We start from the raw sequence: 57,671 nt of genomic DNA, 5'->3' as shown, positions 1-57,671 counted from the left end.
GTCGAAATAAAAAAGGGAACATACATTGTATGTTCCCTTTATATTCAGACTTTTATTCAAGCCCTTTTGTTAACAGGCTTACTTTTCAAATCGAATATTATCTAGTTTAAAACTCATTTCTCCTTGAGGCTCAAACACTAAAAGGTTAGTGATCATTGTTGGATCAGCTTGATTCCCACCAGCAAAACGGTTGTCTCTCTTTAAAATGTCAGCGATTGGAATACGTACCGTCTTCCATTCATTCATTGCTGATAGCGGCACGGTATAGTCACTTGTTTTCGGCCAGCCACTGTCCATCTTAACCAATAGTTCAACCCCGTCGGCCATACTCTCAACTTTCAAATCAAAGACCAGTTCACCCGTTTCTTGCCAATGTGTCACATCTGTTACAGGAGAACGAAAATAGATATTTCCTGAACCTTCTTTCTTATTCACTTGTAGCACTGTTCCACGATCTGGTTCGGTCACCTCTAGATAGTCAACAATATCCAATGGGTCATAACTTGCATAAGCCAAGCTTGCGTTAAGAGTTTCGGTAAAAATCTCCAACGTTGGTCCATCAGCATAACTATCATCGGTTGCTAAGATCTCTGGAGCTTCGTGCCCTATCACTTGTATTGCATGTTCAGAGCGACTTGCACACCCTTTTCCTTTCCAACGATCAACCTTACAACGGTATACCTTTACTGAATCAACTAGCATTGTTTTCGGAAACAAACCTTCGTCGATGCCTTTATCATTTGCGTTCGCTGACCACGCCCCACCGACAGCCAAGTTCAATAACAAATGAAACTTTTCATCAAACGGAGCTGCTCCACTCGCATTAATGAGTTTCCCTTCTTCCGCTTCATATTGGCTGTACCAGCCCTCTTGAGTTTGAGTCGCGTAATGAATATTGTCTACATACCAACGAATTTCACCTTCTTCCCACTCAATCGCGTATGTATGGAATCCATCAGTAGGGTTCACACCATTTGGCAATATCGCGGCCTGCCCTTTATAAACATTGTCTGGCCAATTTCGTCCGTAATGTAACGTCCCATAGACTCGGCTCTCTAGATCATCATTTTTCGCTCCCGCCGCATCTGAAAGTGTGTTTAGGTTAACCGCTTCCATAATATCGATTTCGCCAGAAGCTGCCCATGTGCCGTATTTATTGTCGGTTGGCAGCATCCAAATTGCGGGCCATGAACCTTGTCCACCAGGTAACTTTGCTCTGATTTCATAACGGCCATATTTGGTGTCACGCTTGTCTTTTGTGCTCAACCTCGCAGAAGTATAAGGGAGTGTTTTAGTTGCTCCGCCAATCGTACCTTCGGCATTGTCAGGCCCAGTATGACTTTGCTTCAGCGCGACAATGTGTAAAAAGCCATCTTTAACAAATGCGTTATTAGAATCATCCGTGTAGCACTGTTGTTCATTGTTCCCTCCTCCCCAACAGTTCACTTCTAATGACCAATTACGTTTATTTAATTGCTCGCCTTCAAACTGGTCTTCCCACACCAATTGCCAGTCTGGACTTAAAGTAACTGGAGCATGGGATAGCACGATCGGTTTTTCAGTTTGAGCTAAGTCAGCACTTTCGGATACCGGCAGCTCTATCACCGTGCAGCCAGACATCAAAGCGGCAGAAATAAAAGACGTTAATATCTTTACCTGATTGGTTAGATCTTGCATTACAACTCCTTGTATCACGACTTTCTAAGCAGGCGACACGTAATATCGGAGCCCATAACAGAAAGTCGATAAATGAATAACTCCGCGATCATGGACCCAATATGCCATGCACGACTGTTTCAAAATGAGTATATAAAAGTGCATAGTTCAAAAAAGAGACAACGCTCACCTTAAGAAAGCGCTTTCTTGTTGAGTTTCACATTTTGCTAAAATTCATTGTGGTTTGTGTAGATTCTCAAGAATTTTTGTAACTTGATTATCTGCATAACACCTTAGAATCCCTTTATTCTCAGGCTTCTATTTTTTCTAGCTTACAACGAAGCTCAGAAAAACAGATTCACTTTTATTACAACATAAAGAAAGCGCTTGCTTGATATTAAAACGAGTATATGGAAATATTCGTGACCTTACTTTGTATGCTTAACCTTCAAATTTAGCGTTAAGCAGTTCAGAGTTTTTAAATATTAATCATTGGATTACTAGGCTCTTATTGATCACGAAGGTAATATAGCTTAGTTCACTCCTTGTAGAGATAAGGCCACTACCATTGATCACCATTAAAGAAGTATCTGAACTTGCTCAAGTTTCTCAATCAACCGTCTCACGAGCATTAAATGGTCACCCTACGGTAAAGGAAGCCAATCGCGAAAAAGTATTCAAAGCTATTGAGCAACTGGGCTACAAGCCTAATGCGTTTGCACAAGCTCTAGCCTCCAGTCGTTCAAATAGCATTGGCATGCTAGTTGGTTCGCTTGATGGGCCTTTCTATGGACCATTAATGCATACAGCTGAAGATACCGTTCGCCAAAATAATATTCACTTAATCGTTACAAGTGGCCAGGAATCACGAACTAAAGAGCTCGATTCTATCCAGTTTTTGCAATCTAAACTTGTGGATGGCCTCATTGTTCACTCAGACAAGCTCAGTGATGACGAACTGATCAAAATAGCGAAAGACAGTGAAACAATGATTGTTCTCAACCGTTTTATTCCTGAGATTTCTGATCGCTGTATTTACATTGATAATGAGCTTGGTGGCTACCTTGCAACGAAGCACTTACTTGAGAACGGCCATAAAAAAGTCGCTTGTATCACAGGCCAGTTGAGTAAAGTTGATAGTAGAGATCGCTTTCAAGGGTATCGAAATGCCTTGTTAGAGTTCGGTATCGAATACGACGCAGGGCTGTTTGTAGAGGGGCGCTTTGATCATCAAGGTAACCATGAAGCTGCGCGACGCTTGTTAGACCGAGACCCTGAGATCACCGCGATTTTCTGTCAAAATGACAACATAGCGCTTGCTGTATATGACGTAGCAGCAGAGAGAAACCTCATTATTGGGCGAGACCTTTCGGTCGTAGGCTTCGATAACGATACTCACAGCCAGCATATTCGTCCTCGCTTATCGACGGTCGATTTTCCTGTCCATGAAATGGGAGAAGAAGCTGCAAAAGGTGTTTTATCGTTAATTAATAAACGCGACTACCCATTGAAACACAAACTAACACCGACATTGATTGTGAGAGAGTCCGTGGCTAAGCTTTGATTTTTGTATATCAAACACCCTATTTTTTACACTTAAAAGAAAGGCTCTAAGTATTCACTTAGAGCCTTTTTATTTCACTTCAAATTAGAATTAGAGTAACTGGTGCTTTGAGAACACGACAACGACTTTCTCAATGAGACCACTACGAGAAAAGAGCTGTGAAGCCATTTCATGATTTAGCGTTAACGATGCAAATGCCTCACTTGTTCCGTCTTTAAACTGAACTTCAATACCCTGTGTTGGCTCATCATTGAGTTGGTAAATAAATGGTACCTGACAGTAAGTAAAAGCCAGTTGCCCAGCCTGAACAATAAAGCTCTGCATTTGTCCTTCAATATTTTGGCAGTCAAAAGTCGCCGCTTTTTGTAAGAACTCTTTAGGACTAAGAAGTGAAGGGTTAATTACAATTGTTCCATCAACGACCTCTAGACCTAGCTCGCCAAAACGGGTAATCACTTCTTCCTTAACTTGCCCTGTCATCCCTGGCTGCTGTGCTCCAGAGTGCTTTGGCGTATGAGAATACGGATCCGTCGGAAACGCACCGTAGTTTTCCGGCGTTTTGTTGAAACCAATACCAGCTCTCACTTTGTAATAGTAATCCGCTAATTTAAGAGTTTCCTGGCTATTAGAATCCATACTCCAAGCATGCTGATAGTTTTCTTGCACAGCTAGCAGCAACTTAGAAACCATATGCCAATAGATACAACCTAAACCTTCATAACCAAACATGGTTCCCGAACGTCCAGTAAAGGCTTTATGGTTGAATACACGCTCATACAAACTAGATACATGACAAAATTCATCATCACTAATTGACGGGTAATCGGCTTTAATTTCATCAATCGCAGCCTGAAGGAAACCTTTGTTTTCAAAACTTGAATTGAAGTGGTAAGAACCTTTGCTGTCTTGGTTTACTAATCGGTTATCTTTGGCAACAACCATCATGCTTAACAATTTGCTCTGATCAATGTCTTTAGCGTCTAAACAGTTTTTATCCATAAAAGAAGCCAGCTCACGGTCAGGGTAAAGCATGAAGCTGTTTTGATCAGCACGATACATGTCACTAGCAAACAATTTATCCAACAACTCAACCGCTTGTTTAGGTGATAATAGACCCGAACTTAATACTGCAACTTGCCCTTCTAGCATCGGGTAAAGCTCTTCAACCATTAAGCTCTCACCAGAACAACTCAAGATGTTATACGCATTGTACAAACCATCTTCACGCAAGTTGTTTGTAATCGTAGAATCTAGGACTTTTAAGCTCGCGCCCATCAATTGAACAATCGCTTCTTTCTCAACTTTCGTTTTCCCTGAGAATCCATTTACTCGGTACACGCGCTCACGATAATTAGCAGCGGATTTAGCCAGCTTAGTCAGCATTGCTTTACGAGTTTGACGAGTTACCGTATCTTGACGAATCTCTGTATTTGCCTCTGAAACGATCTGTGTAACAGAAGACATCCACTCAAACACTTCTTTGGAAATACTGTATGAAGATGGTGACTTCTCTAACAAACGCAGCATAAAGGCAACATAGCGACGCATGTAGTACAAGGTTACCATTGAGAGGCCGTTGCCAACGATAGCGTTGTTTGCATCATTCCATTCTGGACGTTGTGTATTGAGCCAAATACCACCATCAAGCACTAAGTTACTCAATTTCGCCAACAAAGGGACGAGTATCTTCTCCATTAAGTTGACCATATAAACTTCTTGGTCACCCGTCATCAACAAGCGACCGTCACTGCCTAAGCTCTTGACACGTTGCTCTGTCAATTCCTGCAGAACTTGGTTGAACTCTACGGTATCTTTAGGGTTGTCAAAGAGACCTTGAACTCCACAAAGCTCGTAAGGCACATTGGCATAACTAAAAATGTCACTTTCTAGTAATTCGATAAGGTCGCCTTGCTCAAATTTGTCTGCCAACTCAAGGAATTTTAATAGATAGATGATTTGATGATCGCCCCAGTAACCAATATTACTCCAAGGATCATCCGCCTCTAACAGTTCCCAATCTACACCATCTTTAGTAATTCGATACGGATTGTAGCCATCTACCGTTGAAGCATTAACAAACTTAGAGATGAATGATTTGATGAACCCTGGATAACTAAGAGCCATCGCTTCCCAGTTTTGGAAAATATCACGCCAGTTGCCTTGATAAGAAAGTAAGCGTTCGCCATTTTCATCTTTGAGCTTAATCTCATAGTGGTTCCAAGGGCGACTAGGGTCACCATGACGACGTCCAAAAGTAAGCGGTAGATACTCGTAGCTCAATCGAACTAATTGAGAATCTCCTGTCGCTTTAGCGCGCGAAACTAATTCGGAATGGCTGAAAACATCCCCTAACTGATCAAAAAAGTCTTGATGGCGGCCTGCTACCTGAGAGTTGGCCTTTTCCATAGTTTTAACTACGTCAGCCTTTTCTAACATATAGCCGTTTTCAAACACGCCACCACGCATGTTATTGAACAACACATTGGCATAATGGTGAACGCTGGTATTTTCTTCGGCTGTTATTTGCCACGCATCCGCACCAGACATTAATGTGATTAATTCATTTTGATTATCTGCAATGCTCTTTTCTAAAGCTAGTGCTAGGTTAGCAGGAACAGAGAGCTCAGATTGAAGCTGACAGATATCGGAATGAGTCTTGTCTATATCAGCGACAATCGACCAAACTTTGGTTTGATGTGCTCGCAGCGTCAGAGACTTATGAACTAAATAACTTCCTCTAATCCCTTTCGTTAAAGGTTCACTTTTAACCGCTCGACCTTTTCTGAACGCATTAACTTGAGCACTCGTCAATAAAATTTGGCTGCTTTCCGTTTCTAAGCTGAAGACTGTCGTCGCTAGCAAAGATTCAGCAGGGTCGGCTCTATCACTCAATTTCGCATACATGCTGAACAGAGCCAATGAACTACCATCAACTTGTTCATTCCACTTGTACGCATCAACTAATGCACTTCTTGTTTGAAGAGCTGATAACGGAGCACCTGAAGGAAGTATATTTTGTAAGCCATCTAGTGCTTCGACTTTACGCTCGAAGCTCGCTAGATTGGTCAGTTTTGAACGACGAATAAATCCGTATTTTTCACTCGTATTCCAGCTGTATTGGAACTGTAGTTGCAAAGTATGGTTTATCTCTTCAAATACGATTTTGTCTCCAATCGTATTTTTATAAAGATTGCGTTCAACATCAAAAATACCATCATGGAATGTATTAAACGGTTCCCAAAGTACAACCTTGTCGCCATGTTCAATACGGAAGATGGATTTTGAGCCGGTGTTTTCCGCATTTTCATGAATATGGTCAACAGACTTGTAAGGAAAAAGCGCATTTTCCGGACGAATGCGTCCAGCTGAAAGGCTGCCTGTTGATGAAATAAATAACCAGTGATCGCTCGACGATACAACGCTAATAAAGAATGGCGTCATTTGGTCAACATTAGAGATTTGGTAGTAACGCTCACCATCTAAATCAACGAACTTGCCATCGACCTCTGGTGTTAAGTTGTAGTCTTGTTTCATATCAAAATTCCAAAAATTCTTACACTTAAGTTTTGAAAGCGCTTTCTTTTGCATTTCAAAAAAGGATTTAAAGTTTACAAATGATGACAACGAGCAAAATGCTCTTCTGCAATTTGAGTCGGTTCTGGTATTGATTGCGTGCAAAGTTTGTCAGCTTTCATACAACGGCTTGCGAACGGGCAACCTACGCTAATTGGCTTCCAAGAAGGGATATCGCCTTTTTTCACGTTCATGTCACGCTTGCCCGATTTACCGACTTCTGGCACAGCTGACAACAACAACTGAGAATACGGATGTTGCGGGTTCTGAGTGACGTTGTCGCTATTGCCCCATTCGACCATATGTCCTACATACATCACCGCCGTTTTCTCAGCAAAATAACGCGCCGTCGCAATGTCATGAGTGATGTACATGAACGAAATACCATGCTTATCTTTCAAGTCAGCCATTAGGTTTAGGATTCCTAATCGCACAGACACATCAAGCATAGAGATAGGTTCATCAGCTAGGATAACTTCCGGGCTAACAGCAATTGCACGTGCAATTGCGACACGCTGTCGTTGTCCACCACTTAGTTCATGCGGGTACTTCTCTGCGGTCTCTTTAACTGGTGTTAGCCCAACCATTTCAAGCAATTCATAAACAAGGTTCGGAATCGCTTCTTTTTCTGCTCGTTTATGGATAAGTAAAGGTCGCGCAATATGGTGGTAAATCGTGTGTACAGGATTCAGCGAGCCAAACGGGTCTTGAAAAATCATTTGCACTTGGCGTGCATATTCAAGCTCACCATATTTTTCAATATAGTCAGACAGAGGCTCACCTTTGAATTCGATATCTCCAGCCGTCTTATCGTAAATTCGGGTAAGAATTCGAGCTCCTGTGCTTTTCCCTGAGCCAGATTCACCAACAATCGCTAATGCTTCTCCTTTACGTAGATCAAATGAAACATCATTTACGGCTCGCATCATATTGCTTTTGACTGACTGGCCAAGTGGGAAATCTTTTACCAAATTCTTAACTGATAAGATAACTTCGCTTTTATCAACGTTCTTTAAAGTATTCATAATCTTTCGCTCAAACTAGGTGACAAGATACGTGATGCCCGGTCGCAATAGCGCCCAAACGAGGCTCACTTTTAATGCACATTGAAATGCATTCGCCACATCGCTCTTGGAAGTTACATCCTTGAGGTGTATCCAAAAGGTTGACAGGATTCCCAGGGATCCCGTAGAGACGTTCTTTTGGCCCATGAATAGTCGGAAATGAAGAGATAAGCCCTTTTGTATAAGGATGCTTAGGTTCACTAAATACCGTTTTCGCATCACCTAATTCGATAAGGTTACCCGCATACATCACGCCAATTCGATCAGCAATTTCGCCCATTAGGCTTAAGTCGTGACTAATAAACAGAATAGAGAATCCAAACTTACTCTTCAGCTCATACAGTTCATTCAAGATTTCACGTTCGACCACCACATCAAGTGCCGTTGTTGGCTCATCCATGATGATCAATTTAGGTTCCAGCGCCAAAGCAATCGCAATAACAACTCGCTGACGCATCCCTCCACTCAGTTGATGGGGAAAGCTCGACATTCTATCGCCATGAATTCCAACCGTTCCTAACAGCTCGACCGCACGATCGTGAGCCTGTTTATAAGGTATTTTTTTGTGCGCTAGAATAACGTCCGTTAGCTGCTCACCGATGGTAATAACGGGATTAAGTGAATTCATTGCGCTTTGAAAAACAATAGAAACGTCATTCCAACGGAAGTCACGTAACTGCTTGTTATTCATCTTTAAAACATCCTGCCCTTTGTAGAGTATTTCACCCTCAGAGATAAGCGCTGGTGCTTTATGTAAGCGTGATATAGCAAAAGCCAATGTACTTTTACCGCAACCAGATTCACCGGCAATACCGAGCGTTTCACCGGGCGCAATGGAAATACTAACGTCATTAACGGCTCTTGCTACGCCATTAGGAGAAACGTAATCAACACACAGGTTATTAATTTCTAATAGATTGCTCATTATAGGCCTCGGCGTTTATCTGCTTCTTTTTTAAGTTTGTGCCACAGTTTGATGTGTGGGCCCGTACGTAATTTAGGGTTGCTCACTTGGTCAATAGACATGTTAATCAATGCGAGTCCACCACCAGTAATCGCTAACGCTAGTGCAGGCACCAGCATTTCCCACCATGCACCGGTATATAACGATGAAGAGGTCTGTGCCCAATACAACATAGAGCCCCAACTCACCTCTGTTGCATCACCTAAACCTAAAATACCTAGGCCAGCTTCGGAGCCCATTGCGTAGATAACCGTGCCTAGGAAGCCACCAAAAACAATCGAAACTAAGTTTGGTAAGATCTCGACTAAAATAATGCGGATTTTTGATTCCCCCATCACCTCTGCAGAAATGATGAACTCTTTGCTTCTAATTGCCATGGTCTGTGCACGAATCACCCTAGCCCCCCAAGGCCAGGAGGTTATCCCTAACAACACGGTAATAACCAGCGAACCGACCTGCCCTAAGAATGCGGCGAGAACAATCAGCAAGGGTAATTGTGGAAACACAAGAAATACGTTAGTAATGAAGTTCAAGCGTTCATCGACTTTTCCACCAAAGTAACCAGATGAAACCCCAACTAGCACTGCTATTGTCATGGCTATTACGCCCGCAGAGATCGCAACAGTAAGCGACTTTCTTGCTCCAAATAGAACCTGGCTATATACATCACGTCCGCTACGAGTCGTGCCCATAATATGCTCAGAGCTTGGTGCAACATGTGGACGTGCTACGCGCTTTTCTGGGTTATGAGTCGATAATACAGGTGCAAATAACGCCCCGGCTAAGACAATCGTAAGTAAAAAAGTACCTATAATGGCCGGGGGGTTACCGTAGAAAAATGCGTAAGCTTTACCGAGAGTTTTCTTTACGTTTTTCCACGACCATTTTGGCTCACGTACTGGCATATTCGGCTGGTTAGCGGTTTTTTGAGTGTCCATTAAATTATCCATCATGCGCCTCAATTCGAGATTCTAGGGTCAAGCCAGACATATAGGAGGTCGGCAATAAAGTTAGCGGTTAGTACCGCTGTCACCAAGATAAGAAGAATGGCTTGGATAAGTGGGTAATCACGAGCAACGATGCCTTTAAGAAGGATGTTCCCCAAGCCTTGGTAGTTAAAAACCACTTCGGTCATGATTGAACCTGCGAATGAGAATCCGATTGCCATTGCAATAGCGGTCGCAACAGGAAGGATGGCATTTCGACCAGCATAGCGAGACATAACACGATAACTGCTCAAGCCTTTGGCCTCTGCCATCGTTACGTAATCCTCACCCAACACGTTGATCATCGCATTACGCATATTGAAGACCCATGTTGCGATACCAACCAAGACCATTGAGCCCATAGGCAACACAGCGTGTTTGGCCACACTGGAAATAAACTCCCATGTAAAACCTGGCTCTAACGATGGGTCATAGGTGTATGCCAAAGGCAATAGTTCAAGTTTTAAACCGAAGAAATAGAACAACAGTAACGCGGTCACGATGTACGGGAAATTACTAATAAATGCCAAAACTGGCGGAACAATTTGTCCAAATAGCCCTTCACGTCGATACGATGCATACGTACCAATACTGACACCAATGATGAGAGCGACAATCAACGAACCAAGCGCGAGAAACATAGTCCACGGCAGTGCCATAGCAAGGACATCTGAGACACTTACAGGAAACATAAGTACTGATGGCCCCAAATCCAGAGTAAATACGCTTTTCATATAAGCGAAGTACTGTTCGAAAACATTGCCATCAACAAAACCGTACATTTCTCGAACAGCATCCATTTGAGCAGGATCCATTCGACCTTGAGCTGCAGCGAAAAGAGCATCAACAGGATCACCTGGCATTAGGCGAGGCAACATGAAATTAAACGAGATAGCGATTAAGAAAGCGGTAAAATAGAAGCCAAATCGGCGAATTAAAAACGACATAAAAATCTTTTAACCTAGGGGCTACAACCTAAGCTGTAGCCCTCTCAAAAATAACTTACTTAAGGTGTAGATTGTTGAGAATAATTACTCTCTTACCACCGTCGTACCATACTGGCTGAACGTATGGGTCTTTTTCACTTGGCCAACCAACAATATGTTTAGTGCTGTATTGGAACCAAGTTGGGTTAGAAAATAGAGGGATAAAGGGAAGGTTTTCAGCGGTAAACTCCTGAAGTTCACTCAACACTTTCTCTTGCTGCTCTGCATCACCAATTTTGCCGAAGCTGTCGATTAATGCGTCGATTTCTGGTGAATTAACACCGTGGCCAGCATGCCAAGTTTTTCCGATTCGAGACGTTGAGAAGTACTCTTGGTACGCCAAGATTGGATTTGTCGCTACCATTGACCAGTTAATTGACATGGTATATTTGCTTTCTTTCAAATTGCTGTCATATACCGCCCAATCCACGGTCTTAACGTTTGCTTTCACACCCACTTCTTCAAAGTATTCAGATACCATCTGAACCACTTGGATCCAGTCGGTCCAACCGTTGACAACCTCAATATCAAACTCAACCGTTTCCCCGTTTGCTTTGTCGCGGAATCCATCACCGTTTTTGTCAACTAAGCCCGCTTCATCAAGTAAAGCGTTTGCTCTTTCAACATCGTACTTAGTTAGATAGCCATATTTCTTAGATACATTTTTATCAATGTGCGTTTCGTATAGCTCACCGATGCCACCAGCATTGAAGTTTGCAGTCGGATAACCGTAGGCAGCAATATCCACGATGGTTTCACGATCAAGTGCCATAGAAAGTGCTTGTCGTACTCTTAGGTCATCAAATGGCGCTTCTTTGGTATTTACGTAAAGGTGGATCGCATCATTCGCTGGATACCAAAAATGGTTATTTTCTTTATCCATATCGACAAATGTTGACTCAACGTCAGCAATAAAATTTGAACCCCAATCAATCTCACCTTTGATTAAGGCAGGTTGGATCTGAGAGTTGTCATTGTAAGAACGGAAGTTGATGCAATCTAAATAAGGTCTATTTTCTAAATAGTAATTTGGGTTTCGGCACAGCTCCATCTGTTGCGGTTTAATGTATTTAACCGTCGTCATTGGGCCACTACCTACCGGGTTAAGGTTGGTAAACGTTGTCAGCTCTTCAACTTTCGACCAAATATGCTTTGGTACAATATGGTAGCGCTCTAAGTTCCAAGCAAATGTAGAATCCGCTTCCGTCAGCTCAAACACGACAGTTCGCGCGTCAATAGATTTGATTTCTTTTAAGTTACCTGAAGACCAAATACCTTTCTGGTCAAAAGCTGGTGCCTCTTTAGTCAACATAAAGCTAAAAACAACGTCGTCTGCAGTTAACTTTGAACCATCAGACCACTTCAAATTCTCTCGTAACTTAAGCGTCAATGTTTTCAGGTCAGTTGAATACTCAACCGACTCAGCCAGGCGATAATCAACATCACCTGTCATGTTGTTGAATACGACCAATGGCTCAAACATTACCCCATGCAGTAAGTCTTTAGTTGTATAAGGGTTAAAGTTTTCAACAAAGCCAGTATTGATAATTGGCACCGTTAGTGTACCACCCTGCTTAACTTCATCTGCTTGTACAGAGGCTCCGAATAAAGCTCCAATGGCGAGCGAAGCAATCAATGTCTTTTTGTGCATCACGTTGTCCTTTTAATGATAATAACCAGAAAGAAAGCGCTTTCTTTTAACTTTAAAAAAGGGGGTGTTTTCGTATTCACTATCGGCTACTTGCATCAAGAAACCGCTTTCTTTAGGTGGATAATAAGCCGATAGAATGATTCTTCAACTTACATTTCGGTGAAACGAACCATAGATCACAAATTTAGAATAGATTGAGAATAGAAATACACAACAGTGCCATTCGTCACATTAATTGTTTACTAACACGAAAAATAAATTAAAAACAATAAGTTAAAATCTACCAATGGTACTCCATCGTCTTCCCTAATCATCGAACCTCTCACCCATCAATAAACTTATGTGCTTTCTTTAAAATAGCCTTTCCATCACGATTCTCAACATTCATAAACTGTATCTATATATGGTTCTCTCAAAAACAAAAGAAAGCGCTTTCTTGAGTACCAAACCTATGTCAGCATACCAGTCATGAAATGTAAGTTACCCCTTAGGACAACTATGTTTAACTTTTGGAATGGCAATAAATCAGGTAAAAGACAGCACTATGAGTTGGAGCTAATTCATAGCTTGTTGAATTGGGATCCGAACGAACCTATTGTCGTTCACAGCGATAATACTGACTTTCCAAGGGCTGAGGATGAAGGAAATATATTCCGCAAGAATTATGATGTACTCGTCACGGTGGCGGGAAACCGTAAATTTGTGGATAAGCCTACAATCAAACTCAACTCTCCAATTTGTAAAGGCTTACTAGGGCACCGTATCCTAATAATTAGGGAACAAGATCAACCCACATTCCATAATATCAACAGCAATAAACTGAAATCACTTATCGCTGGAATTCCTGCCACATGGGCTGATGCTGAGCTGTTTAGAGCAAATGGATATCGAGTACTAGAGCAAGGAACGTTACCAGAGACCCTTAAACTTCTCTCAGATAAAAAATGTGATTATGTGTCACTCGGTGCCAATGAAGTAGAAAGCATATACCAAGAACACACCAATTCTCTGAATGGGTTAGTCATAGAAAAAAGTATTGTGCTTTATTACCCTCTTCCACTGGTCTTCTATGTCCACCCAGACAAAGCACAACTAGCTCAATTACTGGATGACAAACTGCAAGAACACATGCTCAGCGGTAAGTTTGATTCACTATTTAACCAACATTTTGGGGACGTAGTGAGATCCATTGGATTAGAACATCGTAGAGCTATTCACCTCGTAAATAAGGAGCTACCGCCAGAGCTAAGGTCATTTAAGTCTCAATTCATCTCGTGATTATAAATAGAAGAAACTTAAAACCATGCACCTAGATTTACAACATTAGGAGCATCCTATTTATGCTCCTAATGTCGCTATCATCAAGCCATAGGCAAGATAGCTAACGGCTTGCTTTTACATATAGCGATAGATACTTAAGTCATCAGTTTTAATATCACTGGCAGAGCCACTGACCACGCTTGCCAAGATCTTTCCTGAGCCACATGCCATTGTCCAACCTAATGTTCCATGGCCTGTATTGGTAAATAGATTCTTGATAGGCGTTTCGCCGATTATAGGCGTACCATCTGGTGTCATTGGCCTTAACCCTGTCCAGTATTCTGCCTTAGAGAAATCCCCCGCCTGTGGGAAAAGATCTTTTATCACCATATCAATCGTGGCTTTGCGTTTTTCTGGAATCAGGTAATTGAAACCTGCAAGTTCTGCCGTCCCTGCAATGCGAATACGATCATCAAATCGCGTCATCGCTACCTTGTAGGTTTCATCCATAACAGTCGAGGTTGGTGACTTATCTGCATTCACGATCGGTAGTGTTAGTGAATAACCTTTAACTGGATAAACCGGGATCGACAAGTCGACTTGTCTCAACAGACCTCGAGAATAACTGCCTGATGCAACTACGTAAGCGTCCGCTTTGAATACACCTTGAGTCGTTGTAATACTCTCGATGTTTTGATTCTGATGATTCAAACTTACCACTTCAGTATCAAACACGAACCTAACACCAAGTTGCTTGGCCTTCTCAGTCAGCGCTAAACAGAACTGATGACAATCACCGGTTTCATCATGAGGTAAATATAAGCCGCCCACCAGTTTGTCTTTAACGTCCGCTAAACCCGACTCCACTGATAGACACTGTTCAACATCAAACAGCGAGTGTTTGATTCCACTCTCTGTTAATAGCTTCATATCCTGCTGAATCGCATCGAGTTGCTTCTCGCTTCGGAATACTTGCAAGGTGCCTTTCTGCCTGCCCTCATAAGCCAAATCTTCACTGGTTCTTAGATGAGTGAGACACTCTCGACTGAAGTTTGCCACTCTTAACATGCGTGACTTATTCACGGCGTACTTGGCTTCATTACAGTTGGCCAGCATCTTACTCGCCCAAGTAACTAATTCCGGAGAAAGTGACGGTTTCACTTTTAAAGGAGCGTGCTCTTGGGTAAGCCATTTCATTGCTTTCAACGGAATCCCAGGCGCCGCCCATGGTGAAGAATAGCCGTAAGAAATCTGCCCTGCATTCGCAAAGCTGGTTTCCTTGCCACTACTATCTTGACGATCAATAACCGTCACCGAGTGGCCCTCTTTCGCCAGATACCAAGCACTGGTCAAGCCAATAACACCGCTGCCAATCACAATTACTTCCATTCTCTTCCCCTAATGTCCGACAAGGCCAAAATCTGCCGAACACAGCTGTCAGTCTAAAACTCGTTTCGTTAATGATTTGTAACTTATTCCGCACGTGTTGACTTAACAATAGAGATGGTGTTGATAAAATGTCAATTCTACTTAAAAACTAATTCGGCAGTTTGAAACTGTGATATTGGCGGTATTTGGGAGCTTAGGAGGCGTCGCTAAATAAATCGATTAAGCCTAGATATTGTAAGCGTCATGACTCAAGAAAGTAGCATTTTCAAGTAAGAAATCTAACAAGGTTTCGGCCTGTAGCGTGAGAGCGCGACCTTTCAAAGATTGAACTTTCACCGTCGCCTTCGATAGCATCTCCAACTCGGTCGCAACCACTTCAATCTGTCCTGACTTGATCTCATCGATCACAGTGAGCTTAGGCATAAAAGTTACGCCTAATCCAGCTGAAACAAAGTTAGTCAGTGCGGTCACCGAATTGGTTTGAAGCTTTGGCTGCAAGGTAAGGTGGGAGATTTGTTCGGCCTGCTTTACGAGCCTCCCCATACCGGTCGAGTTATCGATCAAGGCGAGAGAAGCGTCTTGAATATCTTGCATGACCACAGGCGCTTCTTTCATCGTAAGAAAGTGCCCCTTCGGAGCAATCAATTCGAGCGGATGACTGCGTTCAACGTGGGAGTGTAGTTTAGGGTGAGGTGCAGACGCATAGGTGATCGCGAAATCGATTTGTTGATCTTCCAACATCTTGACTGCATCCAATGCACCAGCAATCTCAATAGAAAGGTTGATATCAGGGTATCGAGCCATGAAGGTTTCCATAGGCTTTGACACCAAGTTGGTAATAAATCCTTCACCGATGGCAATACTGACATTGCCGCCCTTGAGGTTTTTCAACTTAGTTAGACGAGCCAGTACCGCCGTTTCACTACGAACAATAGAACGGTAGTAATTCAACAGTTCGTTGCCCGCCTCAGTCAGCAGTGATTGACGATTGTTGCGTTCCCATACTTTGATTTCCGCTTGCGCTTCAAGCTGTGTCAACATTCTACTCATTGCCGCGGGGTCAACATTCATCATCTTAGATGCCTTACGTAACGACCCATATTTCGATAAAGCATTAAGGTATTCCAGCGCGCGGATATTAAAGTGGTGCATTCAACTTCCTTGTGATTTAACTAACACTTAATCAAGCGTCTCACAAATTGAGCAGCAACATGTATTCCAATTTATCAAGTTCGTAACTGAGCTTACTAACTTGTGCACCGAGTCACTACATCAAAGGCTGATATAGGTGTTTTTTAGCTTGCTGTAGATAAAACAAAGGCGACGACTTTCGTCATCGCCTTTATGGTCATGAATCAGGTGCTAGTCTCAAGCAGTTAACAACCCGTCACTTCACTTACAGACCAACAAAGAAACTAATCACTAGCGCGTTGATCAGATCGACAAAGAAACCACACACTAATGGCACCACAATAAATGCTTGTGGGCTTGCGCCATAGCGGTGAGTTACGGCTGTCATGTTAACAATTGCTGTCGCAGTCGAGCCTAAAGTGATACCACCGAAGCCTGAGCATATCACCACAGAGTCGTAGTTTCGTCCCATCAAGTAATAAACGACGAATATCGTAAACAGAAGTGAAAGCAAGATCTGGATACTCATGACCACAGAGATATAGCCAAACAACCCATCAAGGTCCCAGATACGCAGCCCCATCAAGGCCATGGTCAAGAACATACCCAAACAGATGTCAGAGATCATCGCTAAGCCTTTGCGGCCTTGAGCGATTTTCTCTTGTGTACGACGCTTCTTAAACAGTGCGCGACCGACGTTTCCGATTAAGATACCTGCGATCAAACAGCTAACGAATAACGGCAGTTTCAACCCCATTGAGTCAATAACTTCACTTAAGCTATAACCCAGCATAAGTGTCAGGTTTAGAATCAACCATGCCCACAGAACGCCATAGTGGCTTAGCTCTGTTTTTGTCTCACTCTCTTGGTATGCACCAACCGTCACCTCTTCTTCATTAGAAGGGCTCACTTTGTGTTTATTGAGTAGGTAGTTGGCAATCGGACCACCAATCACACACGCTGCAATCAAACCAACCGTGTTGGAAGCCACACCGAGCTCTAGCGCGTTAGCAATACCAAACTCTTCCACAAACATTGGCGCCCACGCTAGTGTCGTACCAACACCGCCAATTAGACTGATAGATCCTGACAACAAACCCGCTTTCGCGTCCATACCAAAACCCGACGCGACAGCCATGCCAACAACGTTTTGAAGGACAATAAAAGTCGAAGCGAGACAAAGCAGGATAAACAACGGCCGCCCGCCCTTAACTAAAGTCTTAATATCCGCTTGAAGTCCAATACCAGCAAAAAAGTAAAGCAGCAAAAAGTCTCTGACATCTAGACTAAAGGTGATTTGGATTTCAAAAATATAGTAAAGCGCTGCTACGGTCGCTGCGCAGACAAAGCCACCAATCACAGGCTCTGGCAGTGAATACTTTCTTAATACTTCAGATCGCTCAATCAAACCTTTACCGATAAACAGTAACGAAATCGCGATCGTAAAAGAGAGCATTGGAGAAACTAGGGTTTCTGTCATGGGACTATGGATTCCTAATAGTTAGATTATTCATAATATTGCGTACTATTAATAATCTAGATTCATGCCAAAAAATCAAGCGATTATCGATGATAAAAACACCTAATATGGTTGATTCTGCGACGGTATTAATAGAGGTAATAACTATAAAGAAATGATTAAAGGAACGGATACTAGGGAGATATACAGGTAAGGTGGAATATAGGGGCTCTAAAACGAGAAAACCCCAGCATTTCTGCTAGGGTTTTGAATAGTGGTGGAAGGATGGGGATTTGAACCCCAGATACGCTATAAACGTATACTCGCTTTCCAGGCGAGCGCCTTAAGCCACTCAGCCATCCTTCCACAAATTGTGTGTTGAGCATGTCACTCAACGAGGCGCTACTTTATTGATTCTGCTTGCTTTGGTCAAGGGGCATTCTCAAAAAAAGTGCCTTTTTCGGTTTGTTCGATTACAAATTAACTCATTAGATCAAAAACAAACCAAATTTCATTCTTTCACTACACTTACGCTTGTTGCTTTTCTTAAGCTTGTTGATAGTAGCCTGGAACTCGAAACCATTTACGACACATATCTAGGAAGTAGCCGTAAAGTACGCCCATACCGCACGAGATAACTGCATTACTGGTTACAGCCGTCACGATCTGGTCGCCTGAAGCACCTACTGCCAACAAAATACCTGTATACACAGGAGACTGGAATAACACGTATGCCATCAAATCAGACAAATTTTTCATCAATGAGCTTTGTGAAAGTTTAGCACCATTGCGCAAGAACCAATCACGAAAAACGCCATAAGGCCAAGCGATAGCAATGTTTACCGGAATAGATAACGTTCGAGAAGCAAGAGATTGCTCAAACGTCATACCAGAAATAAACACTTCTACGATCATGCCTGAAATAAAACAGAAAACGACCATAGCAAATGTATCCGCAGCTGCGTTTCGAATACAAAATGGACCACGAGACTTCATTGACGCCAAACCTAAAATATATCACTGCCTATTGAGTGAATTAGCAACATATAAACAGGGTGCATTTACACCCTACCAGATAATGTCGCTATTAAATCATAAGATTAGCAGTCATACATTCCAAATTAAAAATCAAGTTGTAAATTAACAACCAAAAACCTCTTCAAAAGCAGTAGCTTCCACCAAAAAATCAAACCAAGGTCAAATATTGGACGATTCGTCATTTACTTACCGTAATTAAACAACATTTAAGCCATCGGTAGATTTACAGTAATGATATTAATGACATCTTGTGTAGGTGGTGATCCTAAAGAAACCTGCTCTAACGCTTTATCGACTTGATAAGTAAGTTCAGCGTTGTTCATAGGTTCAACGTGGACACGTAGACTCTCTAGTGCAAATTGAATCAGTTCTAGGTTGTTGTCTTCTAGCGCCACATACAGCGTCACTAATAGCTCTTCAGTGTTATCTTTGTTGCGAAGATCAGGTTTAGGCAATGACTCGCTTGTACTTTTTGAATCGTGTTGTTTTACGTCTTGGCTTTCGAGCTCATCCGCTTTTACGTCATGGTATTGGTAAAGCTTATTTGAATAGCGGAACAAGGCATCATCCAGTTCACGCTCATCAATCGGCTTAGCGATAATATAATCCACACCCGCCCCCAGCATACGCTCGCGAGTCTCTTTAAAGACATCAGCCGTACAACCAAACACCAATACCGATGACACATCACCTATCAAAGCACGAATAGCAGTGGTTGATTCAACACCATCCATCACTGGCATATGGTTATCCATGAGTATCAAATCAAAGCGCTCAGCAACCGCGGCTTGTATCGCTAACTCACCATTCTCGACGCTCTTACAAATGAATCCTTTACTGCTCATGAAAGTTTCAATGATCACCGTGTTAGTTCGGTTGTCCTCGACAATCAATACTTTTAAGCCGGAGTAGTCCAGTTTCTTGTGTGGCAAGCTCTCTATTTCACCAGGCTGACATGGCTGAATCTTCAAGCGAACATCAAAGCTAGTGCCTATCCCCTCTTCACTGGTAACGGTGATACTGCCATCCATCAGTTGGGCAATTTTCTTCACAATCGCTAAGCCAAGACCAGTACCGCCAAAACGCCTTGTAGTGGAAGACTCCGCTTGCTCAAACGGTTTAAAAATACGCTTTTGAGCTTCTTTAGAGATACCAATTCCTGTATCACGAACTCGAATACTAAGATAGGTGTCACTCCCGTCTACGACTTCTTTAAGGTACACCTCAACAAAGCCTCTGGAGGTAAACTTCACTGCGTTGTTCAATAAATTAAACAAAATTTGGCGAAGGCGGGCTTTATCTGAGAAGTACCAACGACCAGAAGGCACCTCGGAGTACACTTTGAATTGAAGCCCTTTCTCGGAAGACAATGTGTAGTAAACACTGTTAATACTGCCGATGATCGAATCAAGCGGGAAACGTGTTTCATCAAGATCCAATCTACCCTGCTCGATCTTCGAGAAGTCTAATATCTCGTTGAGAAGAGTCATCATATGATCGCCGGACTCATACAAACTCTTGAGATGCTTCTCTTGTTCAGAATTTAGAGGTGTTTTTAATAAGATCTGAGCAGTACCCAACACCCCATTCATAGGGGTACGAATTTCATGTGACAGTGTCGCAAGGAAAGCGGTTTTAGCATTGGTAGATGCTTGTGCTTTCACTTTTTCAGCTTCGAGATACACCGTCTTCTCATTGAAGGTTTTAATCAGGTGGCCGATCTCATCGTGGCTTGAATAATCAACGTCAATCACTTCACCGGCCTTCGAACTGTTTACTTGAGTGGCAATGTTGGTGATTGGACTGATTAAGTAACGGTTAAGTAAGTAATAACCCGCCATCACACAGAGTAGTAACAAGGGTACAATACCGCCCTCAATACTCATTACCTGACGAAACACCTCGTCCGCTACCCGTGACTTGGAGTTCACCACATCCACTTGCCAACCGAAGTCACCAAATTGATTGCTACTGATGTAGATCCCTTCAACGAGATTGAAGTTATGGGACACCAACACTTGATTGAGTTTATCTCTGAGCATAATACCAAGATTGTACTCTTCGGCGTGGTTCTTGATGAAGCCAAGCAGCTCTTCAAGCGAGAGATCCACCGTCGCAACGCCGGAAAAAACGCCTGCATAGTAGTAAGGGGATGAAGCAGTGATCATCCGTACGTGCGTGTAGGGATCAATATACACGTCGCTCCAAGAGATCGTTCCTTGTTTTTTATTGGCTACAGAGGTGTACCAATACTCTTCTTGATACGGGGTGTTTTTAGGATTGTTGTAAGAAAACAACTGGTCAATCTTACCATCGTCTGCTTTATTGAAAAAATGACTATTAAGGAGCTTTTTAGAATCAAGCGCATAAGGCTCTGGCCAAATACCTGCGCTAACGATCGTATCATCGCTCGCTGCCAGCATTGACTTCAGTAGCAGAGTGACGTCATCACCGTTACGATGCGCTTGTGCAAATCCCACTAAACTATCAACAAAGCCTTGAGAGCTGCTGAGTGGCTCTGTAATCAATGCGGATAATAGTTGCGTACGTAAGTCGAGGTTTTGTTGTAATTTGGCGCGCACAGGGGATTCTACGACGTAATACGTCACACTACCGACAATGGCAATAAACATCGCAAGGTATAATCCAAGCGCTACCATGCTTTTTTTCTTTAAAGACGACCGTATCTGCATAATTCTTTTATTGTTTTCTTTTCTGTTAAACCTAGTGTTTATCATCCATGACATCAAGCCTTTTTAGATTGAAGCTTGATTGGCACAAGTTCATTGGTACTATAAGCGCAAATATGTTCCCTTTTACGGTACCTCACTTTGACTTTACAAGATATTCTTGCGCTTCCAGAGTTGGAAGGAAAGCTAATCACAGAACACAAAACAATGGGGTTTGTCACTGCAATGGCAGCGGCACCGAATGTGTTAACCCCGCATGAGTGGCTACCGTTCTTATGGGGTGGCGAAGAAGTCGCGCCTTTTACGGATGGTGAACAGCTAGAAAGCTACATTGAAGTTATCATCGAGCTTTGGAATAAAACTCGCCCAGAACTGATTGAAGGTACTTGGGTTTGGCCTGAAGCTTGTCAATTAGACGACGAAGAAGTGGTTAACACTGCCGCTCGTGATTTTTGTGAAGGCTTGCTTCAAGGCTGGCAGATTGCTCGTGATGATTGGGAAACGCTAATGCCTGAAGAGAGCGAAGACAACGCGCTTGTTGGTGGCGTATTACTTTCACTGAGTATGCTTTACGATCCAGAAACTTCAATTGCTACGCTTGCAGAGCAAGGCATCGAAGGCCTAGAGCAGTTCGAAGAGATCTTTAACGCTGTTCCTGTCATGCTTTGCGGTCTCACTCAACGTGGTATTGCACTGGCTGAAGCTCAATAACAGTGAGTTTTATACTGCCAAAAAGGCCTCATTATGAGGCCTTTTTTAGTTTTCAGACGAAGTAAAAATAGTGGCTTTAGAAGCCTTTCCAATCGAAGTCATCAATGCGCTCATCAGCAATATAAAACAGCTTAGTGCCACTACTTACCACTTGGTCTAATTCTGGGTTGAGTTCAATACCACTCCCCGTATCAATCGCGATCAGCGTTGCTTGATACTTCTCTTTAAACACAGAGAAAATAGGCGCAACGGTGACAGGCTCGGCGTCTTCAGGGAAATACGTTGAATACTGCGTCATGCCTCTTGTTGAGCTCAATAACTCTTGATGAAGCGCACTTGATCCTGGGTCTACCGCAGCCTTTGCTAACATCTCAGCACCCACCGCTGGAATACATTCTGAGTTAGGGCAATGCTTGTGCAATAAATCGCTCAGCGCTTCGTCTTTAAAGTAAACAAGAAGGTGTGCCTTAGGGTTTCGGTTGGCACAGTAAAGCGCCGCAGATAACGTAATGTCGTCTTCTGGGTTATCAATCAAGATGCAACTTGCAGACTCAATGCCCGTTTTCTCCATCTCTTTGCCATCGGTGTAGCTGTTTACTTTAACGAAATTGATTTCACCGGGTAACGGGTTCTCGATATCTGAACGGGTACATAATACGATTGGTCGCTTACCTGTTTCTTCGTGTTGTAGCATGCGGATGAGATGAATGGTTCTTTGCTCATTCCACCCCAACATCAAAATGTGGTTGTCCACTCTAACTCTCCTTTTTCCTAGCAAGCCCGCTCGCCAATATTCAACACCTTCTGTCGCCACTTTACCCAGTAATGCGGCGAAAAGGCTCAACCCACCGGGAATCACAAATAGAATAACAATCCACTGCCCCGCTACCGTGGTCGGTGATAAATCACCATAACCAACTGTAGAAGCCGTTACCACCAAGTAGTAAGCGAATACGGTGACCGAACTGGTTAAATCTGTTTCACCCGCCAAATACAGCATCAGCCACGATAGAGCGATGTAGCCAAGAAAAGTGAACAGTAAGTTTTTGCCATTCAAAACAAAGATGTTTGCTTTGATCCAGCGTTTGAGTTGTAACCAGATTATCATTCGAGCCTCTAATCCATTTCTCTTAGTTACATGCTAGAAAAAATACGCGATATCAACAAGATGTATCATAAGAAAAAGATACATGACCACAAAATTGATATTAGCGGCCTATACTCAGGCACAAAAAAACCAGCACTATTGGCTGGTTTTTTTGTTGATTAGATAAAAGAACGACTTACGCGTTACCTTTTACCTGCACATTTAACTGCTCTGCGAAATCTAGCATGCGGTTCAAAGGGATAAGAGACTTTACACGTAGCTCGTCAGAAACGAAGATTTCGTGTTGCTCACCACCATTCTCAAGTGCGTTTTCAATCGCTTCAAGGCCGTTCATTGCCATCCAAGGACAGTGTGCACAGCTACGACACGTTGCACCAGCACCCGCTGTCGGCGCTTCAATCAGCTCTTTTTCAGGAACCAATTGCTGCATCTTGAAGAAGATACCTTTGTCTGTCGCCACAATCATCTGTGGATGAGGCAGCTCTTTTGCTTTCTTGATCAGCTGGCTTGTTGAGCCTACAGCATCAGCCAGTTCAACCACGCTTGCTGGTGATTCTGGGTGTACCAAAATAGCCGCTTCTGGGTATACCGATTTCATTTTTTTCAAAGCATCAGCTGAGAACTCATCATGAACGATACACTCACCTTGCCAAAGCAACATGTCAGCGCCGGTTTGATTTGCGATGTAAGAACCTAGGTGACGGTCTGGGCCCCAAATAATAGGTTTGCCTTCAGCGTCTAGGCTTTCAACGATTTCTAAAGCGATGCTCGACGTAACCACCCAGTCTGCACGAGCTTTGACAGCCGCTGAAGTGTTCGCGTATACAACCACGGTGTGGTCAGGGTGAGCATCACAAAATTCTGTAAATTTGTCAGCCGGACAACCAAGATCAAGCGAACATTCAGCTTCGAGTGTTGGCATTAGAATGCGTTTTTCAGGAGTAAGAATCTTTGCAGACTCACCCATGAAACGAACACCAGCGATGATCAAAGTGCTTGCTGAATGACGGTTACCGAATTTAGCCATTTCTAATGAATCGCCAACGAAACCGCCAGTTTCTTCTGCCAGAGCCTGAATTTCAGGATCGGTGTAGTAGTGTGCAATTAGAACTGCATCTTTTTCTTGAAGTAGTTTTTTGATGTTTGCGATGTGGGCCTGTTTCTGAGCATCGCTCAATGGAACTGGCTTAGGCGGAAACGGGTAAACTGTATCGATTTTATCTAGTATATGACTCATTGCTCTTGCTCTACGCAACTTCTTCCGAGAATTAGAGTATTCTACACAGGACAGCGATTGGGATCAAAAAGGATTGGTTGCAAGCGGTGGCTAGCTAATGCTTAAAACGCATAAACAAGGCGACGTGTTGGCACCACAAAGAAGATAAGTAAACATCAAACGGAAGTAATCAGGTATAAAAAAGAGGCGCCTAAGCACCCCTATTTTGTTTTACAAGTGGGTTTTGGCCACTTTAGCCGAAGCACTGTTTGGGTACTCGGTTACGACTTGTTGGTAATATTTCTTAGCTTGCGTCGCGTTGTTGTTGCGCGCAGCTATGTCACCAAGCTTAACCAGTGCATCTGCTCGCTTGTTTGAGTCTTTGTAAGACACAACAGCAGCGAAGCTCTTCACAGCTTCTTTATCTTGCTTCTTAGCGAAATAAAGCTGGCCTAACCAGTAATGTGAGTTAGGTGTGAAGGTTGAATCTGGGAAGTCTTTTTGAAACTTTTGGAATGCTGCGATAGCACCCGTGTAATCTCGTTGCTTTAGAATCATATCTACAGCATTTTGATAAGCGGTTTGCTCATCCACATCAGTACTAAACGTACCAGAAGCGTCTTTAGAGCCTTCGCCCACCGCCACTGCTACCGTTGCTGTTCCTGCTGCTTTCACCTCGCCTCTCACGCGATCCAGTTCAATGAACAATTCACGCTGACGCTCTAGCATTTGCTTCATATCGTAACTATTTCGTTCCAGCTCACCGCGAAGTTCACTGATCTCCAGTGCCATATCGTCGATTTGCTGTTGCATTTGAAGTTGGACGAGGTTGCGATTTTGAAGCAGACGCTCTAAACGCTCAATATCTGATTCGTTAGATGCTGATCGAGAGGAAGATGATGAATTGGTTGCGGTGCTATTGAGATCGGATACTGGAGCTGGTGCAGCGAACGTGGTGTTCGCTGCACTTGCCAGTAACGAAAGCAAAATGACTCGCTTTGTGTTACTGAACATGAGGCAATTCCTCAATTATATAGTCTACTAAAATTAGTAAACTAGTACTGCGCGACGGTTTTTAGCGTACACATCTTCAGATTGACCTAGAAGAAGTGGCTTCTCTTCACCGTAGCTTACGATAGAGATTTGGTCAGCTTGAACACCTAGAGCTTGTAGGTATTTCGCTACAGCTTGTGCACGGCGCTCGCCAAGTGCGATGTTGTACTCAGGAGTACCGCGCTCGTCAGCGTGACCTTCGATAGTAACGTTCATGTCAACGTTTTTAACTAGGTAAGCTGCGTGAGCTGCTAGCATTTCTTCGTAATCGCCAGCGATAGTAGAGTTATCGAATGCGAAGTAGATTGTTTGAGTTTCACGTAGCGCTTGCTCTTTAAGCTCTTGCTCAGACAGTTGACCGTTAGCGTCAATTGGCGTTACAACAGTTGTGTCTACGTTGCCTTCTGAACCTGAAGTTGTTTGGTTGCTTTCTGTACCAGATGTTGCAGATGTTGCTTCATCAGTTGAGCTACATGCCGTTACTGCCATCACTGGTAGTGCAATCATCAAGCCTTTAAGAACTTTGTTAAGTTGCATCTTTTTTCCTTACGTTATCAAACTTAGTTTCTACAGCGACTAAGTGCTATAGATAGTTAATTGCCACAATAGTTAACACTATCAATAGCTAAAAGAATGTATCAAATTAACTAGAGAAACGGTGACCACGCTGGCGCTCTTACGCGTCCGTTGGTTGCCGGTAATCTAGCTTTAAAACGGCCATCGATAGAAACCATCGATAGTACGTTAGTTTTGTTGTAAATAGAGCTATAGATAACCATACCTCCATTCGGTGCAATACTTGGAGATTCATCTAACAATGTTTTTGTTAGTACCTGAACCGCACCTGTTTCCAAATCTTGCTTAGCCAAGTTAAAACCTGAGTTACTGCGATTCACCATGATCAGGAATCGACCATCAGGGGTGATCTGGCCACCTAAGTTTTGGCTACCTTGCCAAGTAATACGAGATGTCGAATTATTTGACAAATTTACATTATAAATCTGTGGTTTACCACCACGATCCGATGTGAAAATAAGAGACTTGCCATCTGGGTGCCAGAATGGTTCCGTATTATTAGAACGGCCACGGGTAATTTGTGTCAGCTTACGGCTAGCAAGGTCAAGTGTGTAAACCTGAAGGCTACCTGTTTTCGACAATACCAATGCCAATGTTTTACCATCTGGTGAGAATCTTGGCGCACCATTGTGACGAGGGTATGACGTCACTTTCTCACGCTCACCCGTGTAAATATTCATGATGAATATTTCCGCTTGGCCATTTTGGAAACTCACATAAGCAAGTTTCTTACCGTCTGGTGACCATGCTGGTGACATGAGCGGTTGCTTAGAACGAAGAACTAAACGCTCGTTAAAGCCATCGTAGTCAGCAACACGAAGTTGGTACGGGTATTTATCTTTGTCGTTAACGACCACGTAAGAGATACGAGTTAAGAACGCCCCTTTTTCGCCGGTGAGTTCTTCATACACTAAGTCAGAGATGCGGTGTGCATACTCTCGCAAGCGTTTACCAGGCACTGTCGCTTTTTTGTTGAACAACACGTGGTCTTTAGAAAGTACCAATTGGCCTTCATCGCTTAGTGCGCGGCTTTGTCCTTTAGTCAATTGACCACGAACAATGTCGATCAGTTGGTAGTTCACCACATACTGCCCTTCGGCATTTTTAGTGATACTACCTGTTAGCAATGAATCAACGCCTAGGTTAGTCCAAGCATCAAAGTTGACCTCAGATTCGCTATAAGGCGTTTGAGGCATTTTGCTTGTTGCAACCGGGCTGAATTTACCACTGCGTTGTAAGTCAGAAGCGATAACGGCTGATACATCGTGTGGCAATGGTCCCGCGCCTTCCCAACGGAAAGGGACAATAGCGATAGGTCGTGCAGAGTTAATACCGTCTGTAATAACCAACTCCAGTGCCGCATGTGCGAACTGGCTGCTTGTCGCTATTAAGAAAACAAAACTCAGTAATAGTTTCTTTAACACAAGTTCGTCCTTTTACTCTGGTGATACAGTTAAGTTAATGTCTTTCAGTGAGTTCACAATGTCTGGGTCTTTAGGCAATGGATAAGATTGCACTTGTGCCACAGCACGTTTGGTTGCTGCACATAGACGGCTATCACCATCTAAGATACTCAAACTACCCAATATCGCGTTAGAGCCGGTTGGAATTAGCTTAAGGTTCACTCGGCACGAACGCCCTCGATAGCTGTCTTCTAACAACAGGTTCTGTTGAATCAGTTGGGTATAGATAGCACCGTAACGTTGAGCTTCATCACTGATAAATTGTTGCCTTGCTGAAGAGTTTTGAGTCGCTTCAGTTTCAAGACCAGCAAAGATATCGTTCAATGCTGCTTCTTGCTGTTTACGCTCTTTTTCTGCTTTTGCTGCAGCTTCTTTTGCCTTACGGGCTTTCTCTGCTGCGGCTGCCGCTTCTTTCTCTTTCGCTATGCGTTGCTTTTCAGCGCGTTCAGCAGCTTCTTTCTCTTTACGAGCTTTGTCTGCTGCCTCTTTCGCAGCTTTCTCTTTTGCCACGCGTTCTTGTTCCGCTTTTGCAATCGCCGCTTCTTTGGCTTTACGCTCGTTCTCGGCTTTCACTAACGCAGCTTCTTTTAGCTTGCGATCAGCTTCGGCTTTAGCGGCTTTCTTTTTCTCTTGCTGTAAACGCGCTTCTTCAACTTTGCGTTGTTTTTCTTTCTCAACTCGGCGCTTTTCCGCTTCTCGAGCCGCTTTAGCTTCCTTAGCTTGCTTTTCTTTCAGCTTACGAATATTTTCTTCTTCAGCTTTACGATTCTTTTCAAGTCGTTCGCTTTCACGTCTTAGTTTGTCTAAACGCTCTTGCTCTTTCTTACTCGCCGCTTCTCTTTGTTGACGAATCTGTTGAGCTTGCTGGCGAACCATCTGAGGATCAATCACCACAGCTTGAACCATCTGCCCTGTAGGCTTTGGCTCTGACATCGTGAAATCCGCTCCCCAAATGAGCGCAACGAATAAAATGACGTGCAGCCCAAGAGAAATAAGAAGCGGTGATCTGAAATTATTGGATTTTTTATTATTCGCTTTCATGAATGCTACGGAGCTATTCCCTTATATCCGTTAAAAGGCCAACCTTTGGCACACCTGCACGGCTTAATTCATCAAGTAATAAAACCACTTCAGCGTATGGCGTTGCGGCATCACCACCTACCGCCACTGGAGAGTTTGGCTTCAAAGACAACTCAGCTTTCACTCGGACGATAATATCTTCCATGGATAAGCCACGTTGTACTTCTTCGTCATTAACACTCAAGCCAAGCTCACCGTCTTTGTTCACTTCAACGATGATGAAACTCGCGTTGTCGTCACCCAATAGATCTTGTGCCGACTTAGCCGTTGAAGCCTGAGGCAACTCAACGTCAACGCCCTGAGTAACAAACGGTGAAGTCACCATAAAAATGATCAACAAAACAAGCATAACGTCGATGTAAGGTACAACGTTAATCTCTGCTGTCATTTTGCGTTTTTTAGGTTGGTATCCAGCCATCTATTATTCCCTGCCAGCCATCGCTTGACGGTGAAGAATACTGTGGAACTCTTCAGAGAAAGTCGCGTAGTTGTGCTCTAGCTTGCCTACTCGGCTACTGAAGCGGTTGTACGCCATTACTGCTGGAATTGCAGCGAATAGACCCATTGCTGTTGCGATCAGTGCTTCTGCAATACCAGGGGCAACCATTGCGAGCGTAGCTTGCTTCACTTCACCTAATGCGATGAATGAGTGCATGATGCCCCAAACCGTACCAAATAGGCCGATGTATGGACTGATAGAGCCAACGGTCGCCAAGAAAGGTAAGTTAGTTTCTAGTTCATCGACTTCACGAGCAACAGCAACGCGCATCGCACGGCCTGTGCCTTCCATAATGAAGTCAGGTGAAGTTGCATTCGATTTACGAAGGCGAGCAAACTCAGTAAAGCCTGCGTAGAAAATTTCTTCAGTACCAGAAAGCTCGCCTTTGCGTTTATTGCTCTCTTGGTACAATTTTGCAAGATCAACGCCTGACCAAAATTTATCTTCAAACACTTCTGTTTGTTTCGAAGCTTGAGATAATACTTTACTTCTTTTGATGATCATCGCCCAAGAAACAACAGACATGCCCATAAGAACTAGCATGACCATTTTAACTAATAAACTAGCTTCTAAAATTAGGCCTAAGATTGAGATTTCAGCAGTCACTATTCGTTAGCTCCGTAAGAATAAATGTTGGCATTGCCTTTGGTTTCATTTTTTGATTGTCGATACATGCTACCTTAACCATTGCTTTACACAATGCTTTGCCATCAGGATTTACGATCTCTTGACAGAAGACCAAGGTAGCTCGCTTCAACTCGTAAATATTTGTAATGACTTGTAAAGAATCATCAAGACGCGCGCCTTGAATAAAATCAATGTCCATATGTCGGACTACAAAACCGATGTTTTGTTCTAACAATACTTGCTGAGAAACGCCAATTGAGCGCAGCATCTCAGTTCGAGCGCGTTCGAAAAACTTAAGATAGTTTGAATGGTATACAACACCACCTGCATCGGTGTCTTCGTAATACACTGTCACTGGCCACGTAAATGGCTTAGATAATCCCTGCAATTTGATACCACAATTCAAAACGATAAAGATCTCACTATAACCTAACTCCTTATCATTAATAGTATATCGCTGTGAATTTTTTGATTTAACAGACGAAAAAAAGGCCATCTGTATAAGATGACCTCTTTTTGGCTAAAAACCCAACAAGTATAAAGATTCACGTTGTAATGAACCTAAATCCTTTGCCTTTTATAAAAGGCGCAGCACCGTTAGGTAGAGCAAAATTGTGAGTGAAACGTATGGGCTAAACAATAGCTGCCACATCCAAGCTCTTGGCTTAAATCCGATACCGTAAACCATGCTTGAGCATACTGCCCAGATAAACATTGGCCCGATGATCGCGTTAAAGCCACCGATGCTTGTCGCATACGCTTCAGGATCCCACATCACTAAACCCACATGCATAAAACCCAATACTAGGGATAAAGCTCTTAACAAAGTCTTATCCATTGGTTGATGCAGCTTAGCAACTTGCTCTGCGAGATTACTCACTGTCTTTGTCCATCATTTCTGAATGCTCTAGCCATAGAGCATTAATGATGCCGAATGCACATGCTAGAAGTACACCCAAAATCCATGCGAAATACCACATAAAATTTCTCCTAAGTTATTTCACTTCTAGCTTAGTAAGCTGAAACGTCGTTATCTTCGATGTGTTTCTTATCTAGACGACCGAACATTTTGTAGTATGTCCAAGTTGTGTAGCCAAGAATCACAGGAACCATTACCGCCGCAACTGCGGTCATAAGACCAAGCGTTAGCTCACTAGCTGTTGAATCCCACATAGTCAAACTATGGTTAGGGTTCAGGCTAGACGGCATTACAAATGGGAACATTGCAAAACCAGCCGTTAAAATAACACCAGCGTTAGATAGACTTGAGAACAAGAATGCGAAACCACCACGCTCAAAGCGAGATGCAATCACAGCAAGCAGTGGCATTGCTACACCAAGGATCGGCGCCGCCCACATTGCAGGATACGTTTCGAAGTTTGTCATCCAAGCACCCACTTGAAGTGAGACTTCTTTGTTTAGTGGGTTTGAGTCAGCAAACGTATCGATAGTGCTCGTGATTACATAGCCTTCGATAGATTGAACCCAGAAGCCACCAATAACGAACAGAACAATTGCAATTAGACCAGTGATCTGAGCAACGTTACGAGCTCGGCGATGCAGATCTTCTGTTGTCTTCATTTGAAGCCATGTTGCACCTTGCATTACGAACAACATTAGAGCCAACACGCCACATAGTAATGCAAACGGGTTCAACAGAGCGAAGAACGTACCGTGGTACTTTGACATCATTAGACTGTTCAGATCAAATGGCACACCTTGTAATAGGTTACCAAATGCAACACCAAAAATGATTGGGGGTACTGTGCCACTAAAGCAAAGTGCGTAGTCCCAAGTTTTGCGCCATTTTGGGTCTTCAATCTTAGAACGGTAGTCAAGTGCAAGTGGTCGTAACCAAAGCGCAGCTAACGTCGCGTACATTGCGAAGTAGAAGCCAGAAAACGACGTTGCGTAAACCAGCGGCCATGCAGCAAATAATGCACCACCAGCAGTGATCAACCAAACTTGGTTGCCATCCCAGTGAGGGGCAATAGTATTGAGCATAATACGACGTTCAGTGTCGCTCTTACCGATAACAGGAGAAAGAGCGGCAACACCCATATCGAAGCCATCAGTTACGGCGAAACCAACCAGTAAAACACCGATCAATACCCACCAAATGAGTCGTAAGCTTTCGTAATCAAACATTAATATTCCCTCACTTATACTTCAACTGAACGGCTAACTTTGTCTTCAACAGAGTTATCGTTTTGTTCGAAGTGGTAACGGCCTGTCTTCAAGCTACTTGGACCTTTACGTGCGAATTTCAGCATTAGATAAACTTCAGCAATCAAGAACACTGTGTACAATGCCAGGATAGCGAATAGAGAAGTCCAAAGCTGTTCAATAGTTAGTGCTGATGCAGCAACGTTAACCGGTAGGATTTCACCAACCGCCCATGGTTGACGACCAAACTCAGCAACGAACCAACCTGCTTCAATCGCAATCCAAGGCAGTGGGATTGAGAATAGCGCAGCTTTAAGTACCCATGGTTTCTGTTCGATTTTCTGACGACACGTTTGAACAAACGCAGCACCGAATACAAACAGCATGATGAAGCCACAAGCAACCATCAGACGGAATGACCAGAATAGAGGCCAAACTGTTGGGATTGAATCATCCGCAGCCATTTGGATTTGGTCTTCTGTTGCATCAACAACGTCGTCTGTGTAGCGCTTAAGAAGTAGACCGTAACCTAGGTCACCTTTCACTTCATCGAACGCTGCCATGTTTTCTTCAGACTTATCGCCCGCACGTAGTTTCTCAAGTAGTTCGTATGCGTACATACCTGTACGGATGCGATCAACGTGGTCATCACGTAGGTCACGTAGACCCGTTACTTCTTTATCAAGAGAACGCGTTGCAATAATACCCATTACGTAAGGGATCTTAATTGCGTAGTCAGTATCCATTGTTTCTTGGTTAGGAATACCAAAAACAGTAAATGCTGCTGGTGCTTCTTCCGTGTGCCACTCTGCTTCTACCGCAGCTAGCTTCACTTTCTGAACTTCACCAAGCTCGTAACCAGATTCGTCACCTAGTACGATTACTGACAGGATCGCCGCCATACCGAAAGATGCTGCAATCGCGAAAGAACGACGAGCAAAGGCAAGGTCACGACCTTTAAGAATGTAGTATGAGCTGATACCAAGGATGAACATCGCACCCGTTGTGTAACCAGACGCTACTGTGTGTACGAATTTAACTTGCGCTACTGGGTTTAGTACAACTTCAGCGAAGCTCACCATTTCCATACGCATAGTTTCAAAGTTAAATTCCGCACCCACTGGGTTTTGCATCCAGCCGTTTGCTACCAAGATCCAAAGCGCAGAAAAGTTAGAACCAAGTGCTACTAACCAAGTTACCGCTAAGTGCTGACGCTTTGACAGTCTGTCCCAACCGAAGAAGAAAAGGCCAACAAAAGTAGACTCTAGGAAGAATGCAACAAGCGCTTCGATAGCTAGCGGAGCACCAAAGATGTCGCCAACATAGTGAGAATAGTAAGACCAGTTAGTACCAAACTGGAACTCCATGGTTAAGCCTGTCGCTACACCAAGAGCAAAGTTAATACCAAACAATTTACCCCAGAACTTGGTCATGTCCTTGTAAATTTGCTTGCCAGTCATTACATAAACTGACTCCATAATGGCAAGTAGAAATGCCATACCTAGTGTCAGTGGAACAAATAGGAAGTGATACATCGCTGTAAATGCAAATTGCAATCGCGACAGATCAACAACATCAATCATGGTAACTCCTTTGTGTCGGCTGAATGACACTTGTGTGATTATTCACCGCAAAAATCCATGTTAAAACAATTTATATGATTGTTATTACAAATTGAAATTTGTAGCAAAAACGTACCGTTATAGTTAGATTATTGTTAAGCATGAGCTAATATAGCTGGCGCTAATATTACTGGTAAAATCAGTATGTTTCAAAAGATTTATAGGAGAAGCCTGCGTTGATTTGTATCAATTTTATTCACGCAAATTAGAGGTATTTTTGAACAATCATGACTAAAATCACACCAATTTGAGCTCTGTTAATAACAGCGCATGATATCTGTGACAAAAGCTCAGCACTGCCTCAACATACAAATTACAACTACCCATAAAGTATTAACAAAATTTATGACAGCTTATTTCAATTTTTGTTAGCCAAATCAAACCTGAAATCAAAGTTTTCATTTTTGAAAGCTCTATTCGGCATTTTTATCGATTCGCGCAAAGAGTTGTTATTCAGTAAAATGCAAAAAATCCCAGCGCTTATGCAACTGGGATCTTTAAAAATGAATAATTTAACGATTAGACGGCTTATCTATACCGAAGTGTAAATAAGCTCTGTCAGTTGCGATTCGACCTCTTGGTGTTCTTTGTAGATAACCTTGCTGAATCAAGTAAGGCTCTAACACATCTTCAATGGTGTCTCTCTCTTCACCAATCGCAGCAGCCATGTTGTCGATACCAACCGGACCACCGCCAAACTTCTCCATGATCGCAAGCAGAAGTTTTCTGTCCATGTAGTCAAAACCCTTAGCATCGACATCCAACATGTTTAGCGCTTTATCAGCAACCTCTGGGCAAATATGTCCGTCGCCTTTCACTTCCGCATAATCGCGAACACGGCGCAGTAGACGGTTAGCAATACGTGGCGTACCACGAGCTCGGCGAGCAACTTCTAACGCCCCTTCGGACTCCATAGAAAGACCAAGGCAATCAGCACTGCGCTGAACAATGTTTTGTAGGTCTTCAACCTTGTAGTACTCAAGACGCTGAGTAATACCGAAGCGGTCACGTAACGGCGATGTCAGTGAGCCAGCACGAGTGGTTGCGCCAATCAAAGTAAAAGGAGGAAGATCGATCTTGATAGAACGCGCCGCTGGGCCTTCGCCAATCATAATGTCTAATTGGTAGTCTTCCATTGCTGGATACAACACCTCTTCAACCACAGGGCTTAAACGGTGAATCTCATCAATGAAAAGGACATCATTTTCTTCAAGATTGGTCAGCAGCGCCGCTAGGTCACCCGCTTTTTCTAGAACAGGGCCTGAAGTGGTACGAATGTTGACATCCATCTCATTGGCAACAATGTTCGCCAACGTGGTTTTACCCAAACCTGGAGGACCAAATATCAACAGATGATCGAGCGCCTCATTACGCAGTTGTGCCGCTTTGATGAAAATCTCCATCTGGCCACGAACGTGATCCTGGCCTTGATAGTCGGCAAGTGCTTTAGGGCGTATTGCACGATCAATGACATCTTCATCTTTGAATACTGGGTTATCCGGTGCAATAAGGCGATCGGCTTCAATCATAAATTCTGCTATTCCTAACTATACTCTTGTTGACTCTGCGCTTCTTGACTCTGTGTAAAGGCAAAGTGAATGAGTCTATTTTGTCGAACAAGTATATCGGGTATTAAACCATCGATTTCAGAGCTTCGCGAATCAACTGTTCGCTGGTCATGCCATCTTTAGCCACTTGAGAAACCACCTTAGAAGCTTGAGTCGGCTTGTAGCCTAATGCAAGTAGTGCACTTACCGCTTCTTCTTCCGCGTCGTGAACGGTTGGCATAGAATCAATAGGAGCAGCATCCGTCGCTGGAGTAAACAGATCTCCCGCGCCCCACCCTTTCAGTCGGTCTTTCATTTCAACAACCAGACGTTCTGCGGTTTTCTTACCCACACCCGGAAGTTTAACCAGCGTAGAGATATCTTCACGCTCAACACTCTGCACAAACTGGCTCGCAGTCATGCCTGAGAGGATGCCAAGGCCGAGCTTAGGACCAACACCATTTGCTTTGATGACTTCACGAAACAGCGCACGTTCTTTAACTGTGTTGAATCCGTAAAGCAGTTGTGCATCTTCACGAACAACAAAGTGAGTGTAGATAATTGCCTCTTCGCCAACATTTGGTAATTCATAAAAACAGCTCATTGGCATTTGAACTTCATAGCCAACACCACTCACTTCGATTAGTAATTCTGGTGGCTGTTTTTCTATTAATGTACCGCGTAGACGTCCGATCACAATTCACTCTCTTGATGGAATATAATTTGAGGGACAGAATATAAAAGAACTGGATGCTTATCCAGTTCTTTGTGTTTGTTAGGATGATTTATTTAAGCTTGCTTTGCTTGGGAGACCACGCGATTCAGGCTTTCAACCAGTTCCTTGACTGATGTAACATGCCCAGTCAATTCTGAGCCGTAAGTGGCCACTAAACCTGAAACGGATTTGGTTTCTGCAACACTCTGTGCTACTTCTGAACTCGCAAGATCGAGTTCTTTCAATGAGCTCATCTGCATCGCCATAATATTGGTCAGTTGGTTTACATCAGTAGAAATGGTTTGCACCTCAGAGATAATGCCGTTCATTTCATTGGCCGTAGTTTCAATGATCGCTCTACCATGTTCCACTTCTTCTTTACTTCGGTCTAATAAGGTTCGAATTTCTATCGCGGAGTGACTGCTTTTCGCCGATAACTCTCTCACTTGGTCTGCAACTACCGCAAAACCTCGTCCTTGCTCACCAGCGCGTGCCGCCTCTATTGCTGCATTAAGTGCTAATAGATTGGTTTGCTCAGCAACCGAGGTAATCAAATCAGCGACTTTCATGATCTCTTGATTACTTTGAATGATCTGGCTGATTGCACTGGTTGAAGCTTCTAGTGATTCTGAGCTCTTCTGCGCTTTCGTTCCCACGGCTTCGCTACGCTCTTTTAGCTCACCCACAAATGAGTTTGATTCTTCGATACCTTGAGTCATTTGGTGCAATTGTTGGCTCATCTGTTCTGCTGCACTCGCCTGAGATTCGCAATTGATGTTCAGCACCTCAACTTGAGCATGCAGATCTTGCGACTGCTGGTCCAAGTGAACAGATACGCCCTGTAAGCTTTCAGAGTTTGAGTTAGCTTGCTCAAGGACAATCGAAAGTCGTCCTTCGCTTTGCGTCGCTTGATTGGCAACGTGTTGGCTTTCTGAAATCGCATCTTCTGCCATTTCAATCGCCACCTCTTTTTGCTTAGCGGTAAACGCTTGAGCAATACAGATCACCACCAGCGGCATGATTACACCAGACCAGGTTTCAACGACCACGGCTTCCGGAGTAAGTACTAACTGCGGAAATTCAAAGCCATCAAGGTGAGCCGACGTCATCATCAATGACACGCCAATCACTAGCCCACTCCATACCAAGGCGATAATGCGTGTTCCCGATAAGAAAAAAGCGACCACTAACAAAGGAACCCAATAAGCCTGAGTCGATGCCACCACACCACCGCTTTGGTAAATGATATTCAGCGCGTGCACTGCCATGCCGACAAAGCCAAAGTTCAATGCCAAGCTAGGCTTTCGGGTAATGCGTAATAGAAGTGCAGAGGCTAATTCAAAGGCGATAAGAAATACGGAAGTGGCAACCAGCAGCTGCTCTTCATGCTTGGCCCACTTGATGAGGCTGTAGACACCCACAAAGAAGGCGATAAAAGTGAAGAGTAATAAGATATCGGCTTGTCTGACTTCGTTGTTACTCCACCCATTATTTTTGGGTAGAAATAGCGCGCGCCACAGCTTGATTGGGTTCATCAGTGATCATCCTTGATTGACTTGTAAGACCTCCGACCAATGTTAATAACATGTTAAATGATACGCAATGTTATTATTTGGTTTGTGTTCGAAAGATCTCATTTCATCAAGGATTTAAGAGCGTCTTGCTTTGAGCTAAACGAGGCGTAGGCTCATGGAATGCAAGCTTTTAGAAAGCAGAGGGATGGGACTTAACGGTAGCGCCCTTTTCTCGCGCCTGTCGCCTTACCTGCCAGTGCTATCAAGGTTTTATTAGTGTTGGCGTGAGTGATCGCTACGCCTAGAGCATCGGCAGCATCGGCCTGTGGTTTAGCCGGTAACTTAAGCATGCTCATCACCATGTTTTGAACCATCGACTTATCAGCACCACCATTGCCTGTCACCGCTTGTTTTATTAAACGAGCCGCATACTCATGGACGGGCAGATCAGCATTCACCGCAGCCACTATCGCACTGCCACGGGCTTGTCCAAGCTTGAGTGCAGAATCCGCATTCTTCGCCATGAAGACCTGCTCAATAGCGAACACATCCGGCTGAAACTGAGTGATGATTTCGCTCACACCGGCGTAGATTTGTTTAAGTCGACCCGGCAGTTCTTTTTCAGAGGTGCGAATACAACCGCTACCTAAGTAATATAGATGACGACCATTTTGACGAATCACGCCATAGCCCGTAATACGAGAGCCAGGGTCAATCCCTAAGATAATAGACATAATTTCAAATACTGATTATTTATACATGCTTTATGAGCTTAGTATATCGAACGCAAAAAAAATGCCCGTCAAATTAACGGGCATTTTCTAATTACTGACAGGTCTGGCTAATGAATTAAGAGCTCTCTATCAACTAGGATCTCTTCATCAACAAGAAAAGATAACAGGCTTACGCTTGCTCTTTTTTCTCTGCCAATTTAACTGCGATTGCTAGCTCTTCCAGTGATGCCGGGTTCGCTAGGCTTGGCGCGTCTGTTAGTAGACATGCTGCTGCTGTTGTTTTCGGGAATGCGATAACGTCACGGATGTTCTCTGTACCACAAAGCAGCATTGCTAGACGGTCAAGACCGAATGCTAGACCAGCGTGTGGTGGCGTACCGTACTTAAGCGCTTCAAGTAGGAAGCCGAACTTCTCTTGTTGCTCTTGTGCTTCGATACCTAGGATACCGAATACCGCTGTTTGCATTTCTGCGTTGTGAATACGTACAGAACCGCCGCCTACTTCGTAGCCGTTGATTACCATGTCGTATGCATCTGAATTTGCTGCTGCTGGGTTCGTTTTAAGCTCTTCCGCGTTCACACCTAGTGGTGATGTGAATGGGTGGTGCATTGCGTGTAGGTTACCTTCGCCGTCTTCTTCGAACATTGGGAAGTCAACAACCCACAGTGGAGCCCATGCAGATGTGTCTGTTAGCTCTAGATCCGTACCTAGTTTAAGACGAAGTGCGCCCATTGCTTCAGCAACAACGCCCGCTTTGTCTGCACCGAACAGAATGATATCGCCAGATTCAGCTTGAGTGCGATCTAGAATACCGTTGATTACGTCTTCGCTTAGGAACTTAGCAACTGGAGATTGAATACCTTCCATGCCTGCAGCACGGTCGTTAACCTTCATCCAAGCTAGGCCTTTCGCGCCGTAGATGTTTACGTGTTCAGCGTAACCGTCGATTTGCTTACGAGTTAGCTTAGCACCACCTGGAACACGAATAACCGCTACGCGACCTTTCTCGTCGTTAGCTGGGCCAGAAAATACTTTGAACTCAACGTCTTTAACCAAGTCAGCAACATCAACTAGCTCTAGTGGGTTACGTAGATCTGGCTTATCAGAACCGAAACGACGAATCGCTTCAGAGAAAGGCATTACTGGGAATTGGCCTAGTTCAACATCTAGAAGTTCTTTCCACATATCGTGAACAAGCTTCTCAGTCACGTTACGTACTTCTTGAGAAGTCATGAAAGATGTTTCGATATCGATTTGAGTAAATTCAGGCTGACGGTCAGCACGTAAATCTTCATCACGGAAACATTTAACGATTTGGTAGTAACGGTCAAAACCAGACATCATCAGCAGTTGCTTGAACAGCTGAGGGGATTGAGGAAGTGCGTAGAAGCTACCTTTGTGAACACGGCTTGGTACTAGGTAGTCACGAGCACCTTCTGGTGTCGCTTTCGTTAGTACTGGCGTTTCGATGTCTAGGAACAGGTTCTCATCAAGGAAACGACGAACGAAGCTAGAAGCACGTGCACGAAGCTTGATACGGTCGCTCATTTCTGGACGACGAAGATCGATGTAACGGTACTTAAGGCGCTGCTCTTCAGAGTTCGTTTGGTTGAAGTCTAGTGGAAGCGCTTCTGAACGGTTAATGATCTCTAGACCGGTCGCGTAAAGTTCTACTTCACCAGTAGCCATGTCTTTATTTACTTGGCTGTCCGGGCGAACACGTACTTCACCAGTAAACTTGATACAGAATTCATTACGCAGTTGGTTAGCGATCGGGAAGATATCTTTCATATCTGGATCGACAACAACCTGAACGATGCCTTCACGATCACGCATATCAATAAAGATAAGACCGCCTAAATCACGGCGACGGTTTACCCAGCCGCACAATTCTACAGTTTGTCCCGCCAGGGACTTGTTCAGGTTACCACAGTAATGGGTACGCATAATGAATTTCCCAATCTCTTAATTATTTACTAGTTTCCAAGCTGTCTGTGGTCATTCCACACAACAGAGCAAAGGAACATTTATACGCGGAAACTCGCTTAAAATCGACCTTCCACATTCGAATTTATTGTGTTTTATCTGGCTTTGCTGCTTTTTAGCCCATCAAGTGCGCAAAGATTCATCAAAACCGAAAAAATTGCGATAATTATATCTCGAAAGTACCTTAATCAGCAAAACTCTCGTAAAGTAGATTTTCGTTTAAACCCAAAAACTTTTTGTAATGTCTGATGGCGTGATGAATAACGGTGTAATAGATGGATGATCGTGTAATAACAGCAGAAACTTTACCTCTAAGACTTGGATTAACCATGTGGTCTCATTCTGAGTGGCAAAGTCAGTTCTACGGAAAAGGAACAAAGCCTGCTGAACGCTTAGAGAAATACACACAAGTTTTTCATACTGTGGAAGGCAACACGACCTTTTACGCTACGCCGAGTATGTCGACCGTTCATAATTGGAAAGCCGCCAGTCATGATGATTTCAGGTTCACTTTCAAGCTACCTAAATTCATCACCCACCAGCAGCAACTCAGGCACTGCCAAGCAGAGCTCAAAGAGTTCTTGATGACGATGTCGCCACTCCACGACCGCATTGGTCAATGGACGATTCAACTGCCACACAGCTTTGAGCCCAGCATGCTGCCTGCCCTACAAAAATTTTGCACCTTGTTCCCAAAAGATATGCAGCTTGGTGTCGAAGTTCGACACTTGGGTTTCTTTGATAAAGGCGATGCTGAAAAACGCTTTAATCAATGGCTGGTCGAAGAAGGTATTAATCGCATAATTATGGATAGCCGCCCCGTGTTTTCCGCGCCACCAACCACAGAAGCGGTGTTCGATGCACATCAGAAAAAACCGCGTGTCCCCGTTCATGCGATTGCGACCGCCAATAACCCGATGATTCGATTTATTGGCCACCCAGACCAAGAACCTAACATTGAGTTTTTTAAGCCTTGGTTTACCAAAATTCCAAACTGGCTAAGCGAAGGGAAACAACCGTATTTAATGATTCACACCCCAGACAATAATCATGCGCCTGAACTTGCCATCGCTATTTACGAGCTGTTGCAAAAGCAAGTGTCTGAAAATACGTCATTATTATTGCCTGACCTGGCTCAGTTTCCTGCTCAGAAAGGCAATAACCAAATCTCGATGTTTTAGCCCCTCACCTATAAGTAACTTCGAACCTTGAGCTAAATCTCAGTTTTCGTGACAGCCGCGCTTTTTTTACGTAAAATACGCCCCCTTTTATTTGGTACGAATTTTGTACCAATTACGCTGACTGTCGAGAGAAAATGCCATGAGCAACACAGACAATATCTTTTCCGCTCCTATTGATAAAATTGGAGACTTCACCTTTGATGCAAGGGTTGCTGAAGTATTTCCGGATATGATTCAACGCTCGGTGCCTGGCTATAGCAATATCATCTCTGCAATCGGCATGCTGGCTGAGCGCTTTGTAAAGCCACATTCAAATATTTACGACCTTGGCTGCTCGCTTGGTGCGGCGACACTTTCTATGCGTCGTCACATTCAGCAAGAAGGCTGCACGATTTTCGCTATCGATAACTCAGAAGCCATGGTTGAACGCTGCAAATTGCACGTTAATGCTTATCGCAGTGACACACCAGTAGAAGTGATTGAAGCCGACATTCGCGAAGTCGAAATCAAAGACGCTTCTGTTGTGGTGCTTAACTTTACGCTGCAATTTCTGTCTCCGGACGATCGATACGCTCTGCTTGAAAAAATTCATGCAGGCTTGCGCCCGGGCGGGATCTTAATCTTGTCTGAAAAATACGTATTCGAAGACGAAAGCTCAAATGAGCTGCTTATCGACCTGCACCATGATTTCAAACGTGCTAACGGATACAGCGAGCTAGAAGTAAGCCAGAAACGCAGCGCAATTGAAAACGTGATGCGTCCGGATTCGATCCCTGTTCACAGAGAACGATTTGATAAGATTGGCTTCTCAAGCAGCGAAGTCTGGTTCCAATGTTTCAACTTTGGTTCAATGTTCGCGATAAAGTAAACATTTTCGGTTACGTAACAGTCACGACACCGTTAGCACGTACTAAAAGGTCATCCTCAAGAGCGAGGAACGAGCGAGTTGGGGATCTCTTATCAAACATGATAAACGAGATTCCCTAGCATGTTTGTCCACACTCTTAATCGAGTGACAAATTTAATTTCTACACCACCAACTCAGTGAAAACCTATGTTTAATTTTGCCAATTTTTATCAACTTATTGCCCAAGATACTCGCCTTCAGCCATGGCTCAATGTTCTGCCACAGCAACTGACAGATTGGCAAAATGCAGAGCACGGTGACTTCGACCGTTGGTTACGTGCACTAAACAAGATCCCACAAGGTGTACCAGACCAAGTTGATCTGAAGAACTCAGTGACGATTGGCAGCTCAACACCATTTCACACAGGTGAGCTTAAAAAGCTAGAAAGCCTATTAAAGACGTTCCACCCATGGAGAAAAGGCCCTTACACCGTTCACGATATTCATATCGATACTGAGTGGCGTAGTGACTGGAAATGGGACCGTGTGCTTCCACATATCTCCCCATTGAAAAACCGTTCGGTTCTCGATGTAGGTTGTGGTAATGGTTACCACATGTGGCGCATGCTGGGTGAAGGTGCTCGCTTAACGGTTGGTATCGATCCTTCTCATCTATTCTTGGTTCAGTTTGAAGCGATTCGTAAGTTGATGGGCGATGACCAACGTGCACACCTGTTACCTCTAGGTATTGAGCAACTGCCAAAGCTAGAAGCCTACGACACTGTTTTCAGCATGGGTGTTCTGTACCACCGTCGTTCGCCACTTGATCACTTGATTCAACTAAAAGACCAATTGGTATCTGGCGGCGAGTTGGTGCTTGAAACCCTAGTAATTGAAGGCGATGAAAATGCGGTACTGGTCCCTGTTGACCGTTACGCACAGATGAGAAACGTGTACTTTTTCCCTTCAGCTCGTGCACTGAAACGCTGGCTTGAACAAGTTGGCTTTGAAGACGTACGTATCGTTGATGAAAATGTCACGACAGTTGGTGAACAACGCACAACAGAATGGATGACACACAACTCTCTGCCAGATTATCTAGATCCGAACGATCCAAGCAAAACGGTTGAAGGTCACCCAGCGCCAAGACGTGCGATTTTGGTAGCAACAAAGCCATAGATTCTCTGCCCAGAAAGCAGTGGCATATTGAGTAAATAAAACACGAGCCTATATAAGGCAGCAAAACAACGGCTTGCCATGGTCAAAAAGTCACCGTTGATTTCGCGGTGAACATTTGCTTCCTGAGCTCACGAATTGAACAAAAATTGACTTACGTTTAATAAGTGAGCTATTTCAAATAGCAATAATTGGCGTAGCGCTCACATTGCGATTCAATATGACCAGACTCTTACAATAGGATGCTTCACGCATCCTTTTTTGTGGGCTAAACTTCTAAATAGTCTGAACTATTCTCTAATTCTCAAAGGTTTTTTTATGTTTAAGCGATTATCGCCGATTGTGGCGGTTGGTTTGCTCTCTGGCTGTACTCTGACAAACGGTGCAGCCTATCACCAAGAAACTCTCGACGCTATTTCCCGCTCAGAGACAAACATCGCAAATAAAGTTCAAAATCTTGAACTGCAACTAAGCAATCAAAGTGATTATATTGAAAGCTTAGAAGACGAAATCACTCTCCTTTCTAGTCAATTAGATGTCCATCTAACCAATATGGAACACAAAGTTATTGAAGAACTAGAGGAAGAAGAACCTGTCGTCGTTGCAGCCGCTCCTGTCGCTCCTACGTTACAACCAACCATCCTTGGCGGCATCGAAAAAGTGTCTATCGACTCAATCAAGCAAAGCTTCGATGCTCGTGTGGATACAGGTGCAACCACCTCTTCTCTAAATGCTGTCGATATCAAAGAGTTCGAACGTAACGGTAAGAACTGGGTTAAATTCCACCTAGACGACAAAGCACAAGCTGAAAAAGACCAGAAATGGATTGAAGCGCCTGTTTTACGTTATGTGAAAATCCGTCAATCAACGAATGATCAGACTGAACGTCGAGCTGTGATCGAATTATGGGTGAAAGTTGGAAAAATCCATGAAAAAGCGCAATTTACATTGGCAGATCGCTCTCAAATGAGTCACCCTGTATTACTAGGGCGCGAATTTATCAAAGACATAGCGCTAGTGGATGTAAGTAAAAAGTACGTACAAACGGAAGTTAAATAACAATAGTAGGGTAAGCTATGACGTCAAGAATTCCATTTTATATCTCTATATTCCTGCTTATCGTTGCAGGTATAACACTGAGTATGTTCAGACATACCACCTACGGTGTACCTTGGACTCCTGGGGAAACCAGACAGGTTTGGGACATTGAAGCTCGTATCGAGTTCAATGCGGTTGGTAAAGAAGCAAAAGTTTCACTAGCAGCTCCTCACACTCAGTCTAATTACACACTTATTGGTGAATCAGCTTCGTCACCAGGTTACGGCATCTCTTACTTGAACACAGAATCAGGTCGCCGTGCAGAGTGGTCTATTCGCCATGCTGATGGCCCTCAAACTATCTACTATAAGACTCAATTCCTAGTCGATAACCAAGCGAAAGTTGATGCTATACCACCAGAAGGCGAAATCACACAACCAAGCTTTGATGGTCCTGAAGAAGCTGCTGCGTTGGCATTGATTGACAGAGCAACTAAACGCTCAGCAGACAACATAACTTTCACTCGCGAACTTATCAAAACGCTTAATGACCCAGACAGCCAAAACTCAGCGCTGATTCTGAATAACATGAGCAAAGTTGAAGCGACACATAAGCTACTTTCAGCAGCAAACATCCACAATAAAGTCGTTGGCGTTATCGAGCTAGAAGATGGACGTCGTCGTCAATCTATTCAGCAAATGAACCAGATCTGGGATAACGACCAATGGGTTCTATTCTCTCCAGAATCAAGTGAACAACAAGTTCAGCCAAATCTGCTTATTTGGGATGAATCAAACGTTTCTCTACTGGATGTGGTTGGCGGTCAGAACAGTAAAGTTCACTTCTCTATGATTGCGCAGGAGGTTACTCCTACTGAAGCAACCAATAGCAAAGTCTCTGCTGATCAACTGTTAAACCTTTCAATTCACAGCCTACCGCTAGAAGAGCAAGCGATGTTCAAAACCATCATGCTGATTCCTATCGGTGCTCTGATTGTTGTATTCCTGCGTGTCATCATTGGTTTAAAAACGTCTGGTACCTTCATGCCAGTACTGATTGCAGTAGCCTTTGTACAAACACAATTGGTAACGGGCATTGTCGGCTTCCTACTGATTGTTGGTACGGGTCTTATTATTCGAAGCTACTTGTCCAAACTTAATTTGCTACTGGTCGCCAGGATATCCGCCGTAATCATCACGGTAATCATGATTATCTCTGTGTTTACTGTAGTCGCATTTAAAGTGGGTCTAACAGAAGGTCTGTCTATTACGTTCTTCCCAATGATTATCCTATCTTGGACTATCGAACGTATGTCTATCCTATGGGAAGAAGAAGGCGCGAAAGAAGTAATGCTACAAGGTGGTGGTTCTCTATTCACTGCGGTTCTTGTTTACTTAGGCATGACTAACCCGTTCATTCAGCACTTAACGTTTAACTTTATTGGTTTACAGCTTGTTATTCTAGCGACCATTTTGCTACTAGGTAACTACACAGGCTACCGTCTAACAGAGCTTCGTCGCTTTAAACCGCTAGCGGAGGACTAAGTTATGTTTGATCAATTTACTTCACCGTTTAAGTTGAAAGACAAAGGCATAATGGGAATGAACAAGCGTAACCATAGTTATATTGGTCGCTACAATGATCGTTCCAAGTATCCACTCGTTGATGACAAGCTTAAGACTAAGATCATTGCTGAACAGGCTGGCGCTACTGTGCCAAAACTGATTGGCGTTATTGGTCATCAAGCTGAAGTAAAAACAATCCACAAGATGGTAAAAGAGTGGCCGGGTTTCGTAATCAAGCCGGCTCAAGGTAGTGGTGGTAAAGGTATCCTTGTTGTGATCTCTCACAAGGATGGCGTTTACACCAAACCATCGGGTTCGACTATCAATGAAGAAGATGTAGAGCGTCACATCAGTAACGCTCTCGCGGGTCTTTTTTCACTTGGTGGTAAGAACGATGTAGCTGTAGTAGAAAACCTCATCAAGTTTGACGAGTGTTTTGATGGCTTCAGTTACGAGGGTGTACCAGATGTACGAATCATCGTATTCAAGGGCTACCCTGTTATGGCGATGATGCGTCTATCTACTTCAGCTTCTGATGGCAAAGCTAACTTGCACCAAGGTGCTGTGGGCGTAGGTATTTGTATAGCTACTGGCAAAGCCGTTCGTGCGGTTCAGTTTGACCACCCAGTGACTCATCACCCAGATACAGGGAAAGAGCTGGCGCTACTACAAGTGCCGCATTGGGAAAAGCTACTAACGCTTGCATCAAGCGCTTGGGAAATGACAGGTCTTGGCTACATGGGTACTGACATGGTTTTAGACCAAGAAGAAGGTCCGATGGTACTTGAGCTAAACGCACGTCCTGGATTAGCGATACAGATTGCAAACGGCGCTGGTTTACTACCTCGCTTGCATCACATCGAAAACCTAGGCACACCTGCTGAATACCCAAAACCAGCAGAGCGTGTTGCATACGCCGCTAAACAATTTGGTGTTCACGGTAACGAGATTGCTCCAAACTAGGCCCATCTGAATTAAAGCAAAACGATTGAATAAGTAATTCATACTGAATATAGCTCATTAAAAAAAGCCGCATAACTCTGAGAGTTACGCGGCTTTTTAATGTCTGTCGCTAATTCGCTTAACGCTCGGAACTAAGCTTCTGTTGTTTCCGTTTCAGACTCACGAATGGGGTCAATACGAACCGCCGCCACCTTAAACTCAGGGATCTTCGCATGTGGATCCGTCGCAGTAGTCGTCAAACGGTTAACAGGTGATTCAACGAAATGGAATGGAATGAACACCACACCCTTTTGCATTCGCTTAGTCACAAACGCCGCGATTTCTATTTCACCACGACGTGTTGATACTTTGAGCATCTGACCATTCGAGATACCCAATGCTTCAGCATCATGAACACTCACCATGGCACGCGGCCCTGCTAAGTTATCCAACCCTTTTGTTTTACGTGTCATGGTTCCAGTATGGAACTGTTCTAAAATGCGGCCTGTCGTTAATACTAGCGGGTATTCCGCGTCCGGTAACTCAGCAGCGTATCTAAACGGAATCGCCTCCATTTGACCACGCCCACGCGTAAATTGGGTCTGGTGCATGATACGAGTGCCATCAGGGTTATTCTTATTACTTGGCCATTGCACGCCGTTCACCGTAATATTCTCCCAACGTAAACCACCATACTGTGGCGTTACACGTGCTATCTCATTGGTGATATCGGCAACGGTTTTATAGTCCCACCAACCACCGCCCATTGCGTTGGCTAGCATTTGGATAATCACCCAATCTTCTTTCGCTTCACCTGGAGGTAATACCGCCGGGTTAATGCGCTGAACACGACGCTCGGTATTAGTAAAGTGACCAGACTTCTCAGCGAACGAGCAAGACGGCAGAACCACATCGGCATACTGGGCGGTTTCAGTTAAGAAAATATCTTGAACCACTAGGAAATCTAACGCTTCAAGCCCTTCAATCACATGTGCTTGATTCGGGTCACTCAGCACTGGGTTCTCGCCCATAACGTACAGACCACGCACATCTCGATGACACGCGCCATCAATAATCTCGGTCAGTGTTAAGCCCGTTTCAGCTGGTAAATCAGTAACGCCCCACTCCATCGCGAATTTTTGACGAACCATTGGGTTATACACTTTTTGGTAGCCCGGAAGGTTGTTTGGCAATGCGCCCATGTCACACGCGCCTTGTACATTAGATTGACCACGTAATGGGTTTATACCACCGCCTTCAATACCAATGTTGCCGCACAAGAGTTGAAGGTTTGCGATAGAGCGAACATTATCGTGACCAGTAGTGTGCTGCGTAATACCCATCGAGTAGTACACCGCGGTACGCTCTGCAGTACCGATCAAGCGCGCCATAGCGAAGATGTCTTCCGCTTTAACGCCTGTCACCAATTCCACTTTGTCTAAGGAGTAGCTTGGTGACATGACCTCTTGTAACAAGGTATCAAAGCCGTCCACACGATCTTCGATATACTCTTGGTCATACCAACCGTGTTTGATGATCTGCTGCATCACGCCATTAATCAGCATCACGTCTGTACCCGGTCGGTGAGCTAGGTAAAGTTCAGCATGGTCGGCAATATCGATTCTCTTAGGATCAGCGACGATCAAGCGAGCACCGTTATGTCTTACCGCCTGTTTGATGTGTGAGCCGATAATTGGATGTGCCGATGTGGTGTCCGAACCAATAATAAAGATCACATCAGAGTGCTTGATACTTGGAATATCATTGGTCATAGCTCCACTGCCTAGCGAAGCTTCAAGCCCAGTCACCGTTGAGGCATGACAAAGACGTGCACAGTGATCGACGTTATTGGTACCTAGTTCACGACGAATGAATTTTTGGAACGCATAGTTATCCTCGTTGGTGGTTTTCGCCGACGAGAACCCCGCCAAAGCGTTACTGCCAAAGCCTTGCTTAATCGCTGTAAACTTCTCGGCAACGAGCTTAATCGCTTCATCCCAACTTGCAGGTTGTAACCAGCCATCTTTACGAATTAATGGTGTGGTTAAACGCGCATCGCTGCCAACGAAATCGAAACCAAATCGCCCCTTAACACACAACATGCCTTCATTGACCGGAGAGTCCCCACCTTCGATATAACGGATTTTATTTTTGTGCTCATCGATATGCATGGTTAGTTTACAGCCCACACCACAATAGGTGCAGATGGTATCGACTTTCTTGAGTACGTCTGTGTCTCCTTGCTTTCTATCACGAGCATCCACCATCGCACCGGTTGGACACGCCTGAATGCAAGAGCCACATTGAACACAGTTTGAGTCGCCCATTAATGTTTTGTCCGACCCAAAGTTAGGGCGACATTCAGGCCTTGATGCTGGCTTACCATCGGCTTGGCTCATGAAGCTAAGAACGCCATGAACATTCTGCTCGCGACATGCTTGGATACACTGACCGCAACTGATACAGCGGTTAGCATCAAAGATTATGAATTCAGAGCTGTCATCAACGGCAAATTTTTGTCTTGTTAAACCGACCTTCGCTTCTTCTGCGCGAATCGCCTGCCAACTTTCATTTGAAGCCACATCGATTTTGTATTCTGGATATGTTTGAGTGGCTTTGTATTCGGTCGAATAGTCTCTTAGGTCGCAGTTTGTATTAGCTTGGCAGCCGCATTCTAAACATCTTGCTGCTTCCGCGATTGCATCTGCATTATCAAAGCCTGTTTCTACTTCCTCAAAACTTTGCTCGCGCTGCTCGGGGGTTAGCTCTGGCATGATCTTACGCGCCATTCGCTGAATGGACTTGTACTGCTCAGGATCCACCGCTTTGAGCTGCTTGTGCTTTCTTGAGTTAAACGGTTTGACCGGAATGTTATCCATGTCGCCGTGAAAGAAACGATCGATCGCTTGCGCTGCAATACGTCCATCGCCAACGGCTTCGACAGCCGTCGCAGGGCCGCGTCGAAAATCACCAATACTAAAGATATTGCCAGTACCGGTATGCATGGTTTGCGGATCAGCATCAGCGGTATTCCAACGAGTCAGTGGAATATCAATCGATTCGTTGTCCATAAAGCTCAGATCAGGCTTTTGCGACACCGCAGCGATAACCGTATCGAAGGCTTCGACAAAGAACTCACCCGTTGGTTTAGGGCTACGACGACCGGAAGCATCAGCCGGCCCTAAAGCCATACGCTCTAAGCGTATTTCTGATACGTGGCCATTTTCATCAGCTATATTTTCGGCCGGGTTAGTCAAGAAGTGGAACTTCACACCTTCATGCTCAGCTTCTTCAATTTCGTAATCTTCTGCAGGCATCTCATCTCGAGTTCGACGATAAATCAACGTGGTATCCGCACCATCACGCACCGCAGTTCGAGCACAGTCAATCGCGGTGTTACCGCCACCGATCACTGCAACCTTTTTACCTGTGACATACTGCTGATCGGTCACGTAATCTTTAAGGTAATCGACGCCTAGGTAACAACCGCTAAGCTCGCTACCCGGATAGTTCATTTCAACCGCTTGTGATGCACCAACAGCTAAACAAACCGCATCAAAATCGTTGCTCAAATCAGACAGTGTAAAATCAACGCCCAATTTTTTATCGCACTCTACCGACATCCCATTACGGCACATCAGTTCGATTTCTTTATCTAGAATCGACTTAGGTAAGCGATACTCTGGGATACCGTAACGCAGCCAACCACCAGCTTTAGGCATCGACTCATAAACAACTACATCATAGCCTTCGTTGGATAGATAATAACCTGCAGTAAGACCACCGGGGCCACTACCAACAATCGCTATACTCTTACCTTTATTTGGTTTCTGAACTGGTATATAGCTTTCTTGCGCCGCTAAATCTGCATCGGCTGCGTGTCGCTTGAGTTGGCGTATCGCGATGGATTCATCAACCAAGTTTCGACGGCATTCAGTTTCACAAAATGCAGGACATACACGACCAATCGAAAGCGGCATTGGTAATGTCTTTTTGATCACCTCAATCGCTTTGATGTGATCATTTTGAGCAATATGATGCAGATAAGATTGAATATCGACCCCTGCAGGGCACGCAGTTTGGCATGGTGCCTCACAATCTGCGTAATGGTCTGTCATTATTCGGTTCAACGCTTCTTGTCGATGGTTAGTCAACGGCTTTGACTGAGTCGTAATATTCAACCCATTAGACACTTCAAGATCGCACGAGCGCTTCATACCTAAGCCATCAACCTCGACGACACATAAATCGCATGGAATCTTATCTGTTGTTTTGTTCAAACCACATAGAGATGGGATCTCTAAACCACATGTTTTTGCCGCTTCAAGTACGGTTTGTCCTTGTTCGACGATTCGAAATTTCCCATCAATAACGATTTGAATCATATTGAGTCCTGCCTTCCAGTTTGCGTAATAGCCACGCTCAAAAATATTAATTAGTCGTTCAGTCGTGTGTAGACACTACTGCCATACCATTACCATACATTAATTGTGGTTTTGTGCGTGTGACTTCAAACAAGTTCTATTGAGATTAGCCCTAATGTATGAGTGGTCATATCAGTAGTTCAAAGGGGGTAAGTTACGAGGCATATGAAGCGGATCAGGCCAAAGGGGGTTAGAACAATTGCAGAACGCTAGATTTAGGTACTAAAAAGCCCCTAATGATTAGGGGCTATGAATCAGTATCGTTGAATCGCTATCGAGCTTATTGCTCAGTTTCTTCGATAAGCTCTTGTACTGGAGATGCTGGCTTGTTTTGAGCAAAACCGCGCAAACCAACAACGTGTACATGTTCGTGGTCTTTAAATACCTTACGAACCAGTTTGTAAGTTGTGCCTTTCTCTGGACTTATGTTCTCTGGCGCCGCGATCAGAAGTTGCATTCCTAAACGGTCACACAGTTCAAATAGCGTTGAAATAGATTTCGCATCCAGACGTGCCGCTTCATCAAGGAACAACAAACGACATGGAATGATGTCTTTACTACGAAGTCGACGTGACTCTTCTTCCCAGCTCTGAACAACCATCAGTAGGATAGACTGACCGGTACCGATCGCTTCACCCGTAGACAATGCGCCAGATTCCGCTTGTAACCAACCGTCTGAACCACGGTTAACTTCAACACTGAGTTCTAGGTAGTTACGATAATCCAGTAGCTCTTCACCCAGAACTTGCGGAGAACGTTGACCCATATCGATATGTGGGTTCACACGTTGGAACAATTTCGCCATTGCTTCTGAGAAGGTGAAGCGCGTTGATTCAAACAAGTCTTTGTGCTGCTCTTGCTGAGTCGCTAAGCCTGACAGCAAGATTTCGTGGCTTTCACGGATCTTAACGTTCAGACGAACGCCCTTAACCTGACCAAAGTAAATATTAGACAAGCCTTGGTTCAGCATTCGAATACGGTTCTGCTCGCGCTGAATCGTTTTCTTGATAATGCTTGCTACCGACTCAGAGCTAATCGCCAAGCGGTTTTCACGCTGTGTCAATTCTTCTGTTAGTCGAGCGAGCTCAACTTCCATCTCTTCGATTGCTTCAACCGGATCATCCGTATGAATGATGTCTTGGCGAATACGCTCGCGAAGATGTTGGTAAACCGCAATGTAGAACAGAACTTTACGCTCTGGATGTGCGTTGTCTTCCGATAGACGCAGCGAATCACGTAAGTCGTCATTGTCAGCTACAGCCAGACGTAGCGCACCCAATGATTTATCCGACATTGAGCGAAGTTCTCCCGCCGTTAGGTAAGCCAGTTCACGCTTGTGTAGACGACGTTCAACATCATTTTCACGAGCTAAACGAAGTACTGAGCACCAACCTGCTTTTGCTGCAACCACGAAGGTACGAAGTTCTGTGTACTCTTTCTGTACTTTCTTAAGACGCTTAGCCAAGGCTTTCATCTCAAGTTCTGTTGACGTAATCGTACGCTCGTATTCGCTCTTGCGGCTGCGAGATGTGTGTAAACGCTCTTGAAGCTCGTCACGACGACGTACAGCACGCTCTTCAGCGCCTTCATCAGCGTTTACGCCAAACTCTTGTAGCTCTTGTTTGAACTCTTGAACCGTCTCTTGCTTCGCTTGATGTGAGCTCTTCAGTGCCGCCAATACTTGGTTATATTGGTTCATCTGTTCACGAGCTTGCTTCAAGCCATCACGGCCTTTGGTTCTTGCTTGCTCTGCTTGAACCAATTTCGCTTTTAATTGCTCGCTCAGTTCACTGCTCTTGTTTAGCAAATCAACAGAGTCCGCGTAAGCAAAGTAGTGACGACGCTCAATCAAATCAGACAGCGCGAACACTTTGCCTTTTAGGGTTTGTAGTGCGTAATCGGCTTGACGATATTCGGCTTCCAAGGCTTCGAACTGCTCTGGGTCAGCATCTAGTGCAGATACGATTTGCTCTAGAGAAGTAAGCGCTTTGCCATGACTATTCAAGTAAGACTTAGCTTCACTTAAACGCTCTAGTTGTGCTTCTAATTCAGCTAAGCGCTCAGCCAATGTTTCGTCTTCAAGAATACGAACCATTGGCGCTAATTTATCTAATGCACCAAGTGCCTGCTTGCTTTGTAGAAGCTGGCTACGTTGCTGCTGCTCTTTAGAGTTAAGCTCAGCCAGAGAACGAACAATTTGATTGCGCTTATCACGAATCGCAGTAAGTGCTTGTTCTGGGTCTGCGTTAAACGCAACGTGTAGGTGCTTCGCAACAAAGCTGTTGAATGCTTGGTATAAGCGATTCAGTTTTTGAGAGTCAAACGCTGCTTTCGCGTGGTTCTCAACCACAACATCACGCTCTTCGCGCAATTTCTCTAGGCGCTGTTCACGAGCCGCACGGCCAAACAGTGGGATCTCAGGGAAACGAGAGTAACGCATTTGGCGATCGTTCAGCTGAACACACACCGCGCCTTCAAGCTCATCGGCATTAAACGAGCTGTCATCAAACGCGTCTACATCGCCTTCTAGGATGTAAAGGTCTTCTGGACAATCATCAAGATCCACCAGCTTCTCTTTAATACCATCAAGATCCGAAACCACAATCGCGTGACGAGCTGGGCCGTACATCGCACTAAAGTACGGCGCATCACCAATCGTGATGTCATCGTAGATCTCAGAAAGCAGCACGCCACCCAGCGTATCCGCCAGGCCTTTCAGGCGAGGATCGTTAGAACCACCTGGCGAAGCTAAACGCTCAATCTCTTGCTCAAGTTCAGCTCGGCGCGTTGCCAACTGATCTTTTGCTACCGCTTGAGATTTCTCATCTTCAAGTACTTGCTGCATTTGAGTCATTACCGCTTGGCTATCTTCTAGCTCAGCGTCTGTTTGATCTCTTAAAGCTTCAAGTGCATCGTTTGCCGTGATCCACGCAGGAGCAATTGACTCAAGTTTTTGAATCTCTTGGTCGTGGTTTTGTTGTATACGACGTTGCTCGCTCTTCGCTTCACGCAGCTCTTCTTGAGCGTACTCAAGGGACTCGATCTGCATAGCGTGACGTTCACGTTCTTCATCGAAAACCGCTTCATCAGTCAGTGAGATGTTGTGCTGTTTTTGGTATTCAGTCGCAAGCTCTTTTGCTTGACGCTGCTGAGCCACATCACGAGCCATGTCGCGGTGCTGAGCGCGCCACTGCTGTTCGTTCTCAACAACGTGTTTTGCGTTACGACCTTTTTCTAAAGCTTGCTTAGCGCTGCTAGACGCTTCTTTGCGCTCCACGTCACCAACGATGCTCTTAACTAAAGACAGTGCTTTGTCGAACTGTGCTGAAGCTGCAGAAGACATATCTAGCTTGTGCTTAGTAGCCAGTAGCGCTTGAGTGCTTGATTCTTCTTGTGCTTTTAGCTCAGAAACAAGAGTTAATGCACTTTCTGCCGTAATCGATTCATCACCAAGCAACTGCTTAGTTTTCTCTAATGCTTGAACCGCTTGCTGGTACTGAAGTGCACGCGTCTGCTGAACATCCAACGCTTGTTGGTAATCAGCAAGCTGAGTTTTCAGGCTATCCACTTCTTCTTCAGTGATGGTTGCCTGCTCTTCAGCAAGAAGTACTCGCTCTTGAGCTTCTTCCACTACCATCATCTGCTCTTCTAGACGCTCATTAAGCTCTTCTAGATCTTCGCTATAGCGAGCAATCTTCTCTTGCTGGCGAAGTGCAGTTTGAACCAATTGAAGATGATCCGAAGCCGCTTGATAATCTTGCTCTAGTGCCGACTCTTGATCGACCAACAGCTCTAATTCTTCTTGAACACGGTTCAACAAGTTGTTTTGATCATGCAAGGTTTCACGCGAACCAAACAGTTCACCACGGAACTTCATGGTTTGATCAAGCTTGTTACGACGGTCGTTGGCATGGCGCATGTAATCTGCTGCCACGTAGTTCGTCGATTCAGTGATCAAGTGTTTGAACAGGTCACGGTCCGACTGAGTTGTCTTGATCGCTTCTAGCGTCATGCGGTTCTCACGCAGTGCTGATTCCATGTCTTGGAATGCTTTCTTCACACCACCGTTTTGCGGTAGAAGATAATCGCGCAGAGAACGCGTAATCGCACTAGAAATACCGCCGTAAAGCGATGCTTCGATCAAACGGTAGAACTTAGAGCGGTCGCTGCTGTTACGCAGTTTCTTAGGTACCACACCGTATTCAAACATTTGCGAGTGGTAATCAACAATCGAAGAGAAGGCTTTAAAATGAGCGCCTTCGTATTGCGCTACCGCCGCTTTCACATCATTCAACTGACATACGCGAGCGTGGCTGTCTGAAACATTCTGAATCAACACATCCGTTGGTTTCACATGGCTTGGAAGGCCTTGGATTACGAACGGTTTGATGTCTACTTTCTTGTCACGACCGGCAACTTGCTGCAGTTTTACTGCAAACAATAGGCGTTGATTACGAGAGTTCACAACATCTAGTGCAGCATAACATGCGCCAGGTTGAAGCTTACCGTAAAGGCCTTTATCACGAGATGACTGTGAGCTACCCGCTTCCGTTGTGTTACGGAAATGCAGAAGGCTTTGGTCAGGAATCAGCGCTGTGATGAATGCCGCCATAGTGGTCGACTTACCTGCACCGTTACCGCCAGAAAGCGTTGTAACCAATCCATCAATATCAAAAGTACGCGCAAAGAAGCCGTTCCAGTTGACCATGGTTAATGATTGATACTTACCTCTTTCAATCATGCTTCACCTTCTACTTTTGTTTGTTCGCCATCGTTTGACTCAAGGTCAAAGTCAGCTTGATCGTTAAAAATGTCTTGTTGACCGTTTTCGTCCACGTCTACTTCTGATACGGCTTCCGCCTGTTCTTCATTCAACAAGCTACCTTGGTTAGGCTCTTGGGTATGAACCACAGCTTCACCATCACGGATAAGACGTAATTGCGCTTCTTTCATATCGTCACCAACACGAACGTCAGCGCCAAAGCGGAATACCGCTTCGCTGATACGGAACTTGCCGGTTTCACCAATCGCAATCAACATGCCGATACGGCGCAAACGACGTAAAGAAGTACGTACTTTTTCGAAGAGCTTTTCTTTATCTAGGTCAGAACCAGACGCACGGTTGGTTGCAAGCTTCATGAGTTTTTTCTCATCCGCTAACGACATCAATTCATCAAACAGTTCTTGGTTGGTGAAGATACCTTCATGAGCCAGACGTTCTGGGCTTAGGTATAAGAAACACAACACCTTGCCAACCAACATGTCTAGCTCAGACAACACACTACGACCAATTAGAGACGTAGAACGCGGACGCAGGTAGAAGAAACCTTCCGGTGCTTTTACCAGTTCAGTATTGTAGCGTTGATAGAAATGCTGAAGCTCAACTTCAAAATCAGACAGTAACGCGTGGTTATCTAGGTCTTCTGTTGAAACATGCTTACCTGAACGCAGCATGCTGTCTAGTGCAGGGAACAGTGGGTTCGCTATCGCTTTTACCAGTTTCTCTGGCATGTAATCATCAGTACTTGTTAATGACATTTGCTTGTACCTTTGCACCGAAATCGTTGATTGCCTGCCAATCTGGCTGAATAGCCTGATAGTCAGACTCTGAGTAACCTAAGCGTACGGCTTGGTCGACAACAATTCTGGCTAAATCAAAATGGTGTGTGCGAGGGTGTGCAGCGAGGTAATCGCGTAACACAAGGCCAAGATCAATTGGCGCGCCTTGCTGTTTGTGAGCTTTTAACATCTCTGCAATTCGATCGGAAAGCAGGTCATTCACTTGCTCAAATTCTTCGTACTCTACGTCGATTGGTGCTTGTCCCATCACTTCGTCATCACGAAGCACAAGCGCTTCATCACGAAGATCCGTCAGCTTCTCAGCGTCAGCGTAAGTCAATAACCAAGGTGCATCAAAGTAGTCAGTGACTGACTGACGCAAGCGCTGGCTAAAGGCTCGGTTTTTATCCATATCAATCGCGGTACGAATAAACTTGTGAACATGGCGGTCGTAGCCGATCCATAAATCGATGGCTTGTTGGCCCCAACTGGTGATTCGGTCTAGCTTCATCTGCAAGCCGAACAGGGTTTCGCCAACGAACTCGAGTTCATCGTCACCGTAAACAATTTCTTGAATATCGAGGATCTGTGTTTGCAGTTCATCACCCGCCGCTTGCAAGGTGTCTTGCAACTCTTTTAGCGTGGACGAGGTTTCTGAAAGCAAGGTTTCACAGTTGTTAATCGCCTCTCGCCAATCTTTGTTTAAAAGGTCAGCAATTTGCTGCTTAACTGTTTGCTGCTGCTCATCCATAACACGTTGGTTAAGATCAATTTGATCGAAAATTTCACCAACAGAATACTTGAGCACGCCGTAAACATTCTTTCTCCAATGTCCTGGAGTTCCGCCTTTTTGTGCTGCTTCAATGGCTTTTGCCATCTCGTCCGCAACCATTGAAAGCTGGATAGACAG

General features: G+C 44.2%; 43 protein-coding genes and 1 tRNA gene (1 of these 44 running past the window's edge). 9 read left to right on the top strand and 35 right to left on the bottom strand.

Annotated features, from left to right (window positions below):
• Window positions 1-78 precede the first annotated feature (78 nt).
• Complete coding sequence (locus AB8613_RS14525; RefSeq protein ID WP_372383995.1) at window positions 79-1,677, bottom strand: family 16 glycosylhydrolase; 1,599 nt, start codon at window positions 1,675-1,677, stop codon at window positions 79-81.
• Window positions 1,678-2,224: 547 nt separating this feature from the next.
• On the opposite strand from AB8613_RS14525, the gene AB8613_RS14520 reads away from it, so the two are divergent.
• On the top strand, window positions 2,225-3,220 hold the full coding sequence (locus AB8613_RS14520; protein WP_019821076.1) for a LacI family DNA-binding transcriptional regulator: 996 nt from the start codon (window positions 2,225-2,227) through the stop codon (window positions 3,218-3,220).
• A gap of 90 nt (window positions 3,221-3,310) precedes the next feature.
• Here AB8613_RS14520 and AB8613_RS14515 read toward each other — a convergent pair whose 3' ends face one another.
• The 6 genes from AB8613_RS14515 to AB8613_RS14490 all read right to left on the bottom strand — a co-directional run bounded on the left by AB8613_RS14515 (window position 3,311) and on the right by AB8613_RS14490 (window position 12,444).
• Window positions 3,311-6,754: a hypothetical protein gene (locus AB8613_RS14515; RefSeq protein WP_146492162.1), complete on the bottom strand. Its 3,444-nt coding sequence runs from the start codon at window positions 6,752-6,754 to the stop codon at window positions 3,311-3,313.
• Between the two features lie 74 nt (window positions 6,755-6,828).
• Entirely contained in the window at window positions 6,829-7,818 is a 990-nt protein-coding gene (locus AB8613_RS14510; protein ID WP_285953248.1) for an ABC transporter ATP-binding protein, read from the bottom strand.
• A 10-nt stretch (window positions 7,819-7,828) separates the two neighbouring features.
• Entirely contained in the window at window positions 7,829-8,782 is a 954-nt protein-coding gene (locus tag AB8613_RS14505) for an ABC transporter ATP-binding protein (protein ID WP_019821072.1), read from the bottom strand.
• Window positions 8,782-9,759: an ABC transporter permease subunit gene (locus AB8613_RS14500; protein ID WP_019821070.1), complete on the bottom strand. Its 978-nt coding sequence runs from the start codon at window positions 9,757-9,759 to the stop codon at window positions 8,782-8,784. Before AB8613_RS14500 ends, AB8613_RS14505 begins: the two co-directional genes overlap by 1 nt.
• Before the next feature lie 20 nt (window positions 9,760-9,779).
• Window positions 9,780-10,754: an ABC transporter permease gene (locus AB8613_RS14495; RefSeq protein WP_017071753.1), complete on the bottom strand. Its 975-nt coding sequence runs from the start codon at window positions 10,752-10,754 to the stop codon at window positions 9,780-9,782.
• A 55-nt stretch (window positions 10,755-10,809) separates the two neighbouring features.
• The gene (locus AB8613_RS14490) at window positions 10,810-12,444 is read right to left on the bottom strand and encodes an ABC transporter substrate-binding protein (protein ID WP_017071752.1); all 1,635 of its coding nucleotides are present in this window, start codon (window positions 12,442-12,444) and stop codon (window positions 10,810-10,812) included.
• Between the two features lie 498 nt (window positions 12,445-12,942).
• Here AB8613_RS14490 and AB8613_RS14485 point away from each other — a divergent pair, with 498 nt between their 5' ends.
• Window positions 12,943-13,722 (top strand): ABC transporter substrate-binding protein, encoded by a 780-nt coding sequence (locus AB8613_RS14485; RefSeq protein ID WP_285953247.1) that lies wholly within the window; start codon window positions 12,943-12,945, stop codon window positions 13,720-13,722.
• Between the two features lie 117 nt (window positions 13,723-13,839).
• On the opposite strand, the gene AB8613_RS14480 is transcribed toward AB8613_RS14485, so the two are convergent.
• From AB8613_RS14480 to AB8613_RS14455, 6 genes are all read right to left on the bottom strand, one after another.
• The gene (locus AB8613_RS14480; RefSeq protein WP_285953246.1) at window positions 13,840-15,093 is read right to left on the bottom strand and encodes a D-amino acid dehydrogenase; all 1,254 of its coding nucleotides are present in this window, start codon (window positions 15,091-15,093) and stop codon (window positions 13,840-13,842) included.
• Between the two features lie 225 nt (window positions 15,094-15,318).
• Window positions 15,319-16,245 carry a LysR family transcriptional regulator gene (locus AB8613_RS14475; protein WP_285953245.1) on the bottom strand — a complete coding sequence of 309 codons (927 nt, stop codon included), beginning with the start codon at window positions 16,243-16,245 and terminating at the stop codon, window positions 15,319-15,321.
• Window positions 16,246-16,489: 244 nt separating this feature from the next.
• Window positions 16,490-17,704, bottom strand: coding sequence for a sodium/glutamate symporter (gene gltS, locus AB8613_RS14470; protein WP_146492166.1), 1,215 nt, complete (start codon window positions 17,702-17,704; stop codon window positions 16,490-16,492).
• 254 nt (window positions 17,705-17,958) lie between these two features.
• Window positions 17,959-18,049: transfer RNA gene (locus AB8613_RS14465), tRNA-Ser, on the bottom strand.
• Between the two features lie 180 nt (window positions 18,050-18,229).
• Window positions 18,230-18,679, bottom strand: a complete 450-nt coding sequence (locus AB8613_RS14460; RefSeq protein WP_372383994.1) for an L-alanine exporter AlaE — start codon at window positions 18,677-18,679, stop codon at window positions 18,230-18,232.
• Window positions 18,680-18,927: 248 nt separating this feature from the next.
• Complete coding sequence (locus tag AB8613_RS14455; RefSeq protein ID WP_285953244.1) at window positions 18,928-21,381, bottom strand: hybrid sensor histidine kinase/response regulator; 2,454 nt, start codon at window positions 21,379-21,381, stop codon at window positions 18,928-18,930.
• A gap of 171 nt (window positions 21,382-21,552) precedes the next feature.
• Between AB8613_RS14455 and AB8613_RS14450 the strand changes: the two genes are divergently transcribed.
• The gene (locus AB8613_RS14450; RefSeq protein WP_017062064.1) at window positions 21,553-22,122 is read left to right on the top strand and encodes a UPF0149 family protein; all 570 of its coding nucleotides are present in this window, start codon (window positions 21,553-21,555) and stop codon (window positions 22,120-22,122) included.
• Between the two features lie 76 nt (window positions 22,123-22,198).
• Here the strand turns inward: AB8613_RS14450 and AB8613_RS14445 are convergent, their stop codons facing one another.
• From AB8613_RS14445 to aspS, 18 genes are all read right to left on the bottom strand, one after another.
• A complete protein-coding gene (locus tag AB8613_RS14445) occupies window positions 22,199-23,230 on the bottom strand; it encodes a potassium channel family protein (protein WP_048659644.1) in 1,032 nt (343 codons plus the stop codon).
• Between the two features lie 175 nt (window positions 23,231-23,405).
• Window positions 23,406-24,467: a quinolinate synthase NadA gene (gene nadA / locus AB8613_RS14440; protein WP_017062067.1), complete on the bottom strand. Its 1,062-nt coding sequence runs from the start codon at window positions 24,465-24,467 to the stop codon at window positions 23,406-23,408.
• Between the two features lie 210 nt (window positions 24,468-24,677).
• Window positions 24,678-25,460, bottom strand: coding sequence for a tol-pal system protein YbgF (gene ybgF / locus AB8613_RS14435; RefSeq protein ID WP_146492168.1), 783 nt, complete (start codon window positions 25,458-25,460; stop codon window positions 24,678-24,680).
• A gap of 33 nt (window positions 25,461-25,493) precedes the next feature.
• Window positions 25,494-26,036: a peptidoglycan-associated lipoprotein Pal gene (pal, locus tag AB8613_RS14430; protein WP_017062069.1), complete on the bottom strand. Its 543-nt coding sequence runs from the start codon at window positions 26,034-26,036 to the stop codon at window positions 25,494-25,496.
• Between the two features lie 110 nt (window positions 26,037-26,146).
• Window positions 26,147-27,499, bottom strand: coding sequence for a Tol-Pal system beta propeller repeat protein TolB (gene tolB, locus AB8613_RS14425; protein WP_060982374.1), 1,353 nt, complete (start codon window positions 27,497-27,499; stop codon window positions 26,147-26,149).
• A 12-nt stretch (window positions 27,500-27,511) separates the two neighbouring features.
• Window positions 27,512-28,579: a cell envelope integrity protein TolA gene (tolA, locus tag AB8613_RS14420; RefSeq protein WP_372383993.1), complete on the bottom strand. Its 1,068-nt coding sequence runs from the start codon at window positions 28,577-28,579 to the stop codon at window positions 27,512-27,514.
• Window positions 28,580-28,592: 13 nt separating this feature from the next.
• Window positions 28,593-29,036 (bottom strand): protein TolR, encoded by a 444-nt coding sequence (gene tolR, locus AB8613_RS14415; protein WP_017062072.1) that lies wholly within the window; start codon window positions 29,034-29,036, stop codon window positions 28,593-28,595.
• A gap of 3 nt (window positions 29,037-29,039) precedes the next feature.
• A complete protein-coding gene (gene tolQ, locus AB8613_RS14410) occupies window positions 29,040-29,723 on the bottom strand; it encodes a protein TolQ (protein ID WP_285953243.1) in 684 nt (227 codons plus the stop codon).
• A complete protein-coding gene (gene ybgC / locus AB8613_RS14405) occupies window positions 29,713-30,150 on the bottom strand; it encodes a tol-pal system-associated acyl-CoA thioesterase (protein ID WP_017104273.1) in 438 nt (145 codons plus the stop codon). Before ybgC ends, tolQ begins: the two co-directional genes overlap by 11 nt.
• 171 nt (window positions 30,151-30,321) lie before the next feature.
• On the bottom strand, window positions 30,322-30,624 hold the full coding sequence (gene ybgE, locus AB8613_RS14400) for a cyd operon protein YbgE (protein ID WP_060982372.1): 303 nt from the start codon (window positions 30,622-30,624) through the stop codon (window positions 30,322-30,324).
• Window positions 30,617-30,724, bottom strand: a complete 108-nt coding sequence (gene cydX / locus AB8613_RS14395) for a cytochrome bd-I oxidase subunit CydX (RefSeq protein ID WP_000270284.1) — start codon at window positions 30,722-30,724, stop codon at window positions 30,617-30,619. Before cydX ends, ybgE begins: the two co-directional genes overlap by 8 nt.
• A gap of 31 nt (window positions 30,725-30,755) precedes the next feature.
• On the bottom strand, window positions 30,756-31,892 hold the full coding sequence (cydB, locus tag AB8613_RS14390; protein WP_146492171.1) for a cytochrome d ubiquinol oxidase subunit II: 1,137 nt from the start codon (window positions 31,890-31,892) through the stop codon (window positions 30,756-30,758).
• A gap of 14 nt (window positions 31,893-31,906) precedes the next feature.
• Complete coding sequence (gene cydA, locus AB8613_RS14385; protein WP_017630634.1) at window positions 31,907-33,493, bottom strand: cytochrome ubiquinol oxidase subunit I; 1,587 nt, start codon at window positions 33,491-33,493, stop codon at window positions 31,907-31,909.
• Window positions 33,494-34,044: 551 nt separating this feature from the next.
• Entirely contained in the window at window positions 34,045-35,061 is a 1,017-nt protein-coding gene (gene ruvB / locus AB8613_RS14380) for a Holliday junction branch migration DNA helicase RuvB (protein ID WP_017062078.1), read from the bottom strand.
• A gap of 103 nt (window positions 35,062-35,164) precedes the next feature.
• The gene (gene ruvA, locus AB8613_RS14375; RefSeq protein WP_017062079.1) at window positions 35,165-35,776 is read right to left on the bottom strand and encodes a Holliday junction branch migration protein RuvA; all 612 of its coding nucleotides are present in this window, start codon (window positions 35,774-35,776) and stop codon (window positions 35,165-35,167) included.
• Between the two features lie 92 nt (window positions 35,777-35,868).
• Window positions 35,869-37,329 carry a methyl-accepting chemotaxis protein gene (locus tag AB8613_RS14370; RefSeq protein WP_372383992.1) on the bottom strand — a complete coding sequence of 487 codons (1,461 nt, stop codon included), beginning with the start codon at window positions 37,327-37,329 and terminating at the stop codon, window positions 35,869-35,871.
• A 191-nt stretch (window positions 37,330-37,520) separates the two neighbouring features.
• Window positions 37,521-38,042 (bottom strand): crossover junction endodeoxyribonuclease RuvC, encoded by a 522-nt coding sequence (ruvC, locus tag AB8613_RS14365; protein ID WP_008219936.1) that lies wholly within the window; start codon window positions 38,040-38,042, stop codon window positions 37,521-37,523.
• A 169-nt stretch (window positions 38,043-38,211) separates the two neighbouring features.
• A complete protein-coding gene (gene aspS / locus AB8613_RS14360) occupies window positions 38,212-39,990 on the bottom strand; it encodes an aspartate--tRNA ligase (protein ID WP_372383991.1) in 1,779 nt (592 codons plus the stop codon).
• 314 nt (window positions 39,991-40,304) lie between these two features.
• On the opposite strand from aspS, the gene AB8613_RS14355 reads away from it, so the two are divergent.
• The 6 genes from AB8613_RS14355 (at window position 40,305) to AB8613_RS14330 (ending at window position 46,799) form a co-directional block, all read left to right on the top strand.
• Entirely contained in the window at window positions 40,305-41,210 is a 906-nt protein-coding gene (locus tag AB8613_RS14355) for a DUF72 domain-containing protein (RefSeq protein WP_239716223.1), read from the top strand.
• A gap of 139 nt (window positions 41,211-41,349) precedes the next feature.
• The gene (cmoA, locus tag AB8613_RS14350; RefSeq protein ID WP_017062083.1) at window positions 41,350-42,078 is read left to right on the top strand and encodes a carboxy-S-adenosyl-L-methionine synthase CmoA; all 729 of its coding nucleotides are present in this window, start codon (window positions 41,350-41,352) and stop codon (window positions 42,076-42,078) included.
• A gap of 186 nt (window positions 42,079-42,264) precedes the next feature.
• Window positions 42,265-43,236 carry a tRNA 5-methoxyuridine(34)/uridine 5-oxyacetic acid(34) synthase CmoB gene (gene cmoB / locus AB8613_RS14345; protein ID WP_372383990.1) on the top strand — a complete coding sequence of 324 codons (972 nt, stop codon included), beginning with the start codon at window positions 42,265-42,267 and terminating at the stop codon, window positions 43,234-43,236.
• Window positions 43,237-43,551: 315 nt separating this feature from the next.
• Window positions 43,552-44,292, top strand: coding sequence for an ATP-dependent zinc protease (locus tag AB8613_RS14340; protein WP_146492177.1), 741 nt, complete (start codon window positions 43,552-43,554; stop codon window positions 44,290-44,292).
• A 17-nt stretch (window positions 44,293-44,309) separates the two neighbouring features.
• Window positions 44,310-45,815: an inactive transglutaminase family protein gene (locus AB8613_RS14335; protein WP_248368991.1), complete on the top strand. Its 1,506-nt coding sequence runs from the start codon at window positions 44,310-44,312 to the stop codon at window positions 45,813-45,815.
• Between the two features lie 3 nt (window positions 45,816-45,818).
• The gene (locus tag AB8613_RS14330; RefSeq protein ID WP_060982365.1) at window positions 45,819-46,799 is read left to right on the top strand and encodes an alpha-L-glutamate ligase-like protein; all 981 of its coding nucleotides are present in this window, start codon (window positions 45,819-45,821) and stop codon (window positions 46,797-46,799) included.
• Window positions 46,800-46,930: 131 nt separating this feature from the next.
• Here the strand turns inward: AB8613_RS14330 and fdhF are convergent, their stop codons facing one another.
• The 4 genes from fdhF to mukF all read right to left on the bottom strand — a co-directional run.
• A complete protein-coding gene (gene fdhF / locus AB8613_RS14325) occupies window positions 46,931-51,163 on the bottom strand; it encodes a formate dehydrogenase subunit alpha (RefSeq protein ID WP_372383989.1) in 4,233 nt (1,410 codons plus the stop codon).
• Window positions 51,164-51,482: 319 nt separating this feature from the next.
• A complete protein-coding gene (gene mukB, locus AB8613_RS14320; protein ID WP_372383988.1) occupies window positions 51,483-55,943 on the bottom strand; it encodes a chromosome partition protein MukB in 4,461 nt (1,486 codons plus the stop codon).
• Window positions 55,940-56,740: a chromosome partition protein MukE gene (mukE, locus tag AB8613_RS14315; protein WP_061018447.1), complete on the bottom strand. Its 801-nt coding sequence runs from the start codon at window positions 56,738-56,740 to the stop codon at window positions 55,940-55,942. The genes mukB and mukE overlap by 4 nt, the downstream gene beginning before the upstream one ends.
• Window positions 56,721-57,671, bottom strand: partial view of a chromosome partition protein MukF gene (mukF, locus tag AB8613_RS14310; RefSeq protein WP_017055049.1) — the 3' portion only. 387 nt of this gene lie beyond the right edge of the window; 951 of the gene's 1,338 nt are visible here — the last part of the coding sequence; its start codon lies beyond the right edge, outside the window; it ends in the stop codon at window positions 56,721-56,723. The genes mukE and mukF overlap by 20 nt, the downstream gene beginning before the upstream one ends.

It is taken from the genome of Vibrio sp. BS-M-Sm-2, from assembly GCF_041504345.1.
Taxonomy (GTDB): domain Bacteria; phylum Pseudomonadota; class Gammaproteobacteria; order Enterobacterales; family Vibrionaceae; genus Vibrio; species Vibrio satsumensis.
Note: the sequence above shows the minus strand (reverse complement) of the source record. Positions and strands in the feature narration are given on the sequence as shown.

What these genes read in the sequence shown, in the direction of transcription:
- gltS (WP_146492166.1), bottom strand. Translation starts at nt 17,704, where the DNA reads ATGACAGAAACCCTAGTTTCTCCAATGCTCTCTTTTACGATCGCGATT.
- mukB (WP_372383988.1), bottom strand. Translation starts at nt 55,943, where the DNA reads ATGATTGAAAGAGGTAAGTATCAATCATTAACCATGGTCAACTGGAAC.
- pal (WP_017062069.1), bottom strand. Translation starts at nt 26,036, where the DNA reads ATGCAACTTAACAAAGTTCTTAAAGGCTTGATGATTGCACTACCAGTG.
- AB8613_RS14370 (WP_372383992.1), bottom strand. Translation starts at nt 37,329, where the DNA reads ATGAACCCAATCAAGCTGTGGCGCGCGCTATTTCTACCCAAAAATAAT.
- cmoB (WP_372383990.1), top strand. Translation starts at nt 42,265, where the DNA reads ATGTTTAATTTTGCCAATTTTTATCAACTTATTGCCCAAGATACTCGC.
- fdhF (WP_372383989.1), bottom strand. Translation starts at nt 51,163, where the DNA reads ATGATTCAAATCGTTATTGATGGGAAATTTCGAATCGTCGAACAAGGA.
- AB8613_RS14500 (WP_019821070.1), bottom strand. Translation starts at nt 9,759, where the DNA reads ATGGACACTCAAAAAACCGCTAACCAGCCGAATATGCCAGTACGTGAG.
- AB8613_RS14460 (WP_372383994.1), bottom strand. Translation starts at nt 18,679, where the DNA reads ATGAAGTCTCGTGGTCCATTTTGTATTCGAAACGCAGCTGCGGATACA.
- nadA (WP_017062067.1), bottom strand. Translation starts at nt 24,467, where the DNA reads ATGAGTCATATACTAGATAAAATCGATACAGTTTACCCGTTTCCGCCT.
- AB8613_RS14495 (WP_017071753.1), bottom strand. Translation starts at nt 10,754, where the DNA reads ATGTCGTTTTTAATTCGCCGATTTGGCTTCTATTTTACCGCTTTCTTA.
- AB8613_RS14525 (WP_372383995.1), bottom strand. Translation starts at nt 1,677, where the DNA reads ATGCAAGATCTAACCAATCAGGTAAAGATATTAACGTCTTTTATTTCT.
- ruvB (WP_017062078.1), bottom strand. Translation starts at nt 35,061, where the DNA reads ATGATTGAAGCCGATCGCCTTATTGCACCGGATAACCCAGTATTCAAA.
- cmoA (WP_017062083.1), top strand. Translation starts at nt 41,350, where the DNA reads ATGAGCAACACAGACAATATCTTTTCCGCTCCTATTGATAAAATTGGA.
- tolA (WP_372383993.1), bottom strand. Translation starts at nt 28,579, where the DNA reads ATGAAAGCGAATAATAAAAAATCCAATAATTTCAGATCACCGCTTCTT.
- AB8613_RS14455 (WP_285953244.1), bottom strand. Translation starts at nt 21,381, where the DNA reads ATGGTAGCGCTTGGATTATACCTTGCGATGTTTATTGCCATTGTCGGT.
- AB8613_RS14335 (WP_248368991.1), top strand. Translation starts at nt 44,310, where the DNA reads ATGACGTCAAGAATTCCATTTTATATCTCTATATTCCTGCTTATCGTT.
- AB8613_RS14490 (WP_017071752.1), bottom strand. Translation starts at nt 12,444, where the DNA reads ATGCACAAAAAGACATTGATTGCTTCGCTCGCCATTGGAGCTTTATTC.
- mukE (WP_061018447.1), bottom strand. Translation starts at nt 56,740, where the DNA reads ATGTCATTAACAAGTACTGATGATTACATGCCAGAGAAACTGGTAAAA.
- AB8613_RS14445 (WP_048659644.1), bottom strand. Translation starts at nt 23,230, where the DNA reads ATGATAATCTGGTTACAACTCAAACGCTGGATCAAAGCAAACATCTTT.
- ybgF (WP_146492168.1), bottom strand. Translation starts at nt 25,460, where the DNA reads ATGTTCAGTAACACAAAGCGAGTCATTTTGCTTTCGTTACTGGCAAGT.
- cydB (WP_146492171.1), bottom strand. Translation starts at nt 31,892, where the DNA reads ATGTTTGATTACGAAAGCTTACGACTCATTTGGTGGGTATTGATCGGT.
- AB8613_RS14515 (WP_146492162.1), bottom strand. Translation starts at nt 6,754, where the DNA reads ATGAAACAAGACTACAACTTAACACCAGAGGTCGATGGCAAGTTCGTT.
- AB8613_RS14505 (WP_019821072.1), bottom strand. Translation starts at nt 8,782, where the DNA reads ATGAGCAATCTATTAGAAATTAATAACCTGTGTGTTGATTACGTTTCT.
- AB8613_RS14480 (WP_285953246.1), bottom strand. Translation starts at nt 15,093, where the DNA reads ATGGAAGTAATTGTGATTGGCAGCGGTGTTATTGGCTTGACCAGTGCT.
- AB8613_RS14340 (WP_146492177.1), top strand. Translation starts at nt 43,552, where the DNA reads ATGTTTAAGCGATTATCGCCGATTGTGGCGGTTGGTTTGCTCTCTGGC.
- AB8613_RS14475 (WP_285953245.1), bottom strand. Translation starts at nt 16,245, where the DNA reads ATGCACCACTTTAATATCCGCGCGCTGGAATACCTTAATGCTTTATCG.
- cydX (WP_000270284.1), bottom strand. Translation starts at nt 30,724, where the DNA reads ATGTGGTATTTCGCATGGATTTTGGGTGTACTTCTAGCATGTGCATTC.
- ruvC (WP_008219936.1), bottom strand. Translation starts at nt 38,042, where the DNA reads ATGTCTATTATCTTAGGGATTGACCCTGGCTCTCGTATTACGGGCTAT.
- tolR (WP_017062072.1), bottom strand. Translation starts at nt 29,036, where the DNA reads ATGGCTGGATACCAACCTAAAAAACGCAAAATGACAGCAGAGATTAAC.
- cydA (WP_017630634.1), bottom strand. Translation starts at nt 33,493, where the DNA reads ATGATTGATGTTGTTGATCTGTCGCGATTGCAATTTGCATTTACAGCG.
- AB8613_RS14510 (WP_285953248.1), bottom strand. Translation starts at nt 7,818, where the DNA reads ATGAATACTTTAAAGAACGTTGATAAAAGCGAAGTTATCTTATCAGTT.
- AB8613_RS14485 (WP_285953247.1), top strand. Translation starts at nt 12,943, where the DNA reads ATGTTTAACTTTTGGAATGGCAATAAATCAGGTAAAAGACAGCACTAT.
- AB8613_RS14330 (WP_060982365.1), top strand. Translation starts at nt 45,819, where the DNA reads ATGTTTGATCAATTTACTTCACCGTTTAAGTTGAAAGACAAAGGCATA.
- AB8613_RS14355 (WP_239716223.1), top strand. Translation starts at nt 40,305, where the DNA reads ATGGATGATCGTGTAATAACAGCAGAAACTTTACCTCTAAGACTTGGA.
- aspS (WP_372383991.1), bottom strand. Translation starts at nt 39,990, where the DNA reads ATGCGTACCCATTACTGTGGTAACCTGAACAAGTCCCTGGCGGGACAA.